Raw genomic sequence first — 55,668 nt, forward strand, 5'->3', positions numbered from 1 at the left:
CTGCTGGCCGCCCGAGAGCTGGTGCGGATATTTATGGGCGTGGTCCAGCATGCCGACCTTGGCCAGCAGGATCAGCGCCTCCAGCCGCAGGTCCTGTTCGTTGCCGCGGCGGTGATAGCGCGGCGCCATCATCACGTTGTTCAGCACGGTCTTGTGCGGAAACAGGTTGAAGCTCTGGAACACCATGCCGATGTCGAGGATGCGCGGCCCCGGCACGGCGTCCCGGCCGCCGCCCGCCTGCAGGAATGGCTTGCCGTGCAGCAGGATCTCGCCGCCATCGAGCGTCTCGAGGCCATTGATGGTGCGGATCAGCGATGTCTTGCCCGAGCCGGACGGCCCGATCAGGCAGATGACCTGGCCTGTCTCGACAGTCAGGTCGATATGCTTGAGCACTTGCAGCGCGCCATATTGCTTCTGTACGTTCTTCAACTGCAGGGCCGGCGCGCAGCCGTCGTGGGGCGTGGCCGGAATGGCGGGCGCGCGGGCGCGGCGCTGGATCGCCTCGACCACGTTGGCCGGCAGCGACAGCGCGGGCGGCGCGCGCCGGAGAATATCCATGCGCGCCTCGAACCACCCGATCAGCTTGTCGAAGACCGTGACGATGAGCACGTAGTAGGCCGCTACCGCCAGCATGGTTTCGAACACCAGGAAGTTCTGCGTGTACAGGCGCTGGCCGACCAGCAGGATTTCCGCCAGCGAGATCACGGACACCAGCGAGGTGAGCTTGGCGATGGTGATGAATTCGTTGCCCAGGGCCGGCAGGGCAATGCGCAACGCCTGTGGAATGACGATGAGCCGCTGGATGCCTGCATAGCGGATGCCGAGCGCCTTGCCGGCTTCCAGCTGGCCCCTTGGCACCGCCAGGATGCCGCCGCGATGGATCTCGGCGATGAAGGCCGTTTCACTGACCACCATGGCCGCCAGGCCGGCATAGAAGGCGTCGGACAGCAGGACGCTGGACGACGGGAATACCTGCGGCAGGTTGTAGACGAATACCAGCAGCACCAGCAAAGGCAGACTGCGGAAGAACCAGATGTACAGCCCGGCCAGGCGATTGACCACGAAATTGTCGGACTGCTTGCCCAGCGCCAGGATGAAGCCGAACGCCACCCCCAGCACCCATGTCAGCACGCTCAGTTTGACGACTACCCAGCAGGCGCGCCAGAAATCCGAATCCCAGAACAGGCTTGCCGTATAGGTCCAGTCGAAATCCATGTGTCGGCTCGGTGAATGCAGAGGCTATGGGGCGGGCGCTAGCGGCCCAGCGCGGCTTGCACATCCGCGGCATCCGGGGCTTGCAGTCCATACTTCTTGAGCAATGCCGGATAGGCGCCGCTGGCGGTCGCCGCCTGCAACGCCGCGTTGAGCGCATCGAGCAGCTCGGTGGCGTCCTTGTTGACTCCCAGCCCGATCACGATGGGGTAGATGAGCTTGCTGGAGGTGATCTTGATCGCGTTGGCCGACTGTTCGACCAGCTCGTGCGAAACCGCCGCGTCTTCCATCATCACGTCGACCGCCTTGGATTTGAGGGCCATCAGGGCCTCGGGCGAAGTGGGGTACTCGCGCACCTGGATGGGGCCGCGCTTGCCCGGCACGCATTGCTCCGCCGAGACCTTGGCCAGCTTGGGCGTCCAGGATGCCCCCTTGATCGTGCCGACCCGTTTGCCGCACAGCGCATCCACGTCGCCAGGGGCGTAGCTGTCCGAAGCAAGCACCAGCAGGGATGATCCGGTGGTCAGGTACGGGACGTAGTTGATCAGTTTGTGGCGCTCCGGCGTGACATACAGCGCCGACGCAACGATGTCGAAGCGGTGCGCGCGCATGCCCAGGATCAGGTCCGGAAAGCGCGTATCCAGGAACACGGGCTCGAGCGCCATCTGCCGGGCCAGCATGCGCGAGAACTCCGCGTCGAACCCGGCGGGCTTGCCGTCCTGCATGTAGGCGTAGGGCGGGTAGGTCAGGTCCGAGCCAATGGTGAGTTTGCCCGGTTGTACGGTGGGCGCCGCGCTGGTCATGGCCGGCGCGGCACCCAGCGCCAGGGTGGCCAGCAGCGTGGCCGCCGCGCGGCGCCAAGAGCGTGGGGGCGTGCGTGGGGAATGGGTCGAAGCGGGCATGTCGGGATTCCGTCCAGTGGTGGAAAACGCTGCCTGTGCACGCGGGATGCGCTGCGCCAGGGGCGGGAGGTGCGGTCCAGGATTGTTCAACAATCTGGATTCTGCGAGCCTTGCCATGGCGAGGCAATCCGGGTTTTTCCCTAAGGCCGGGCATGACGATTGCTGTGCCGATGCAGGGTTCCCGGTCCCGCGCAACGGGGGCTCGCACCGCCTGTCCGCGCGGCGCACTATCTTGGAGGCCTTATGAAATTACGTAATCTGACCCTCGGCATTCTGGCCGCGGGATCGCTGATGGTCGCTGCCGCCGGCCTGGCCCAGACGGCCACTCCCACCCCGGCGCCGGCGCAGGGAACGGCGCAACAACTCGATGGCGATGACGAGGATTTCCTGGAAAATGCCGCCCAGTCCGGCCATGCCGAGATCGAGGGCAGCAAGATGGCGCAAGAAAAGGCCACCAGCCCCGATGTGAAATCGTTCGCCGAAAAGATGATCCAGGACCACACCAAGGTGGGCGAGGAACTGGCGAGCCTGGCAAAGGAAAAGGGCTATACGCCGCCGACCGAACCATCGCTGGTGCAAAAAGCCAAGCTCAAGACGCTGAGCATGACCGATGACGGCTTCGACGAAATGTATGCCGACCAGATCGGCGTCTCCGCCCACGAGGACGCGGTCAAGCTGTTCCAGGATGCCTCGGCCAATGCCAAGGACGCCGATATCAAGGCCTTCGCCGCCAAGCACCTGCCGGCGTTGCAGGAACACCTCGAAATGGCCAAGGCGCTGCAGCAGAAAGTCAGCCAGCGCAAATAGGCCGCGGCAGTGCCGCCGGGCGCGGCCGGCGTGCCGCGCGGGCCGGCCCGCGCGGTGTCCTGCATGGCCGGGACCGTGGCGTAAGCGCAATACCCGATTGCGGGTTGGGCGGGATAGGAGTATCCATTGAGGTAACAACAGTTCGCGAGACAACCCACTGGGGTCGCGGCGGACCGGGCGGCACAGCCCGGCCATGCCGTGGCGCCAGGCCGGAATTCCGCGCCGGGCGAATCCCGCCTTGCCGGAAGATAAGCTAGGAGGGGCTTATGGCAGTGGTATATCTGGAACTCGAACGAGAACGCGTGAAAGCCGCGCGTTCCGCCCGCAAGGCCCGCATCGCGCCGACCGCGCCTGCCGTCCGTGGCAACGACGGCCGGCGCACGTTCATGGCGTGCCTGATGCTGGCGCCGCTGGCCGGCCTGGCCGCGCCGCTGTGGGCCGTGCCCTGGCTGGGCGAGCCCGCCGGCTGGACGCTCGCGGGGGCGGGCCTGCTGGCCTGCGTGCTGCTGCTATTCCGCCTGGCCAGGCAGGAGGCCGACAGCGCCCGGCGCGATCCTTCCTGAATCCTGCCCCCCCGCGGCGCCCGTCCGCTGGCGGGGCGGACGGCCTGTCCTTATTGAGGGTGGTCTTCAGGTATACTTGTATTGTCATCAATACAACATATCAGGAGACACGCCATGAAGAGATTGCCACGCATCGTCGCGGGCGGTGCGCTGCTGGCCGCGCTGGCCACGCCGTTCGGGCCGGCCCAGGCCCAGAATGACACCATCAAGCTGGTGGTCGGGGCGCCGCCAGGCGGCACTACCGACACCGTGGCGCGCAGCATTGCCCAGCACATGGCGCTGGACCTGAAGCGCACGGTGCTGGTCGAGAACAAGCCGGGGGCGGGCGGCAATATTGCCGCCGACTACGTCGCCAAGAGCAACCCCGATGGCAACACGCTGCTGGTCACGTTCACCAGCTTTTCGATCAACGCCAGCCTGTATCGCAACCTGCCGTTCGACCCGGTGCGTGATTTCACGCCCATCAGCATGCTGGCCAACGTGCCCAGCGTGCTGGTCACCCGCAAGGATTTTCCCGCCCAGTCCATGCCGGAGTTCGTCACGCTGGTCAAGGCCAGCCCCGGCAAGTACACCATGGCGCTGGGTGCCATCGGTTCGTCGCTGCACATGGCCGGCGAGCGCATGAAAATGCTGGCGGGGCTGGATATCCTCAACGTGCCGTACAAGGGCACTGCGCCCGCCATCAACGACCTGCTGGGCGGGCAGGTGGACATGATGTTCGCCAGCTCCCTCAACGCCATGCCGCACATCAAGAGCGGGGCGCTCAAGGCGCTGGGCGTCAGCAGCCCGGAAGCCCTGCCGCAATTCCCGGGCGTGCCGCCCATCGGCGATACCATCAAAGGTTTCGAGTCCAACGCCTGGTTCGCCATGTTCGGCCCGGCCAAGCTGCCGCCGCAGACACTCGCGACGCTGAACGCGGCGGCGCGCAAGGCGGTCGACACGCCCGAGTTCCGCCAATTGCTCGAGCGCGAGGCGGCCGTCGCGGTCAGCAGCAGCCCGCAGGAGCTGGACGCTTTCGTACGCAAAGACATCGATCGCTACGCCGAGATCGTCAAGTTCACCGGCGCCACGGTCGATTGAGCTGCCTGACTGGAGAACATTTCGTGCCCGACAGCCCGCTGCCTCTGTATCACAAGGTGTACCTGCTGCTGAAGCAGCGCCTGCAAGCGGGTGGTTTTCCCGCCGACGCGGCCATGCCAGGCGAGAACGCGCTGGCCGCCGAGTATGGCGTGTCGCGGCTGACGATACGTCGCTCGCTGGAGGCCCTGGAGTCCGAAGGGCTGATCGAACGGCGCCAGGGGCGGGGCACGTTCGCGGCGGGCAATCTTCCCCTGTCCGCGCCGCAGCAGAGTTCGGACATCGATGCCCTGATGGCGCACCTGGCGCACATGGGCATGCAGACCCAGGTGCGTCTGCTTGCACTGGAAACGGTTGCCGCGCCGCCGCAGGTGGCGGCCCGGCTGGAGCTCGAACCGGGCACGCCGGTGCAGCGCTCGGTGCGGGTGCGCAGCTACCAGGGCCTGCCGTTTTCATACCTGACGACCTACGTGCCGGGCGACATAGGGCGGGGCATTCGCCGCAAGGATCTCGGCTCCAAGCCGCTGCTGGCCATTTTCCGCGACCTGGGCGTAGGGGTGGCGCGCGCCGAGCAATCGATTTCCGCCGTGCTGGCCGAGCCGGGCGCGGCCGGGCACCTGGACGTCGCCGTCGGTTCCGCGCTGCTCAGCCTGCACCGGCTGGTGCGCGATGAGTCCGACCGCCCGGTCGAGTGGCTGCACGCGCTGTACCGCCCGGACCGCTATGAATACCGCATGGATATGCAAGCCCACGACATGCCGGGCGAGCCTGCCTGGCTGCCTGCCGGCGCGCCGGCGCGGGCGCGCGCCTGAAGGAGGATTTCCGCCATGCCTGCCCAGACACTCGCGCAGAAATTGCTGGCTGCCGCCGCGGGCCGCGCCGCGGTGCGCGTCGGCGACATCGTGACGTGCAAGGTCGACCTGGCCATGTTCCACGATTCGAGCGGTCCGCGCCGCCTCAAGCCCATGCTCGAAGAACTGGGCACAGGTTTGTGGGACCGTTCCAAAGTCGTGCTCGTCATGGACCACTACGTGCCGGAGGCCGATGAGGAATCACGGCGCATCGTGCGCATCGCCCGCGACTGGGCGCGCGAGCAGGCGCTGCCTCATGTGTACGACTCGGTCGGCATCTGCCACGTGGTGGTGCCCGAGCATGGCCACCTGCGGCCCGGCATGTTCTGCGTGGGCGGGGATTCGCATTCGCCCACCGGCGGCGCCTTTGGCGCCTACATGTTCGGCGTGGGCAGCACGGAAATGCTGGGCGTGGTGGCCAGCGGCGAAATCTGGATGCGCGTGCCCGAGACTCTCATGATGCGCTGGAACGGCCGGCTGCCGGACGGCGTGACGGCCAAGGACATGATGCTGCACATGATCGGCCGCTACGGCATGAACGGCGGCCGCTACCAGGCGGTGGAATTCTGCGGCGAAGCGGTGCGCGCCTTGTCCATGCAAGAGCGCATGACGCTGTCGAACATGTCGGCCGAACTGGGCGCGCAGGCGGGCCTGGTGGCGCCCGATGCCACGACGGCGCGCTACCTGCGCGAGGTGGGCGTGGCCGCCGTGGACACCGCCCGCTGGCAGTCCGACCCGGACGCCGCCGCGCAATGGCACGATTTCGATGCCGCGGCGCTGGCGCCCCAGGTGGCGGCGCCGCACAGTCCGGCCAATGCCGCCGACGTCCAGGTCCATGCCGGCACGCCCGTGCAGGTCGCCTATATCGGCGCCTGTACCGGCGCCAAGCTGGATGACCTGCGCGCGGCTGCCCGCGTGCTGCGCGACCGCCGCGTGGCAAGCGGCGTGAGCCTGATGGTGGCGCCCGCCAGCCGGCGCGACCAGGCCGCGGCAGCGGCCGAAGGCGTGCTGTCGGCGCTGCAACAGGCCGGCGCCACGCTGCTGCCGACTTCTTGCGGCGCCTGCTCGGGCTACGGCGGTTCCATACCCGAGGGCGCCAACGTGGTCTCGACCACGGCGCGCAACTTCAAGGGGCGCATGGGCGCGGCCAGCGCCCGGGTGTACCTGGCCTCGCCGTACACGGTGGCTGCCGCGGCGCTGGCCGGCCGCATCGCCGACCCGCGCGAGGTACTGGCATGAGCGCGACCCACAAGGCCTGGCGCGTCGGCGACGATGTCGATACCGATCAGCTCGCCCCGGGCGCCTACATGAAGTTCGGTATCGCGGACATCGCCCGCCACTGCCTGGAAGGCGTGCGCCCGGATTTCGCCGGCGGTGTGCGGCGCGGCGACGTGCTGGTGGCCGGCCGCAATTTCGGCATCGGCTCCTCGCGCGAGCAGGCCGCCGCCGCGCTGGTCGAGCTGGGCGTGCATGCCGTGATCGCGCCCAGCTTCAGCGGCCTGTATTTCCGCAATGCCTTCAATGTCGGCTTGCTGCTGGTGACCTGCGAACGCGCCGGCGAGATCGCCGAGGGCGAGCGCGTCGTCATCGACCTGGCCGGCAACCGCGTACTGCGCGCCGATGGCACGGTTCTGCCGTGCGAGCCCGTTCCTGGCTTCCTGCTGGACATGGTCCAGGCCGGTGGCTTGCTGATGCAGCTCAAGCGCCGGCTGGCCGATGGCTCGCTGCCGCGTCACCCCATGAAAGCCTGATGAATCCTTCCACTCTCAAAGAAAAACTGGATGCCGGCCAGGCGTTGCTGGCGCCCGGTGTCTATGACGCGCTGTCCGCCCTGATCGCCGAGCAGGCCGGTTTCGATGCGCTGTACTTGTCCGGCGCGTCGATCGCCTATGCCCGCCTGGGACGTTCCGATGTGGGCTTGACCACCTATACCGAGGTGGAAGACGTCCTGGCCCGCATCACAGAGCGCGTGCGCTGCCCCGTGATCGTCGATGGCGACACCGGCTTCGGCAACGCGCTGAACGTGCAACGGACGGTGCGCGGTTTCGAACGGGCCGGGGCGGCGATGATCCAGCTGGAAGACCAGGGCTTCCCGAAGCGTTGCGGGCACCTGGCGGGCAAGTCGCTGGTCCCGGTCGCCGAGATGTGCGGCAAGCTGCGCGCCGCGCTCGATGCGCGGGCCTGCAACGGCACGCTGATCCTGGCCCGCACCGACGCCGTGGCGGTCGAGGGCCTGGACGCGGCCTTCGAGCGCGCCGAGCGCTACCTGGCCTGCGGCGTGGACGCGATCTTCATCGAGGCCCTGCGGTCCCCTGCGCAGCTCGACGCGGCCTGTGCGCGCTTCGCCGCGCGCGTGCCACTGCTGGCCAACATGGTGGAGGGCGGGCAGACTCCCGTCGAAAGCGCGCAGGCCCTAGCGGCGCGCGGGTTCCGCATCGTCATCTTCCCGGGCGGCACGGCGCGCGCCGTCGCGCATGCGCTGCAAGCCTACTACGGGAGCTTGCGCGAACACGGCACCACGGCCCCCTGGCGCGACCGCATGCTGGATTTCGACCAGCTCAATGCCTTGATCGGCACCCCCGCCTTGCTCGACGAGGCGGCGCGCTACGGCTAGGACCCGGGCTCCGGCCAGGGTGAACAGGTCGCGGGCTGGCGTGCTTGCCAGGCATCGCGCTCGGGAGCAAACTAGCCGCACCTCGATCCCTGGTCGTCATCGCGCATGAACATGCCCAGCCTGCCGCCGTCCGAGCCCGTCCCGTCCACTTACGACAACGCCACCGTTGCCTTCCATTGGCTGACCGCCTTGCTGGTGGTGGTGTTGTTCGTGATGGCGCAGGTCTGGGAAGCCATGCCCTCCGGCACGCCGATGCGCAAGTCGCTGCAACACTTGCACGTTTCGCTCGGCCTGTTGCTGACCGCCTTGCTGGTGCTGCGGGGCGCCTGGCGCGCGACGCGGGGCCGGCGCCTGCCACCCGCGTCCCGGGGCCCCATGCAGCTTGCCGCCAAAGGGGTCCACTATGCGCTCTATCTGCTGCTGGCGGCCCAGATCGTGCTGGGCTTCCTGTTCCGGTGGGCGCAGGGCGAACCGTTCACGTTCTTCGGGTGGTTCGCCGTTCCGCCGCTGGTGTCGCTGACCCGCGACCAGCGCCATTTTTTCGGCGACATCCACAACCTGCTGGCCTGGGTCATCATCGTGCTGGCGGCCGTGCATGCGCTGGCCGCGCTGTTTCACCATTACGTGCTGCGCGATGGCGTATTGCGCCGCATGCGGGCCCGGGGCGCGAACAGGCCCTAGCGAGGCGGCTTGGCGGCGCCGTCCGCCAGCGCGGGGTTGCCGCGCGGCAGCCAGCGCCAGAACACCGCGGCGGCGGCCAGCCCGAAGCCGCCCATGGCGGCCACCGCGGCCGTCAGCGACACCAGCGCCGTGATGGCCGACAGGACGACCGGCCCCAGGCTGCTGCCCAGGTCGGACACGAGCCGCCAGATGCCCAGGAACTCCGTGCGGGCGGCCGGCGGCGCGGCGTCGGCGCCCAGCGTCATGACAATGCCTGAGCCGATGCCGTTGCCCATGCCCAGCATCATGGAGACAATCAGGAAGCCGACCACGCCGGTGGTCAGCGACGTGCCGATCAGGGCGAGCCCCATGAGCAACGTCGACGGCACCGCCACCCACAGCCGGCCGCGCCGGTCCATGAGCGTGCCCGCCGGATAGAACACCGACATGTCGATGGCCGCCACCAGTCCGTAAATGATGGAAGTGGTGGTGGGGTTGATGCCCAGGTGGTCGGCCCAGAGGGGAATGACCACCTGCCGCGATGCGCGCACCGCGCTCACCAGCAGGATGCCCAGCCCGAGCGTCAGGAACACCCGGCTGTGCTGGCGGGCCACGTCGAGCACGCGTGGCTTGGCCGCCGCCTTATCGCCGCCGCGTCCGGGGGCGCTCATGTCGGGGGCCAGGTAGGCGATCACGCCGGCGCCCGCCATGGCGACGGCGGCCACCCAATAAGCGCCCTGCAGGCCCATGAAGTGGATCAGCCCCGCGCCGGCGAACGGACCCACGAAGACTCCGATGCGCATGGTGCCGGCCAGCGTAGACAAGGCGCGCGCCCGCATGTATGCCGGCACGGCGTCGATCATGTAGGTCTGGCGCGCCAGCATGAAGACCGATGAAGCCATGCCGACCAGGAACACGCCCACTGCCAACATCAGGGCGTGGGTGGCGAAGATGCACAGCAGCAATGCCACCACGCTGAGGGCCGCCGCCCCCATCATCGAGCGCCGCTCGCCATGGCGGGAGGTGATCAGCGCCGCCGGGATATTGCTGACCAGGGAACCGATGCCGATCAGCGCGACGATCAGCCCGGACACGGCTACCGAGGCATCCAGTTCGCGCGCGCTCAGGGCGACGACCGGCAGGATGGCGCCGTTGCTGACACCGTAGAGGATGGTGGGGCCGAACGCCGGAACGGCTATTTTTCTCAGGCTGAAGGAATCGTCGCGGGGCGGCACGGTGGGGCAGGCAAAGGCAAGGCCAAACACGTATTCTGACACCGGCGCGGCCTTTGCCGCAATTTGCCCGGGCAGGCCCGGGCCGGCCTTGCACGCCGGAGCCGCCGCGCGCTATCTTTGCGCCATGCCGTGCGCTCCCCTGACAGGCCAAGAGCCATTCTTCATCGTGCTGAACACGGGCTCCGGCCGTGATGACGCCAGCGAAGTCCAGTCCATCATCCGGCGAGTGCTGGACGAGGCTGGCCGCCGCTATGAACTGATGCCGGTCGACAACGGCGGCCAACTGGCCGCGACGGCACAGGCGGCCGTCGAACGGGCCCGCGGCGAGGGCGGGGTGGTGGTCGCCGCAGGCGGCGACGGCACGCTCAGCGCCGTCGCCCAGGTCGTGCTGGGAACCGGCCTGCCATTCGGCATCCTGCCGCAAGGCACGTTCAACTATTTCGGACGCACTTACGGCATTCCGCAAGACACCGAGATCGCCGCCCGCTGCCTGCTGGCGGCGCAGCCGCAGCCGGTGCAGGTCGGGCTGCTCAACGGCCAGGTGTTCCTCGTCAATGCCAGCCTCGGCCTGTATCCGCAACTGCTGGAAGACCGCGAAGCCTACAAGCAGCGCTACGGGCGCAGCCGCTACGTGGCGCTCTGGTCGGCCCTGGTGACCCTCGCGCGGGCGCACCGGCAACTCAAGGTGCAGCTCGAATATGAAGGCCAGCAGCGCAGCTTGCGCACGCCCACCATCGTGGTCGGCAACAATGCCTTGCAGCTCGAGCAAGTCGGCATCGCCGAGGCCGCCGAACTCGAGCACGGCCGCCTGGTGGCGATGAGCGTCAAGCCGGTCGGCGCGCTGGCCCTGTACGGGCTGGTGCTGCGCGGCTGGCTCAGCCGCCTCGGCGATGCCGACCATGTCATGAGCTTCGGCTTCGACCGCCTCACGGTACGCCTCGGGCGCGGCCGGCGGCGCGTCAAGGTCGCCATGGACGGCGAGATCCACTGGCTGGACTCGCCGCTGGAGTTCGTCGTTTCGCCTCAGCCCTTGCCATTGCTGGTGCCGCCTGAAGCGCAGCGCACGGAACGCGCATGACGCGCATCCTGCATCTGTCCGACACCCATTTCGGCACCGAGCGCGAGCCGGTGGTCCAGGCCTTGCTGGCGCTGGCTGAGGCGTTGCAGCCGCATCTGGTCCTGCTGGGCGGCGACATCACCCAGCGCGCGCGGCACAGCCAGTTCGCGGCCGCGCGCCGCTTCATCCAGGCGCTGCAGCGGCCGGTGCTGGCCGTGCCCGGCAACCACGATATCCCGCTGTTCAACCTGGCGGCGCGCCTGTTCGACCCATATGGCGGCTATCGCCGCGCGCTGGGAGCGATTCTCGAGCCGGTCGTGGAGACCGACGGCCTGCTGGCGATCGGGGTCAACACCACGCGACCCGGGCGCCACAAGAACGGCCAGGTCTCGCCCGCCCAGGTGGCGCGCGTGGCGCAGCGCCTGCGCCAGGCCGGCGACGAGCGCCTGCGCATACTGCTGCTGCACCATCCGGTACGGGCTGCCGTCGAGAGCGATCGCGCCAACCTGCTCATCGGCGCGGACATGGCGGTGCCCGCCTGGGTCGATGCCGGCGCCGACCTCATCCTCGGCGGCCACATTCACCTGCCGTACATTCTGCCGCTCCATGGGCAGGCCGGCACGGCGCCGCGCCAGGCCTGGACCGTCCAGGCCGGGACAGCCGTATCGCGGCGCGTGCGCGATGGCATCTCCAATTCGGTCAACGTCATCGACCATTTGATCGATAATGGGCGGCACCAGTGCGCGGTCCAGCGCTGGGACTACGCCGCCGACGAGGCCCGATTCCGCCGCGTGGCGACCCAGGCGCTGGAACTGCATCGTCCCGGCGCGCGCTAGTTGCCGCCGACGCCAGCCACATTTGCTTTATGGAAGCCTTCTCCGCCTGGGTTGCCGCCCATCCTTTGCTGATCTTCCTCGCCATGCCGGCCGCCGCGGGCGTCTTTGCCGTATGGCTGGACCGCCGCCTCGGGTGGCGTTCGGGCACGCCGCCGGCCTGGGCGTGCTGGGCCGTGGCGGCGGGCGCCGGCCTGGTGTTCGCGGCGCTGGCCACGGCCATGACCCTGCAGTCCGGCCTGGTCGAGCTGGATAGCGCGCTGGCGTCCGAGCTCAGCCTGTCCATGCCGCCGTCGCTGCTCTGGCTGTTGTCCTGGTTCACTTATCTGGGCGACCGCGACCTGCTCACGGTCATTGCCGTGGCCATGACGGTGGCATTGCTGCTGCGGCGCGAATGGGCGCTGGCGGCGCTGTGCGCGCTGGCCACCGCCGGGGCGGGGGCGCTCAACCAGACCTTCAAGCAGTTGTTTCAGCGGGTGCGGCCCGAGCATGTGCATGGCTACGTCGACCCCGACGGCTGGAGTTTCCCCAGCGGACATGCCTCGGCGGCGCTGGCGGTCTACGGGATGGCGTGCTATCTGCTGCTGCGGTTCTCGCCGCCTCGCTGGCATCCGCATTGCCTGGCCGGCGCCGCGGCCCTGGTGACCGCCATCGGCGTCAGCCGCATCCTGCTGCAGGTGCACTATCTCAGCGATGTGGTCGCCGGTTTTGCTCTCAGCCTGGCCTGGCTGGCCCTGTGCCTGGCCGCGGTAGAACGCGCCCGCGTGCTTACACGTCGAGCATAGCGGCGAGCACCGCCCGTGCCCGCACGCCGTCGAAGCGCCGGCGCAACAGGTCTTCCAATAGAGCCGGGCCGGCATGGTCCGGCACATAGTCGGCGCCGGCTGCCTCGATGGCTTCGCGCAGGCCGGCCGGTGTCCGCGGCCGGGATCGCAGGTTCCAGACCAGCTTGCCGCGCACCTCGGCCCCCACCTGCCCGTCGCTGAAGCGCTCCAGCGTGCGGTCGATTTCGCGGGCGGCCGGCAAGGCCAGCAGCACCAGGTCCGATTCCAGCAGGGCTTCCTGGGCCGAGACAGCCAGCGTGGCGCTGCCGCGGAAAGGCTCGCAGCGCGCCGGCACCTTGTCGAATACGGTCAGCGCCAGGTCGGGCAAGCCGGCGGCCAGCAGCCGGTGCGCGGCCGCGCTGCCGGTGGCGCCCAGGCCGATGATGCCGATACGCGCGATGAGGGGCATGTTCACGACGCCGGCACCGACCAGGTGCTGACCACGTGCGCCACGGGGTCGGGCGCATGTTCGCCGCGCAGGATCACTTCGCCGGCCGCCAGGCGGCCGGTCTTGAGCAGGCGGGCCTCGGCGATGACCGCGCCGGGCGGGCTCTTGCGCAGGAAGTTGATGGTCAGGCTGGCGGTTACCGCGCCGGCCTGGCCGGTAGCTCCCACCACCGCGGCATACAGGGCCAGGTCGGCCAGCCCCATCAGCATGGGGCCCGCCACGATGCCGCCCAGGCGCTGGTGCGCCGCCCGCGCCGGCAGGACGGCCCGCGCGGTGCCCGGTCCGATATCGGTGATCTCTACGCCCAGCACTTCGGCAAATGGGTGCTGTTCGGCCAGGAGGCGATGGAATTCCGCCAGGCTGATGCGGGCAGGAGAGGGCGAGTGCGTCATGTCAGCGTTGCTCCAGTGTGGCGCAGTAGCGGTCCAGCAGGCCGGCCGCGTGCTGTTCCAGCGACTTGAGCCGGCGGGTATGGAAAAGCAGCAGCAAACCCATCAAATAAGTGAACACTTGCATCTGCTCGGCGGCGATGGCCTCGGCCGGCCACGGCTTGGCCGCCCTCAGCCCGTCGCCCAGCAGGCCGACACAATCACGCAAGCGGCGGTTCAGCCGTTCGTCCGCCTCCCGGCCCAGGCCGCGCGGACCCAGCCCCTGGAACAGGTACATCCCCAGGGAAAACTCGGTGGAACGCTCGGCGTAGTAATGGAAGAAGGCCTCGATGACCCGGCGCGGCGCCGTATCGGCGGGGCCGGGCAGTGCGGCGTGCAGTTGGGCGTACAACCGCCGCAGCGATTCTTCGAGCAGCTCGCCGTAGATGTCTTCCTTGCCGGCGAACCAGGGATAGATGGCGCCGGTGGTGCAGCCCGCTTCCTTGGCGATGGCGCGCACCGTGGTTTTTTCCAGGCCGTCGCGCTCGAACACCCGCTGCGCAGCCTGCAAGATGAGCTGGCGGCGCGCGGCGGTGAGCCGCTGGGCGTGGGTGAGGGGCGTGGAATCGGGCATGGCAGGCGGGCCGAGCAGGTGGTTCCTCGATATATAGCAGTGCTCCGAAATAATAACAATGTTATTACCAAGCACAAAAGGCTGCATGCCATATCTTTATCGTGCAGCCGATATACATGTATCGAGTCTATGCTGGAATGTATCCAGTATTGTTTCGCGTTACTTAAGCAATGCCCCCGTCCACGGGCAGAAAGCCGTCAAACCAGTTGGGAAACGGCGCGAATATTGGGCTGTATCGACATCAAGGGTAAATACTGATGTGTTTCTGCTCGGATACGTCTGATGTTGCAAGATCCCAACAACGATCCCCCGGAAGGGGCATTTTTCGGGGGTCTACCATAGCCAGTCCCAGGGTTTTTTGATGCAATAGCGTCAACTTCCCTTCGCGGAGTTAGGGGGGCGGCAGGCCGATTCAAGCATTGCTGCTCTTGTCACTCAAATCAACGGAGATTTCTTAAATGAAAAAGACTCTGCTCGCTGCCGCCCTGCTCGCCGGTTTCGCCGGTGTGGCCCAGGCAGAAACCTCGGTGACGCTGTACGGCATCATCGATACCGGTATCGGCTACAACAAGGTCAAGGGCGACGGTTTCGATGGCAGCCGCATCGGCATGATCAACGGCGTGCAGAACGGTTCGCGCTGGGGCCTGCGTGGCACCGAAGATCTGGGTGACGGCCTGCAAGCCGTGTTCCAACTGGAAAGCGGCTTCGACTCCGGCAACGGCAAGTCGGCCCAGGGCGGCCGCCTGTTCGGTCGTCATGCCACCATCGGTCTGCAAAGCGACAGCTGGGGCCGTCTGGACTTCGGCCGTCAGACCAACATCACCTCGAAGTACTTCGGCTCGATCGATCCGTTCGGCGCCGGCTTCGGCCAGGCCAACATCGGCATGGGCATCAGCGCTGCCAACACCGTTCGCTGGGACAACATGGTCATGTACCAGACCCCGTCCTACAGCGGCTTCCAGTTCGGCGTTGGCTACTCGTTCAGCGTGGATGACAACGGCGGCGACGACCGCGTTGGCTTCCGCACCGCCGACAACGTCCGCGGCATCACCACCGGCCTGCGCTACGTGAACGGCCCGCTGAACGTCGCTCTGTCGTACGACCAGCTGAACGCCAGCAACAACCAGCTGCAAGACGAAGTCGACGCGACCCCGCGTTCGTACGGCATCGGCGCTTCGTATGACTTCGAAGTGGTCAAGCTGGCCCTGGCCTACGCCCGCACCACCGACGGCTGGTTCGGCGGCCAAGGCATCAACGGCATCGACGACGACTCGGTCCTGACCTCCAACGTCTTCGCTGACGGCTTCAAGTCGAACTCGTACATGGTCGGCCTGACCGCCCCCATCGGCGGCGCCAGCAAGCTGTTCGGTTCGTGGCAGATGGTTGACCCGAGCAACGACAAGCTGACCGGCGGCGAAGAGAAGATGAACGTCTTCTCGCTGGGCTACACCTACGACCTGTCCAAGCGTACCAACCTGTACGCCTACGGTTCGTACGCCAAGAACTATGCCTTCATCGACGACGTGAAGAGCACGGCTGTCGGCGTCGGTATCCGTCACCGCTTCTAAATCGGCCGCGGGGCGCAAGCCCCGCTTCGATTCCGAGCACGCGCCCGGGCCTCGGTCCGGGCGTGAAAAGCCACCCTGCGGGGTGGCTTTTTTGTTCCTGCCGTACGTCAACAGTTCCTGGTTTTGGAGGGCTTGGGTTCAGCGGACAGTCACTTGGCAAATGCTACAATCTGAAGGTTTGCGCATTTGACGGACGCCAGAATGAACCTGCAACAGTATTTTCCCGTCCTGCTGTTCATCGTAGTGGCAACCCTCATCGGGTTTGCCCTCCTGACAGCAGGTTCGCTCCTGGGGCCGCGGCGTCCCTATGCCGAAAAACTCTCGGCCTACGAATGCGGCTTCGAAGCCTTCGAAGACGCCCGCATGAAGTTCGATGTGCGCTACTACCTGGTCGCCATCCTCTTCATCCTGTTCGACCTCGAAATCGCCTTCCTGTTTCCCTGGGCCATCGCCCAGGGCACCGTCGGCTTGGTCGGCTTCTGGACCGTCATGGTCTTCCTGGCCGTCCTGACGGTGGGCTTCATCTACGAATGGAAAAAGGGCGCGCTGGACTGGGAATGATCCCCAGCCTTCCTGCACGCTATCAGAGACGAAAATGGCTATAGACGGCATCCTCAAGCAAGGTTTCATCACTACCAGTGCCGACAAGTTCCTGAACTGGGCAAAGACCGGCTCGATGTGGCCCATGACCTTTGGCCTGGCCTGTTGCGCGGTCGAAATGATGCACGCCGGCGCGGCGCGCTACGATCTCGACCAGTTCGGCATCATCTTCCGCCCCAGCCCGCGCCAGTCCGACCTGATGATCGTCGCCGGCACGCTGTGCAACAAGATGGCGCCGGCGCTGCGCAAGGTCTACGACCAGATGCCCGAGCCGCGCTGGGTGGTGTCCATGGGCTCGTGCGCCAACGGCGGCGGCTACTACCACTACTCGTATTCGGTCGTGCGCGGCTGCGATCGCATCGTGCCGGTCGACGTCTACGTGCCGGGCTGTCCGCCCACCGCCGAGGCCCTGGTCTATGGGCTGCTGCAAATGCAGAACAAGATCCGCCTGACCAATACCATTGCCCGCTGATCGCGGCGCGCCGGCCAGCCGTGCCGGCGGTACCCGGCAGCATATCGGTTTATCAAAGCGTACATGACGATGACCAGGCTCGAAACCCTGAAACACAATCTGCAGGCCGCGCTCGGCCCGGACCTCGCCCTGACCGAGGCGCTCGGCGAACTGACCCTGGAAGTCTCCGCCGACCAATGGATCCCCATCTGCAACAAGTTGCGCACTGACGCCAGCCTGAGCTTCGAGACCTGCATCGACCTGTGCGGCGTGGACTACCTCACCTGGGGCAACGGCACGCGCCAGGTCGCCGAGGAAAAAACTGGTGGCGTGCAGCGCTCGCGCTTTGCGGTGGTGGTGCACCTGCTGTCCATCGCCCACAACTGGCGCCTGCGCGTGCGCACCTGGGCGCCGGACGACGATTTCCCCATGGTGGCGTCGCTGGTCGACTGCTGGCCCGGCCTGAACTGGTTCGAACGCGAAGCCTTCGACCTGTTCGGCATCGTCTTCGAGGGCCACCCCGACCTGCGCCGCATCCTCACCGACTACGGCTTCATCGGCCATCCCTTCCGCAAGGACTTCCCCCTGTCGGGTACCGTCGAAATGCGCTACGACCCCGAGCAAAAGCGCGTCATCTACCAGCCGGTCACGATCGACCCGCGCGAGATCACGCCGCGCGTCGTGCGTGAAGACTCCTACGGCATGGGGCGTTAAATCATGGCAGAAATCAAGAATTACACCCTGAACTTCGGCCCGCAGCACCCGGCCGCGCACGGCGTGCTGCGCCTGGTGCTCGAGCTCGACGGCGAAGTCATCCAGCGCGCCGATCCGCACATCGGCCTGTTGCACCGCGCCACCGAGAAACTGGCCGAGCACAAGACCTACATCCAGGCGCTGCCCTACATGGACCGCCTCGACTACGTGTCCATGATGTGCAACGAGCACGCCTACGTCATGGCCATCGAGAAGCTGCTGGGCATCGAGCCGCCGCTGCGCGCGCAATACATCCGCGTCATGTTCGACGAGATCACGCGCCTGCTGAACCACCTGATGTCGCTGGGCTCGCACGCCCTCGACGTGGGCGCCATGGCGGTGTTCCTGTACGCCTTCCGCGAACGCGAGGACCTGATGGACTGCTACGAGGCGGTCTCGGGCGCGCGCATGCACGCGGCCTACTACCGGCCGGGCGGCGTCTACCGCGACCTGCCCGACACCATGCCGCAGTACGGCGAAGGCAGCAAGTACCGCGGCGAGAAGGACCTGCGCATCATGAACGACGCGCGTTCCGGCTCGCTGCTCGATTTCATCGAGGACTTCACCAACCGCTTCCCGGCCTGCGTCGACGAATACGAGACGCTGCTCACCGACAACCGCATCTGGAAGCAGCGCCTGGTGGGCATCGGCGTGGTCGACCCCGAGCGCGCCAAGGCGCTGGGCTTCACCGGCCCCATGCTGCGTGGCTCCGGCGTCGCCTGGGACCTGCGCAAGATGCAGCCGTACGAAGTCTACGACCTGGTCGAGTTTGACGTGCCCGTGGGCGTCAACGGCGACTGCTACGACCGCTACCTGGTGCGCATCGCCGAAATGCGCGAAAGCAACCGCATCATCCGCCAGTGCGTGGAATGGCTGCGCAACAACCCGGGCCCGGTCATGATCGAGAACCACAAGGTCGCCCCGCCCAAGCGCACCGACATGAAAACCAACATGGAAGAGCTCATCCATCATTTCAAGCTCTTCACCGAAGGTTTCCACGTGCCCCCCGGCGAGGCCTTCTCGTCGGTCGAGCATCCCAAGGGCGAATTCGGCATCTACCTGGTGTCCGACGGCGCCAACAAGCCCTACCGCCTGAAGATTCGGGCGCCGGGGTTTGCCCATTTGCAATCGCTCGATGAAATGGCGCGCGGCCACATGATCGCCGACGCCGTCACCATCATCGGCACGCAGGACATCGTTTTCGGCGAGATCGACCGCTGATCCACCAGCGCGAACGCCCGCATAATCCGGATTCAAACTATGCTGCTTTCCGAACAGGCCTACCAGAAAATCGATCGGGAACTCGCCAAGTTCCCGGCCGACCAGCGGCAGTCGGCCATCATGGCTTCGCTTGCCATCGCGCAGGAAGAAAAGGGCTGGTTGCCCCCCGAAGTCCTTGAAGACGTGGCCAATTACATCGGCGTGCCGCCCATCGCGGTGCAGGAAGTCGCCACGTTCTACAACATGTTCGATACCAAGCCGGTCGGCAAGCACAAGATCGCGGTCTGCACGAACCTGCCCTGTGCCTTGCGCGACGGCGAAAAGGCCGGCGACTACCTCAAGCGCAAGCTCGGTGTCGACTACCGCGAAACCACGCCCGACGGCCAGTTCACGCTGGTCGAGGGCGAGTGCATGGGCGCCTGCGGCGACGCTCCCGTGCTGATCGTCAACAACAAGCATATGTGCGTGCGCATGACCGAAGAAAAGCTCGATGCGCTGGTGCAGGGCCTGAAGGCGCAAGGCGCCCAAGGAGAATCGGCATGAACGCGCCCGACCTGTACAAGCACCTGGCCCAGGGGCTCGACCCCAATCCCCTGAACGACCTGTCCAATTCCATGTGCCTGCATGGCCGCCACATCGCGCCGCAGATCATGGCCGACGTCGACGGCGACAACTGGCGCCTGCAGGACTACGTCAAGCGCGGCGGCTACGAGGCCCTGCGCAAGATCCTCTCGACCGGCATGAAACCCGAGGACGTCATCGCCGAGGTCAAGGCCTCGGGCCTGCGCGGCCGCGGCGGCGCGGGCTTCCCCACCGGCCTGAAGTGGAGCTTCATGCCGCGCGCCTTCCCCGGCCAGAAATACCTCGTCTGCAATTCCGACGAAGGCGAGCCCGGCACCTTCAAGGACCGCGACATCCTGCGCTTCAACCCGCACATCGTGATCGAAGGCATGGCCATCGCGGCCTACGCCATGGGCATCAGCGTCGGCTACAACTACATCCACGGCGAAATCTTCGAAGTGTACGAACGCTTCGAAGAGGCCCTGGAAGAAGCCCGCGCCGCCGGTTTCCTCGGCGACCGCATCCTCGGCTCCGAGTTCAGCTTCCAGTTGCATGCCTTCCATGGCTACGGCGCGTACATCTGCGGCGAGGAAACCGCGCTGCTCGAATCGCTCGAAGGCAAGAAGGGCCAGCCGCGCTTCAAGCCGCCGTTCCCGGCCAGCTTCGGCCTGTATGGCAAGCCCACCACCATCAACAACACCGAGACGTTCGCGGCCGTGCCCTGGATCATCCGCAATGGCGGCCAGGCCTACCTCGAAGTCGGCAAGCCCAACAACGGCGGCACCAAGCTGTTCTCCGTGTCGGGCGATGTCGAACGGCCCGGCAACTACGAGATCCCCCTCGGCACGCCATTCTCCAAGCTGCTCGAACTGGCCGGCGGCATGCGCGGCGGCAAGAAGCTCAAGGCGGTCATCCCCGGCGGCTCGAGCGCGCCGGTGCTGCCCGCCGACATCATGATGGACACCACCATGGACTACGACGCCATCGCCAAGGCGGGCTCCATGCTGGGGTCGGGCGCCGTCATCGTCATGGACGAGACCCGCTGCATGGTCAAGTCGCTGCTGCGCCTGTCGTACTTCTATTTCGAGGAAAGCTGCGGCCAGTGCACGCCGTGCCGCGAGGGCACGGGCTGGCTGTACCGCATGGTGCATCGCATCGAGCACGGCCAGGGCCGCCAGGAAGACCTCGACCTGCTCGACAGCGTGGCCGGCAACATCATGGGCCGCACCATCTGCGCCCTCGGCGACGCCGCCGCCATGCCGGTGCGCGGCTTCCTCAAGCATTATCGCGACGAATTCGCGCACCACATCGAGCACAAGTCGTGTGTGGTCCCGCAATATCTGTAGGTTCCAGGAACAGCAATGGTTGAATTAACCGTCGACGGCAACAAGGTCGAAGTCCCCGAGGGCAGCATGGTGATGCATGCGGCCCAGAAGCTCGGCCTGTACGTGCCTCATTTCTGCTACCACAAGAAACTGTCCATCGCGGCCAACTGCCGCATGTGCCTGGTTGAAGTGGAAAAGGCGCCCAAGGCGCTGCCGGCCTGCGCCACGCCGGCCACCAACGGCATGGTGGTGCACACCTGCTCCGAGAAGGCCAAGGCGGCGCAGAAGTCGGTCATGGAATTCCTGCTCATCAACCACCCGCTCGACTGCCCCATTTGCGACCAGGGCGGCGAATGCCAGCTGCAGGACCTGGCCGTGGGCTATGGCGGCTCTTCCTCGCGCTATCGCGAGGAAAAGCGCGTGGTGTTCCACAAGGACCTCGGCCCGCTGGTGTCGGCGGAGGAAATGACCCGCTGCATCCACTGCACCCGCTGCGTGCGCTTCGGCCAGGAAATCGCCGGCGTCATGGAACTGGGCATGCTGGGCCGCGGCGAGCACTCCGAGATCACCACCTTCGTGGGCCGCTCGGTCGAGTCCGAGCTCTCGGGCAACATGATCGACCTCTGTCCCGTGGGCGCGCTCACGTCCAAGCCGTTCCGCTACAGCGCCCGCACCTGGGAATTGGCGCGCCGCCGCTCGGTCAGCCCGCACGACAGCCTGGGCGCCAACCTGGTGGTCCAGGTCAAGGGCGACCGTGCCATGCGCGTGGTGCCGTTCGAGGACGAGGCCCTCAACGAATGCTGGATCAGCGACCGCGACCGCTTCTCGTACGAAGGCCTCAACAGCGAAGACCGCCTGGCGGCGCCCATGATCAAGGGCGCCGACGGCAAGTGGCAGGAGGCCTCCTGGGCCGATGCCCTGCAGGCGGTGGCGCAGGGCCTGTCGCGCGTGCGCGACAGCCACGGCGGCGGCCAGATCGGCGCCTTGGCGGCCGAATATTCCACCACTGAAGAATTCGCCCTGCTGGGCCGCCTGGTGCGCGCCCTGGGCTCCGAGAACATCGATTTCCGCCTGCGCCAGACCGACCCGGCCTTCGACGCCGCCCTCACTGGCGCGCCGTGGCTGGGCATGCCGGTGGCCGACCTCGACACGCTCGACCGCGTGCTGGTGGTGGGCTCCTTCCTGCGCAAGGACCACCCCCTGATGGCGCAGCGCCTGCGCCAGGCGGCCAAGCGCGGCACGCAGATCCTGCTGGTCGACAGCGCTGCCGACGATCCGCTCATGCCGGTGGCCGCGCGCGTGACGGTCGCCCCGTCCGGCCTGCCGGCGGCGCTGGCGGGCATCGCCGTGGCGCTGGCCCAGGCCAAGGAACAACCCGTGCCGGCCGAATTCGCCGCCGTCGTGCCCGACGAAAACGCCAAGCTGGTGGCCGCCAGCCTGGCCTCGGGCAGCAATACCGCCGTGCTGCTGGGCAACATGGCGGTGGCCTCGCCGCAGGCCGCGCTGCTGGCCGCCAACGCGCGTTGTGTGGCCGACCTGGCCGGCGGCCGCTTCGGCTTCCTGACCTCCGGCGGCAATACGGTGGGCGGCTACCTGGCCGGCGCCGTGCCGGGGCAGGGCGGCAAGACCGCCGCCGCCATGCTGGCCGAGCCGCTCAAGGCCTACATCGTGCTGCATGCCGAGCCGGCGCTGGACGCCGACAACGGCCCGCAGGCCGTGGCGGCCCTGCGTGGCGCCGAATTCGCCGTGGCGCTCACCCCTTATGCCTCCGCCGCGCAAGACTGGGCCGATGTCATGCTGCCCGTCGCGCCGTTCACCGAAACCTCCGGCACCTTCGTCAATGCGCAAGGCCTGCCGCAGAGCTTCAAGGGCACGGTCGCGCCGCTGGGCCAGAGCCGCCCGGCCTGGAAGGTCCTGCGCGTGCTGGGCAATGTGCTGCAGCTGCAGGGCTTCGACGACGAGACCTCCGAATCGGTGCGCGACACCGCCCTGGCCGGCGGCGTCGAGGGCCGGTTGTCCAACGACATCAAGGCGCCGCGCGGCGTGGGCCAGCCCGCTGCCGGCCTGGAGCGCGTGGCCGACGTCCCCATCTACCGCAGCGACGCCATCGTGCGGCGTTCCGAGCCGCTGCAGGCGGCGCCGGCATCGCGCCCGCCCACCGCGCGCCTGAACGGCCGCACGCTGGCCGAGCTGGGCCTGGCGGCGGGCGTCAAGGTACGGGTCTCCGGGGCCGCCGGTTCGGTCGAGCTCGAAACCGTCCAGGACGACGCCGTGGCCGATCGGGCCGTGCGCATCGCCGCGGCCTTCGAACAAACCGCCGCCCTGGGCGGCGCCTTCGGTGCAATCAGCGTGGAGCGTGCCTGACATGGAATGGCTCAATGTTCTTGAAAGCCACGGTCAGGCCTTGCTGGGGCCGACGGCCTGGCTGGTGCTCTGGACGATCGTGAAGATCGTCGTCATCGCCGTGCCCATCATTCTCTGCGTGGCCTATCTCACCTACTGGGAACGCAAGATGATCGGCTGGATGCACGTGCGCCTCGGGCCGACCCGCGTCGGCTTCCGGGGCCTGCTGCAGCCGTTCGCCGACGTGTTCAAGCTGCTCACCAAGGAAGTGGTGGTTCCCACCCAGGCCAACAAGGTGCTGTTCGTGGTGGCCCCGGTGGTCACCCTGATGCCCGCGCTGGCCGCCTGGGCAGTGGTGCCGTTCGGGCCCGAAGTGGTGCTGGCCAACGTCAATGCCGGGCTGCTGTACGTCATGGCCATCACCTCCATCGGCGTCTATGGCGTCATCGTGGCGGGCTGGGCGTCGAACTCCAAGTACGCGTTCCTGGGCGCGCTGCGCGCCTCGGCCCAGATGGTCTCGTACGAGCTGGCCATCGGCTTCGTGCTGGTCACCGTGCTGCTGGTGTCGGGCAGCCTGAACATGTCCGAGATCGTGCTGGGGCAGACCCGCGGCTGGTTCGCCGAGCGCGGCCTGACCTTCCTGTCCTGGAACTGGCTGCCGCTGCTGCCGCTGTTCGTCATCTACGTGATCTCGGCCGTGGCCGAGACCAACCGCCACCCGTTCGACGTGGTGGAAGGCGAATCCGAGATCGTGGCCGGCCACATGGTCGAGTACTCGGGCATGGCGTTCGCGCTGTTCTTCCTGGGCGAATACGCCAACATGATCCTGCTGTCCTGCATGGCCTCGATCATGTTCCTGGGCGGCTGGACCTCCCCGATCGACATCGCGCCGCTGACCTGGATCCCGGGCTGGCTCTGGCTGGGCATCAAGACATTCTTCGTGGTCTCGCTGTTCGTGTGGTTCCGCGCGTCGTTCCCGCGCTACCGCTACGACCAGATCATGCGTTTGGGCTGGAAGATTTTCATCCCGCTGACCGGCGTATGGCTGGTCGTGGTGGCGATCTGGATGCAGACGCCCTGGAACATTTGGCGCTGATACGCCAAGCTGAGGCAGGATATGGAAGCGATCAAAGATTTCTTCGGCAGCCTGATGCTGGCCGAGCTGCTCAAGGGCATGCGCCTGACGGGCAAGTACTTCTTCAAGCGCAAGGTCACCTTGCGCTACCCGATGGAAAAGACGCCGACCTCGGCGCGCTTCCGCGGGCTGCACGCGCTGCGGCGCTACCCCAACGGGGAAGAGCGCTGCATCGCCTGCAAGCTGTGCGAAGCCGTCTGCCCGGCGCTGGCCATCACCATCGAATCGGACATCCGCGACGACGGCACCCGCCGCACGACGCGCTACGACATCGATCTCACCAAGTGCATTTTCTGCGGTTTCTGTGAGGAAAGCTGCCCCGTGGACTCCATCGTGGAAACCCATATCCACGAATACCACGGCGAAAAACGCGGCGACCTGTACTTCACCAAAGACATGCTGCTCGCCGTGGGCGACCGCTACGAAGCCGAAATCGCCCGCCGCCGGGCCGAAGACGCGCCATACCGTTGACGCCTAAGGTCTGATCCATGACTTTCACCACTGTCCTGTTCTACATATTGGCTGCCGTCCTGGTGATCGCCGCGTTCCGCGTCATCACCGCGCGCAGCCCCGTCACCGCCGTCCTGCACCTGATCCTCGCCTTCGCCAACGCCGCCATGCTGTGGATGCTGCTGGGCGCCGAGTTCCTGGCGCTGCTGCTGGTGCTGGTATACGTGGGTGCCGTAATGGTGCTGTTCCTGTTCGTGGTCATGATGCTCGACATCCGCATCGATGCGCTGCGCCACGGGCTCAAGACCTACCTGCCGCTCGGCCTGGTCATCGGCGCGGTGCTGGTGCTGGAGATGTCGTTCGTGCTGGGCGCCACCTGGTACGGCGCCGGCCCGCAGGCGCCGGTCGCGGGCGACTACAACAACACGCGCGCGCTGGGCGAGGCCATGTACACCCAATACGTGTATGCCGTCGAAGTGGGGGCCGCGCTGCTGCTGGTCGGCATGGTCGCCGCCATCGCGCTGACGCTGCGCCGCCGCCGCGACGCCAAGTACAACGATCCGTCCGCCGCCGTGCGCGTGCGGGCCAAGGACCGCTTCCGCCTGGTGAGCATGCCTGCCCAGAGCGACCGCGCCCAGGGCCGCGTGACCGCGCCCGCCGACGACGCCCAAGGAGAAAAAGAATGACGCTGACGCTGGCCCACTACCTGGTGCTGGGTGCGATCCTGTTCGCCATCGGCATCTTCGGCATCTTCCTGAACCGTCGCAACCTGATCATCCTGCTGATGTCCATCGAGCTCGTGCTGCTGGCCGTCAACATGAATTTCGTGGCGTTTTCCAGCTGGTTCGGCGATACCGCCGGCCAGGTGTTCGTGTTCTTCATCCTGACGGTGGCCGCCGCCGAGGCCGCCATCGGGCTGGCCATCCTGGTGCTGCTGTTCCGCAACCTGAACACGATCAACGTTGACGAACTCGATCGCCTGAAGGGCTGACGGGGTATTGGAAGAAAATGTCTAGCTCACCCAACCTGTACTTGCTGATCGCGCTGGCGCCGCTGGCCGGCGCGATTCTTGCCGGGCTGTTCGGCACCGGGTTCCTGGGCCGCCCCATCGGCCGCCGCGGTTCGCACGTCATCACCATCCTTGGGGTGCTGATCTCCACGGTGGGGTCGCTCGTCGTGCTCGGCGACGTGCTCAACGGCCATACCTACGACGGCACGGTCTACACCTGGAGCCTGATCGGCCAGACCAAACTCGAGATCGGCTTCCTGATCGACCCGCTGTCGGCCATGATGATGGTGGTGGTCACCTCGGTATCGCTGATGGTGCACATCTACACCATCGGCTACATGGCCGACGACCCCGGCTACCAGCGCTTCTTCGCGTACATCTCGCTGTTCACCTTCTCGATGCTGATGCTGGTCATGTCCAACAACATGGTCCAGCTGTTCTTCGGCTGGGAAGCGGTGGGCCTGGTGTCGTACCTGCTGATCGGCTTCTGGTACACCCGTCCCACGGCGATCTTCGCCAACATGAAGGCGTTCCTGATCAACCGGGTCGGCGACTTCGGCTTCGTGCTGGGCATCGGCCTGCTGTTTGCCTACGCCGGCACCATGCACTACGCGGACGTGTTCGCGCAGGCCGACAAGCTGGCCGGCGAGACCCTGCCGGGCACCGACTGGATGCTGCTCACTGTGGCCTGCATCTGCCTGTTCATCGGCGCCATGGGTAAGTCCGCCCAGGTGCCGCTGCACGCCTGGCTGCCCGATTCCATGGAAGGCCCCACGCCGATCTCGGCGCTGATCCACGCCGCCACCATGGTGACGGCGGGCATTTTCATGGTGGCGCGCTTCTCGCCGCTGTTCGAGCTGTCCGATACCGCGCTGTCGTTCGTGATCGTCATCGGCGCCATCGGCGCGCTGTTCCTGGGCATCCTGGGCATCATCCAGAACGACATCAAGCGGGTGGTGGCGTATTCCACGCTGTCGCAGCTCGGCTACATGACGGTGGCGCTGGGCGCCTCGGCCTACTCGGTGGCCATTTTCCACCTGATGACGCACGCCTTCTTCAAGGCGCTGCTGTTCCTGGGCGCGGGTTCGGTGATCATCGGCATGCACCACGACCAGGACATCCGCAACATGGGCGGCCTGCGCAAGTACATGCCCATCACCTGGATCACCTTCCTGCTGGGCACGCTGGCCCTGGTCGGCACCCCGTTCTTCTCGGGCTTCTATTCCAAGGAGCACATCATCGAGGCCGCCGGCGCGGCCGGCGTCTGGGGCGCCAGCTTCGCGTACTACGCCACGCTGATCGGCGTGTTCGTCACCTCGCTGTATTCGTTCCGCGTGTACTTCCTGGTCTTCCATGGCAAGGAGCGCTTCGACACCAGCGGCCATGGCCATGGCAACGACGCCCACGGGCATGACGACCACGGCCATCATGGCGGCACGCCGCACGAATCGCCCTGGGTGGTGACCCTGCCGCTGGTGCTGCTGGCGATCCCCTCGGTGCTGGTGGGCGCCTGGGTGGTCGACCCGATGCTGTTCGGCGGCTTCTTCGACGGCGTGATCAAGGTGCTGCCGCAGCATCCGGCCATGCACGAGCTGGGCGAGGAATGGCACGGCTGGGTCGCCTTCGGCCTGCACGCCTTCCAGACCGTGCCGTTCTGGCTGGTCGTGGCGGGCGCCGTCATCGCCTGGTACTGCTACCTCGTCAATCCCAAGGTGCCGGCCGCCGTCAAGTCGAGCCTGTCGGGCGTCTACAAGCTGCTGGACAACAAGTACTACGTCGACTGGATCAACGAGCAGGTCATCGCGCGCGGCGCGCGCTGCCTGGGCCACGGGCTCTGGCAGACCGGCGACCGCGGCCTGATCGACGGCGTGGTGGTCAACGGCAGCGCCCGCGTGGTGGGCTGGGTGGCCGCGGTCAGCCGCCACCTGCAGTCGGGCTACATCTATCACTACGCGTTCGCGATGATCATCGGCATCATGGCGCTGGTAACTTTCTTTGTGCTGATTCCCCAATGACGGCAAGCGACATGGCATCCAACACTTTTCCCTGGCTTACGCTTGCGATCTTCGTTCCGATCGTATTCGGCCTGCTGGTGCTGGCTCTGGGCCGCGACGACCGTCCCGGGCTGGCGCGCGGCCTCTCGCTCATTGGCGCGCTGGCCGGTTTCGTGGTCACCATCCCGCTCTATACGGGCTTCGACTCCTCCACCGCCGCCATGCAGTTCGTCGAGAAGGCGTCCTGGATCGAGGCGTTCAACGTCAACTACCACCTGGGCGTGGACGGCATTTCGCTGTGGTTCGTGCTGCTGACCGCCTTCATCACCATCATCGTGGTGCTGGCCGGCTGGGAGGTCATCACCAGCCGCGTGGCGCAGTACATGGCCGCCTTCCTGATCCTGTCGGGCCTGATGGTGGGCGTGTTCGCGGCGCTCGACGGCCTGCTGTTCTACGTGTTCTTCGAGGCCACCCTGATCCCGATGTACATCATCATCGGCGTGTGGGGCGGCCCCAACCGGGTCTACGCGGCGTTCAAGTTCTTCCTGTACACGCTGCTGGGCTCGCTGCTCACCCTGGTGGCTTTCATCTACCTGTGGAACGCCTCGGGCGGCTCGTTCGACATCCAGACCTGGCACCAGACCAAGCTGGGCTACACGCCGCAGGTGCTGATCTTCCTGGCGCTGCTGGCCGCGTTCGCGGTCAAGGTGCCGATGTGGCCGGTCCACACCTGGCTGCCAGACGCCCACGTCGAGGCCCCCACGGGCGGCTCGGTGGTGCTGGCGGCCATCATGCTGAAGCTGGGCGCCTACGGTTTCCTGCGCTTCTCGCTGCCGATCGCGCCCGACGCCTCGCACAGCCTGGCCGGCCTGATGATCGCCCTGTCGCTCATCGCCGTCATCTACATCGGCCTGGTCGCCATCGTCCAGGACGACATGAAGAAGCTGGTGGCCTATTCCTCGGTGGCCCACATGGGCTTCGTGACCCTGGGCTTCTTCATCTTCAATACGGCCGGCGTCGAGGGCGCGATCGTGCAGATGATCTCGCACGGCTTCGTGTCGGGCGCGATGTTCTTCTGCATCGGCGTGCTGTACGACCGCCTGCATTCGCGGCGCATCGCCGACTACGGCGGCGTCATCAACGTGATGCCGCGCTTCGTCACGTTCTTCGTGCTGTTCTCCATGGCCAACAGCGGCCTGCCCGCCACCAGCGGCTTCGTGGGCGAGTTCATGGTGATCATGGGCGCGGTCGAGCACAATTTCTGGATCGGCCTGCTGGCCGCGACGGCGCTGATCCTGGGCGCCTCGTACTCGCTGTGGATGGTCAAGCGCGTGGCGTTCGGCGACATCGCCAATGACAACGTGCGCGCCCTGACCGACATCAATGCGCGCGAGTTCCTGATCCTCGGCGTGATGGCCATTGCCGTGTTGTACATGGGCATACATCCCAAGCCCTTTACCGACGTCATGCACGCTTCGGTCGAGGCCCTGCTGCAACACGTTGCCGTCTCGAAACTGTAAGACTGAACCATGATGCAATCCCACATCGATTTCGCCCTGGCCGCACCCGAGATCCTGTTGCTGGTTTTCGCGCTGGCGATCCTGTTGATCGACGCGGTCAGCTCGCATCCCGAGCGCAAGCCCACCTTCGTGCTTTCGCTGCTGGCACTGGGCGTGCTGACGGTCGTGTCGCTGGTGCAATGGAACGACGGCGCCGTCGGCCGCACCTTCAACGGCCTGTACGTGGCGGACAACCTCTCGCACCTGCTCAAGATCGCCTCGTACCTCGCCGTGGCGGCGACGCTGGTCTACGGCCGAGCCTACGCCCAGGCGCGCGACATGCTGCGCGGCGGCGAGCTCTACGTGCTGACGCTGATGGCCCTGCTGGGCCAGATGGTCATGATCTCGGCGGGCAACCTGATCAGCATCTACCTGGGCCTGGAACTGATGTCGCTGGCCTTGTATGCCCTGATCGCGCTGCGCCGCGACGACGTGGTGGCCACCGAGGCGGCCATGAAGTACTTCGTCCTGGGCGCGCTGGCTTCCGGCTTCCTGCTGTACGGCATGTCGATGGTCTACGGCGCCACCGGCCAGCTCGACATCGCGGAGATCGCCAAGGTGGTGTCCGCCGGCCAGCAGCAGAACATGGCGCTGGTGTTCGGGGTGGTGTTCCTGGTCGCGGGCCTGGCGTTCAAGCTGGGCGCGGTGCCGTTCCACATGTGGGTGCCCGACGTATACCAGGGCTCGCCCACCGCGGTCACGCTGATCCTGGGCGCGGCGCCCAAGCTCGCGGCCTTCGCCATCGCGCTGCGCCTGCTGGTGGAAGGCCTGCACGGCCTGGCCGCCGACTGGCAACCCATGCTGATGATCCTGGCCGTGCTGTCGCTGGCCATCGGCAACCTGACCGCCATCGCGCAGACCAATTTCAAGCGCATGCTGGCGTATTCGACCATCTCGCACGTGGGCTTCGTGCTGTTGGGCCTGATGTCCGGCGCCGTGGAGGGCAATCCCGGCGCGTCGGCGCAGGCGTACGGCTCGGCCCTGTTCTACATGCTGGTCTATGTGCTGACCACGCTGGGCACCTTCGGCATGGTGCTGCTGCTGTCGCGCCAGGGCTTCGAGTGCGAGCACATCGACGACCTCAAGGGCCTGAACCGCCGCAGCCCCTGGCACGCCGCCATCCTGTTGCTGCTGATGTTCTCTCTGACCGGCATTCCCCCCATGGTGGGCTTCTACGCCAAGCTCGCCGTGCTGCAGGTGCTGGTCGAGGCGGGCCACGTGGCGCTGGCGGTGGTGGCGGTGCTGTTTTCGCTGATCGGCGCCTTCTACTACCTGCGCGTGGTCAAGGTGGTCTATTTCGACGAGCCGGTGGCGGAAGTCGGGCCGGTGGCGGCCTCGTGCGGCCCGCGCGGCGTCCTGTCGCTCAATGGCGCGCTGATCCTGGTGCTGGGCATCCTGCCGGGCGGGCTGATGGCGCTGTGCGTGCATGCCATCCAGACCTCCCTGGGGCTGTAAGCAGGGCGGGGGATGAACCAGACCGTCGCCGTCTGGCTGTTGATTGCGCTGGCGCTGGTCAGCGCCAACCTGCCGTTCCTGACCGAACGCGTGCTGGCCGTACTGCCCTGGAAGGGCGGGGCGGCCAAGCCGTTCTGGCTGCGCATGCTGGAACTGCTGCTGTACTACGCCCTGGTCATCGCCCTGGGATTCGCCTTCGAGGCCGCCCTGGGCAACTCGTTCTCGCAGGGCTGGGAGTTCTACGCCATTACGCTGAGCCTGTACCTGGTGCTGGGCTACCCGGGCTTCGTCTACCGGTATTTGTTCAAACGCCACCCATCTTTGCGATCTTGATGGCTACCATCCGGAAAAGCGCCTGCTTGCAGGCGCTTTTTTTTCGTCTGGCGAGCGGGAAGTCGTTGTAATTCGCGGATTTGCGGCGATTGTTCAGGCAATTGTCAGTCGTTGCATTCAGAATCTAGCCCGATCAAAAAATAAGAATCGTTGCTATTTCTATTTGGAGAAGCCGCTGTGAAGTCCCTGGAGTCGTATTCAATGAACTCGCTGGCCTCGTCGCTCGCCGCGGCGATGGTCGCCCCTGCCTTCTGCCTGGCCTCGCAGGCCAGCGCCCAGACCTCGGTGCAGCAGCTCGCGCCAGTACAGGTGGAAGGGGAATCGTCGCCGTACGATGCCCAGGTGTCCCAGTCGCCGAAAATGACGGCGCCCTTGCTGGATACGCCCCGCACGGTGCAGGTGGTGCCCCAGCAGGTGATCCAGGACCAGGCCGCGACTTCCCTGCAGGATGTGCTGCGCAATTCGCCGGGCATTACTTTCGGGGCAGGCGAGGGCGGCCGGCCGGGCGGCGATATTCCCATCATCCGCGGGCAGAATTCGGCCGGCAGCATCTTCGTCGACAGCGTACGCGACAGCAGCATCCAGGTGCGCGACACGTTCAACCTGGAACAGGTGGAAATCATCAAGGGGCCGGATTCGGTCTATTCCGGGCGCGGCGGGGCGGGCGGCAGCATCAACCTGGTGACCAAGAAGCCCAAGGCGGTCGACTTCGCCGAAGGCACCTTGCAGGTTGGCACGGACAACAATTATCGCGCCACTGCCGACGGCAATTGGCGCCTGGGCGAACAGGCCGCATTCCGCCTGAACCTGATGGGCACCAAGGGCGATGTGCCGGGCCGCGACAGTGCGGTGGATTTCGAGCGCTGGGGCGTCGCGCCTTCGTTGACGCTGGGCGTGGGCACGCCGACGCGTATCACCCTGGGCTACGAGCATTACCAGGACGACAGCATGCCCGACTACTCGATCCCGTACGATCCCGAGTCGGGGCAGCCCGTGACCGAGACGCGCGGCGTCAGCCGCAAGACCTTTTATGGCCTGAAGGAGCGCGATTTCTTCAAGACGCGCGACGACACCTTCACGCTGACCGTCGAGCACGATTTCGCCAGCAGCCTGCGCCTGCGCAACGTCATGCGCTACAGCCGGGCAACCACGGATTACGCCGCCACCAATCCGGACGACAGCAAGGGCAACGTCGTCTTGGGCAAGGTCGCCCGCGTGCTCAAGAGCGGCTATGACATCAACAAATCGTTCTCGAACACCACCGATTTGCTGGGCCAGTTCAAGACGGGCTCGCTGGAGCACTCGTTCGACCTGGGTTTCGAGTTTTCCACCAGCACGCGCGACAACTACACCTATGCCGAGAGCGGCGTCGACCGCGGCACCAATTGCGCCGTGAATACCGGCCCGCTGTGCACGTCGTTGTGGGATCCCGACCCGGGCGATGCCTATGGCGGCACGCTGACGCGCAGCGATACGCCCAAGGTTTATCGTACCGACACCGTATCGGTCTACGGCTTTGACACGGTGAAGTTCAACGAACAGTGGCAAGCCAGCGCCGGCCTGCGCCTGGACCGCTACAGCACCAGCGGCAAGAATCTCACGAAGGGCCGCAACGACCCGGCAGGCACGCCCGACGTCTACGATACCTCGCGCGACGACACCCTGTTCAACTACCAGCTCGGCGTCGCCTACAAGCCCGTGCCCAATGGCACGGTCTACGCCAGCTTCGGCACGTCATCCACGCCGGCGGCCATCAGCACCGCTATCTCGGACTCGGTCTCGGCCGGGAATGCGGACCTCGAGCCGGAAAAGAGCCGCACCGTCGAGGTGGGCACCAAGTGGCAGGTGCTCGACGATCGCCTGGCCCTGTCGGCCGCGTTGTTCCAGGACATTCGCAAGAACACCAACGTGCAGGTCTCGGCCACCGAGACGGAGCAGGTGGGCAAGGCCAAGGTGCGCGGCCTGGAGCTGGGCTTCTCGGGCAGCATCACGCCGAAGTGGAATGTGTACGGCGGCTATACCTTCATGGACAGCGAACTGGTCAAGGGCGCCGCCAACAGCGGCGCGGAAGGCGAGGACCTGCCCAATACGCCGCGCCACGCATTCAGCCTGTGGAGCACCTACAAGGTGTTGCCGCAGTTGACGGTGGGCGGCGGCGCCTACTACGTGGCCAAGGTGTACGGCAATTCGGATGCCTCGGACAACGCCAACGGCACGCCCAAGGCCCGCTGGGTGCCTTCGTATTGGCGTTTCGACGCGATGGCGGCATACCAATTCAACGAGCACCTGACGGCGCAGCTGAACATCAACAACTTGTTCGACGAGACGTACTACACCAAAGCCTATGCGGCGCACTACGCCGCCCTGGGCGCGGGCCGCTCGGCCGTGCTGTCGCTCAACGTGAAGTACTGAGGCGCGGCAGGCGGGTGTCAGGCACCTGCGGAGCCTGACACCCGGCCATGCCCCGAATGCCCGCGGCTCAGCTTTCGAACCAGTTCAGCACGCCGTCCAGCCCGGCGACGTTCAGCGCGTAGGGTGTCTGCCGGCGCACGATGGGCTTGGCGCGATAAGCCACCGCATAGCGGGCGGCGCCCAGCATTTTCAGGTCGTTGGCGCCATCGCCCAGGGCGATGGTTTGCTCCGGCGTGGCGCCGTGAGCCTGTGCGAAAGCACGCAGGTGGGCCAATTTCGCATCGGCGTCGAGGACATCGCCCAGCACCTTGCCGGTGAGCACGCCATCGCGGATTTCCAGCGTATTGGCGTAGGCGCTGTCGAGCCCGAGGCGCTCGCGCAGGCGTTCGGTGAAGAATGTGAAGCCGCCCGATACCAGCAGCACCTTCAGGCCGGCGGCCTGGGCGGTGGCGACCAGGCGTTCCGCGCCCGGGTTGAGCCGCAGTTTCTCGCTATAGACCTGTTCCAGCGCGCTGGCCGGCGTGCCGGCCAGCAGGGCCACGCGGCGGCGCAGGCTTTCGGCGAAGTCCATGACCTCGCCGCGCATGGCCGCTTCGGTGATCTCGGCCACTTGCGGCTTTACGCCCGCCACGCCGGCAATCTCGTCGATGCACTCGATGTTGATGAGCGTGGAATCCATGTCCATCGCCAGCACCTTGCATTGCGCCAGGCGGGCGCCGGCGGGGACGAAGGCGGTATCCACGCTGTGCTGCTCGCCCCAGGCGGTGACCTGCCGGCGCAGTTCGGCGTCCTGGTCGACATCGAGCAGCCGCGCGGCCGTGGCGCCGAGCTGCACGACGCCCTGGGCGCTGGCCAGGGCGGCGAGCTGCTCGACCTGGGCGGCGTTCAGGGACGGGGACTGGATGACGAGATGATGCGTGGACATGGTCGATTCGGTAGACAGGGACACGGGGGCGGCGGCTGGATATTACTTGAGAGAGCGCAGCACGGCGCGCACGGCATCGGCGCGGGCGGGAATCTGCGGGGCCGTGAACTCGATGCGCAGCCGGTCCTGGCCGGCCAGCTTGATGTGGCGCTGCTTCTGCACCAGCTCGATGATGCGCAGCGGCTCGACGGCCGCCTTGGGACCGAACTGCAGCAGCGCCTGGGTTTCGCTGGCGTCGATCTTGACGATGCCCAGCGGTTGGGCGGCCAGGCGCAGGCGATGGGTGGTCAGCAGCGTCTGGGCGGCCTCGGGCAGCTTGCCGAAGCGGTCGATCAGTTCCTCCTGGATGCGGATCAGGTCGTCCGCGTCGGCGGCGTGCGACAGGCGCTTGTAGATGGCCAGGCGCGCGTGCACGTCGGCGCAGTAGTCGGCCGGCAGCAGGGCGGGGGCGTGCAGGTTGACTTCGCAGGCCAGGTTGAAGGGCGCGTCGAGGTCGGGCTCTTCGCCCGCCTTGAGCGCGCGCACGGCTTCGTTGAGCATCTCGTTGTACATCGAGAAGCCGATTTCCTGGATATTGCCCGACTGCGATTCGCCCAGCACTTCGCCGGTGCCGCGGATTTCCAGGTCGTGCATGGCCAGGTAGAAGCCGGAGCCCAGTTCTTCCATGGCCTGGATGGCCTCCAGCCGCTTCTTGGCGTTGGCGGTGATGGCGTCTTCGCCAGGCGTCAGCAGGTAGGCGTAGGCCTGGTGGTGCGAGCGCCCCACGCGTCCCCGCAACTGGTGCAGCTGCGCCAGCCCGAAGCGGTCGGCGCGATGGATGACGATGGTGTTGGCAGTGGGGACGTCGATGCCGGTTTCGATGATGGTGGTGCACAGCAGCACGTTGTAGCGCTGCTGGTAGAAGCCCTTCATGACCTGTTCCAGCTCGCGTTCGGGCATTTGCCCGTGCGCCACGGCGATGCGCGCCTCGGGCACCAGTTCTTCGAGGCGGGCGCGCCGGTTGTGGATAGTCTCGACTTCATTGTGCAGGAAATAGGCCTGGCCGCCGCGCTTGAGCTCGCGCAGCAGCGCCTCGCGGATGGAGCTGCCGTCTTCGCGGCGCACGAAGGTCTTGATGGCCAGGCGCTTTTGCGGCGCGGTGGCGATGACGGAGAAGTCGCGTATGCCTTCCAGCGACATGCCCAGCGTGCGCGGGATGGGCGTGGCGGTGAGCGTCAGCACGTCGACCTCGGCGCGCAGCGCCTTCAGGGCTTCTTTCTGGCGCACGCCGAAGCGGTGCTCTTCGTCGATGATGACCAGGCCTAGGCGCTTGAAGCGCACATCCTTGGACAGGATCTTGTGGGTGCCGATGACGATGTCGACGCGGCCGTCGTTGATGCCTTGCACCGCCTCGGCCACTTCCTTGGAGGAGCGGAAGCGCGACAGCTCGACCACGCGCACCGGCCAGTCGGCGAAGCGGTCGGCGAACGTCTGCGCATGCTGTTCGGCCAGCAGCGTGGTGGGACACAGCAGCGCCACCTGCTTGCCGTTGGCCACCGCCAGGAAGGCGGCGCGCAGCGCGACTTCGGTCTTGCCGAAGCCGACGTCGCCGCACACCAGGCGGTCCATGGGGCGCCCGGAGGTCATGTCGGCGATGACGGCCTGGATGGCCGCCGCCTGGTCGGCTGTTTCCTCGAAGCCGAAGCCTTCGGCGAAGGCCTCGTAGTCGTTCAGGGGCAGCTTGAAGACATAGCCTTCGCGGGCCGCGCGCTGCGCATACAGCGCCAGCAGTTCGGCGGCAGTGTCGCGCACTTGGCGGGCCGCCTTGCGGCGCGCCTTGTCCCATTGGCCGGAGCCGAGCTGGTGCAGCGGCGCGGCGTCCGGATCGGCGCCGCTATAGCGGGCGATGACGTGCAGTTGCGAAACCGGCACGTACAGCGTGCTGCCGTTGGCGTATTCGAGATGCAGAAATTCCATCTCGCCTTCGCCCATGTCCATGTTGACCAGGCCATGGTAGCGGCCGATGCCGTGCTGCGCATGCACGACCGGATCGCCGGCGCGCAGCTCGGACAGGTCGCGCACCATGGCCTCGACATTGCTGGCGCGCTCCTGGTCGCGGCGGCCGCGGCGGGAGACCCCCGCCAGCCCGGGGTAGAGGTCGTTCTCGGTCAGGAACAGCAGGCGCGCCGAGGGAATGCCGAAACCGGCCGACAGCGGCGCGGTGGCCAGCGCGAAGGGCGCGTCGGACGCCACGAAAGCCTGGATGGACTCGGGTTGGGCCGCCGGGGCGGCGCCGAACTCGGCCAGCATCTGCGCCAGCGTCTCGCGACGTCCGGCCGAGTCGGCGCACAGCAGCACGCGCGACTCGCCGCGCGCCAGCAACGCCCGCAGCCGTGCGATGGGATCCTCGGCGCGCCGCGATACGCTGACATCCGGGGCCCCGGCGAAGTCGGGGTGGGGGGCGCCGTCGGTCAGCGCCAGGCGGGCAAAGGCCTTGAAGCGGGCGTGCAGCGCTTCGCCGTCCAGGAACAGCGCCTCGGGCGGCAGTACCGGACGTTCGCGGTCGCTCTTGAGGAAGGCGTGGCGGCTGGCGGTGTCCTGGGTGAAGCGCAGCACGGCGTCGTCGATATCGCCGAGCGTCACGGTAATGGCGTCGGCCGGCAGGTAGTCGAACAGCGTGGCGGTCTCGTCGAAGAACAGCGGCAGGTAGTATTCGACGCCGGCAAAGGCGATGCCGTTGCCGATGTCCTTGTACGGCAGGGCGCGCGAAGGGTCGCCTTCGAATTCCTCGCGGAAGCGCGCACGGAAGCGGTTGCGCGCGGCTTCGTCCATGGGGAATTCACGCCCCGGCAGCAGTTGCACTTCGCGCACCGGATAGAGGCTGCGCTGCGTGTCGACGTCGAAGCTGCGAATGGACTCGATCTCGTCGTCGAACAGGTCGAGCCGGTAGGGCACGGCCGAGCCCATGGGGAACAGGTCGATCAGGCCGCCGCGCAGGCAGAACTCGCCGGGGGCGGTGACCTGCGTGACGTGGGTGTAGTTGGCCAGCGTCAGTTGCGCGCGCAGCGCCGCTTCGTCGAGCCGGTCCTTCTGCTTGAACGAGAAGGTATAGGCGGCCAGGAACGACGGCGGCGCCAGCCGGTAGAGTGCGGTGGTCACGGGCACCAGCAGCACGTCGACGGCGTGCTGCATCAGCGCGTGCAGGGTCTGCAGGCGTTCCGAGACCAGGTCCTGGTGAGGCGAAAAAGCGTCGTAGGGCAGCGTTTCCCAATCGGGCAACTGGCGCACGCGCAGCTCGGGCGCGAATTGCGGGATCTCGTCGGCCAGGCGCTGCGCCTCGAGCGGCGCGGCGGTCAACACCACCAGGGGGCGGCCGCCCTGGCGGGCCAGGGCGGCCAGCAGCCAGCCGTCGGCCGAGCCGGGCGGGCGCGGCTGTGCGTAGCGGGCGCCGGGTTTCAGGGCGGACAGTGTGGCGGCAGTGGCGGGAACCCGCGAGGCCGCGTCGGAGGGCAAGGGATCGGACATCAGGCGGAAGATTATAAAATCTCCCGGCCATGACTGATTCCCTGATCGCCATCGTGCCCGCCGCCGGCGTCGGCGCGCGCGCCAGCCGCGCCGGCGCGCCGGACCTGCCCAAGCAATATCGCCTGTTGGCGGGCCAGCCCATGCTCCGTCATGCGGTCGCGGCGCTGCTGGCCGATGCCCGCGTCAGCCAGGTGCGCGTGGCGGTGTCCGCGGACGACGGCTGGGCCCCGCAGGCCTTGGCCGGCCTGCCGCGCACCCTCTGCCGGCCGTGCGGCGGCCCGACGCGCGCCGATACGGTGGCCAATGCGCTGGCCGACAGCGGCGCGGGCGACGATGCCTGGATCCTGGTGCATGATGCCGCGCGCCCCGGGCTGCCCGGCGAGGCGCTGGCGCGCTTGATCGACGCCTGCCTGCCGGACGCCGTGGGCGGCCTGCTGGCCCTGCCGGTGGCCGATACGGTCAAGTCGGGCGGGCCGCGCGTGCGCGCCACGCTGGACCGCGATAGCCTGTGGCTGGCGCAGACGCCACAGATGTTCCGGGCCGGGATGCTGCGCGCCGCCCTGGCCGCGGCCAGGGCGGCCGGCGCCGCCATCACCGACGAGGCTTCGGCGATCGAGGCGGCCGGCCACGCGCCGCTGCTGGTGCCGGGCGCGCTGCGCAATTTCAAGGTCACCTGGCCGGACGATTTCGAACTGATGGAAAAATGGCTATGAATTTCCCCTTCCGCGTCGGGCAAGGCTACGACGTGCACGCGCTGGTCACCGGCCGGCCGCTCATCATCGGCGGCGTGACCATCCCGCACACCCACGGGTTGCAGGGCCATTCCGACGCCGACGTGCTGCTGCACGCGATCACCGACGCCCTGCTGGGCGCGGCCGGGCTGGGCGACATCGGCCGCCATTTTCCCGATACCGATCCGGCTTATCGCGGCGCCGACAGCCGCGTGCTGCTGCGCGAGGCCGTCGCCAAGGTGCGCGCGGCCGGCTGGGCGCCGGTCAACATCGACGCCACGGTGCATGCCCAGGCCCCGAAGATCGGGCCGCACGCGGCGGCAATGGTGGCCAATGTGGCCGCCGACGCGGGCATCGATCCGGCCGCGGTCAACATCAAGGCCAAGACCAACGAGGGGCTGGGGTACCTGGGGCGCAACGAAGGGATCGCGGCCACCGTGGTGGCGCTGCTGGCGCGCGCGTCATGATGCGCGCAGCCCGGCGCGGGGGCCGGGCTGCGTGGGAACTGACGTTTCGGTAGGAGAAGCTGTCTGACATCCCGTCAGACACCTGGCGCTGACTTGTTGCGGTCGCTTACTTGCCTTGGGCAGCCAGCGACAGGGCGGCGGCATTGACGACCGCCGCGATGCGGCCGACGTCGCGCAACTGCTCGACGCTCAGGCCGTCCTTCTTCAGGTTCTCGTAGTGCGACTGCACGCAGAAGTGGCACTTGCCGATGATCGAGGCGGCCAGCGCGAACAGCTCGAAACGCTTCTTGTCCACGCCGCCGTGGGTGGCGTAGGCATTCATGCGCAGCTGGGCCGGCAGGCTCTTGAGCTGGGCATCGCCGCTCATCTCGACGTACGGGTACCAGACGTTGTTCATGCCCATCAGGGCCGAAGCGGTCAGGGCGGCGTTGGCGTCGCCTTCGGACAGGCCGCTCTTGAAGGCTTCGATCAGCACGGGGCTGCGCGCGGCGAAGGCGGCCGACAGGGCGGCGCCCAGGGCATCCTCGGCGGGCAGGGTGGAGCGGGCGATCACGGCATCCAGATTCAGGCGGATATCTTTGGCCCAATCCGGCAGTTGATCTTTGATTGCTGAAAGGAATTCCATAGTTTTTACCTATAATCTGGAGCAGGAAAAGCCCGGACAAGCCGGGCCGGAAAAATTACAGCGTCGCGCCGCCCAGGGTGCGGTTGCACGGGCAGAGCTCATCGGTCTGCAGGCCGTCCAGCAGGCGCAGCACTTCTTCGGGGTTGCGGCCGACGTTCAGGTTGTTGACCGACACGTGCTGGATGGTGTTGTCCGGATCGACGATGAAGGTGGCGCGCAGGGCGACGCCTTCGTTCTTGTCACGCACGCCGAGTTGGTCGACCAGCGAACCGGTGGTGTCGCCGAACTGGTAGTGGCCCAGCTTGTTCAGGTCGGGGTGCTCGCGGCGCCAGGCCAGCTTGACGAATTCGTTGTCGACCGAACCGCCCAGCAGGACGGCGTCGCGGTCTTCGAAATCCTTGGCCAGCTTGTTGAAGCCGACGATTTCGGTGGGGCACACGAACGTGAAGTCTTTCGGGTAGAAGTAGATCACCTTCCACTTGCCGGGAAACGAGCTTTCGGTGATGTCTTCGAACGCCGAAACACCGTTTTCTTCGTGCTGGTTGAAGCCGGGCTTGACGCCGGTGACCTTGAAGGGCTCGAGTTTATCGCCAACAGTTTTCATGAGTACTCCCGTAAGTTGTTGGGTGGAATGAAGGCAGGGCCTCAAACCCTAAATTCTACGCTATTGGCTATCGCTGTCTAATTGATAATTTCTAAATCTGGCTTTGGGGATCTCTATGCGCGCGGTGAGTCCGCCGCCCGGGCGCGACAGCATTTTCAGGGAGCCGCCAACGTGCTTGAGAAGGCGCTCGACGATGGCCAGGCCCAGGCCCGCGCCGCTCACTCCGGTGCGGGCGGCTTCGCCGCGCGAGAACGGGCGCAGCAGGCGGTCCACTTCCTCGGGGGCGATGCCGGGACCACGATCCGATACTTCGATGACCAGCGTATTACCTTCCGCGTGCAGGGTCATCGACAGGTGCGCCTGTCCATCGGTGGAGCGGCCGTAGCGCCGGGCATTTTCGATCAGGTTGCTGACCACGCGCTTCAGGTCCAGCGCCGTGATGCGGGCCCGCAGCCCGGGTTCGATGGAGGCGTCGAGCTCGCCGCCCATCGAAACCGTGTGGCTGCGCTCGCGCTCGTAGAGCTCGGCCAGCACGGCCGAGATGTCGGTGGCCATCTGGGGCAGGGTGCCGGCCGGACGCGCGTATTCCATCAACTGGCCGATGCTGTGGTCGATCTGGCCGAGGTCTTCGTCGATGGCCTGGCGCGCGTCTTCGGAGACGCCGCTCATTTCGATTTCCAGGCGCATGCGCGCCAGCGGCGTGCGCAGGTCGTGCGAAATGCCGGCCAGCATCAGTTCGCGGTCCGCCTCGGCCTGGCGCAAGTCCTTGGCCATGCGGTTGAACGAGGCGTTGAGATCGCGGATTTCCAGCGGGCCCTGTTCCGGCAGCGGCGCCGGGGTCTCGCCGCGCGACAGCACCTGCGCGGCCCGCGCCAGGCGCGACAGCGGCCGGTTGACGAAGCCCACGCTGACCGCCGCGCCCACCAGCGACAGCAACAGGGCGGTGGCGCCCCAGCCCAGCCACTCGATGCCGCCGGTCAGGCCGATCTGTTCGCGCTCGAATACCAGCCAGTACAGGTCCTGGTTGATCTGGAAACTCACCCAGAAGCCGGGCACCTGGTTGACTCCCCAGGAAATCTGCGTTTCCGGGCCGAACCGGGTGCGTATGTGCTGGGCCACGCGCTGCCAGTAGTTGTCGTCGGGCAGGGCTTCGGTGAAATCGGTGACCTCGCGCGGGTAGACCTGGATGCCTTCGTTGGTGGCCAGGTCGAGCAGCAGCTTGCTGCGCTCGGCGTCATTGGAATAGATGAGCGCCGTGCGGGTGATGTTGACCGCGGTGATGACCCGTTGCGCCATCTGGTTGGCGCGCGGCCCGAGTTCCATGCTGAAGAACACCTGCAGCCAGGCGCCCAGGCTGACCAGCATGAGGGCCGCCAGCAGCAGGAAGGTGCGGCCGAACAGCCCGAGCCTCAGGCGCGAGGTCAGGTTGCGGGATATCTTGCGCAAGCGGGGCACGAGACGGCGCTCCTGCCCGGGTCGAGCGGAATGATCAGCTGCCGCCATCCGGGACGAACACGTAGCCCAGTCCCCAGACCGTCTGGATGAACACCGGTTTGGACGGGTTCGGCTCGATCAGCTTGCGCAGACGCGAGATTTGCACGTCCAGGCTGCGATCGAAGGCCTCGTATTCGCGGCCGCGGGCCAGTTCCATGAGCTTGTCGCGCGACAGCGGGATCTTGGGATGGCGCGCGAACACCTTGAGGACCGAGAATTCGCCGGTGGTGATGGGCACCTGCTCGCCGTTGCGGGTGAGCGTGCGGGTGGACAGGTTGAGCACATACGGCCCGAAGGCGATGGATTCGTTTTCCTGGCTGGGCGCGCCGGGGTGTTCCTCGGTGCCGCGCCGGCGCAGGATGGCATTGATGCGGGCCAGCAGTTCACGCGGGTTGAACGGCTTGGAGAGGTAGTCGTCCGCGCCCATCTCAAGGCCCACGATGCGGTCGATTTCCTCGGCCTTGGCGGTGAGCATGATGATGGGGGTGTTGTCGTGGCCGCCGCGCAGGCGGCGGCAGATCGACAGGCCGTCTTCGCCGGGCAGCATGAGGTCGAGCACCAGCAGGTCGAAATGCTCGCGCTGCCAGAGCTTGCCCATTTCCTTGGCGTCTTCGGCGACGAAGACGTTGAATCCTTGTTCCGACAAGTAGCGGCGCAGCAGATCGCGCAGGCGCGGGTCGTCGTCGACGACGAGGATCTTGCGGATGGGATTGGTGTTTTGAGTATTCATGGCCGGAAATGTAACAGCGACGAGAACCAGCGGCTAGAGGGTGTTCACAAGATATTACACATTGCGCGGTAAGGTTGAAATCCCTCGCTGTCAACCCCGGGCGGGCAGGCTGATTTCGTACAATCAGCCCCTATGAAATTGAACCTGCTGGCCCTAGAAACCTCTTCCTCGCGCTGCGGGGTGGCCCTGCTGCGCGAAACCCCCCATGGGCCGCAGGTCAGCGTCCTCGAGCACGAGGGCGCCCAGGAGCATGCCGAGCGCCTGCTGCCCATGGCGGGGGAGCTCCTGGCGCGCGCGGGACTGGCCCCGGCCGACCTGGACGCGGTGGCATTCGGCCAGGGGCCGGGAGGCTTTACCGGCCTGCGCGTGGCCTGCGGCGTGGCCCAGGGGATGGGCCTGGCCCTGGATATCCCGGTAGTGCCGGTGGTGTCGCACCTGGCCGTGGCCGAGCAGGCCGCCGCGGCGCCCGGCGAAATCGTGCTGGTGGCGCTGGACGCCCGCATGAGCGAGGTCTACCTGGCGGCCTACGTGCGTCCGGCGGGGGGCGCATGGCGGGCCGTGCAGGCACCGATGCTGATCGCCGCGGAAGAGGTGGTGGCCTGGGCCGGGCACCACCTGCCGGCCTGGTCGGCTGCCGCCGGGGGCGCCGCGGCACCGCTGGCGGCTGGCGATGCCTGGGACATCTACCCGGACGACATGCGCCTGCCGCCCGCCTGGCGCCGGGCGCAGGCCGCGCGCCCGGAGGCCGCGGCGGTGGCCCTGCTGGCGCGGCTGGCCTGGCAGCGTGGCGAGGCCGTGGCGCCGGAACTGGCGGCGCCGCTCTACGTGCGCGACAAGGTGGCGTTCACCACGCAGGAGCGCGAGCTCGGCCAGGGCGGCAATCCCAGGGCGGCGCCGGCCCTGGCCGCGCCCGTGCTGGCGCCCATGACGGCGGCCGACCTGGATGAAGTGGTGGCGCTGGAGGCCGAGGTGCAGGCGTTTCCCTGGACCCGCGGCAATTTCGCCGATGCGCTGGCGTCCGGGTACCAGGCCCGGGTATTGCGCCAGGATGGGCGGCTGGCCGGCTTCTGCGTCCTGATGCTGGCCCCGGACGTGGCGCACCTGCTGGTGATCGCGGTGGCGCGCCCGCACCATCGCCAGGGGCTGGGCAGCAGGCTGATGGAGTGGTGCGAGCAGTGTGCGCGCGAACACGGCCTGCCGGGCATATTGCTGGAGGTCCGGCCGTCCAACCAGACGGCCCTGGCGTTCTACGAGCGCCACGGTTTCCTGCGCATCGGCGTGCGCAAAGGCTATTATCCGGCGGGCAGGGGCCAGCGCGAGGATGCGCTGCTCATGCAGAAGAACCTCGCCCGCGACGGAGCCCGGACGTGACCCTCCCGCCTTCCATGCCTGCCACCCCGCGCGTCAACGCCCTGCAGAAGCTGTGGCTGCGCGAGATCGGCATCGAAAAGACCTGGCTGCCGGCCGGCCCCGTTGCGGCTGCCGCTGCACCGTCGCCGGAGGCCAGGGGCGCCGCCGAGCCCGAATCCGCACCGCGTCCAGCCGCCGCGCCGGCACCGGTCCCGCGTCCGGCCGTCGCGGCCGCGGCAGCGCCTGGGCCCGCTGCCGCGCCGCCCGCTGCGGCGCCGACCCGTCCGGCGGCGCGCCCCGCTGCCGTGGCCAAGCCGCCGGCCCCGGCGCCCGCCGATGCACCGGTCCCGGCCACCGTGCCGGTGCCGGCCCACGACCTGGAGGCGATGCGGGAACAGGTGGTCCAGTGCACGGCGTGCGGGCTGTGCAATGGTCGCCGCCATGCCGTGTTCGGCATGGGCGCCCGGCCGGCGCGCTGGATGGTGGTGGGCGAGGCGCCGGGCGAGCAGGAAGACCGCCAGGGCCTGCCGTTCGTGGGGCGTTCCGGGCAGTTGCTGGACGCCATGCTGGCCTCGGTGGGCATGAGCCGCGAGAAGGACGTGTTCATCGCCAACGTCATCAAGTGCCGGCCGCCCGGCAACCGCAACCCCAAGCCCGAAGAAATCGCGGCCTGCAGTCCTTACCTGATGCGGCAGATCGAACTGCTCAAGCCCGAGCGCATCCTGGTGCTGGGCCGTTTCGCGGCGCAGACGCTGCTGGGCACCGACGCCACCATCGGCAGCCTGCGGGGCCGCCGCCATACGCTGGCCGCGCCCGATGGCCGTGAAATCCCGGTGGTGGTCAGCTATCACCCCGCCTATCTGCTGCGCAGCCCCGGCGAGAAGGCGCGCGCCTGGCAGGACCTGCGCCTGGCGGCGGCGCTGGGCTAGCGCCTGCCTTCAGTGGGGCGCCTTGAGCGCCTGCCCGTGGCCTTCCTGGCCGATCTGCTCGTGCAGCGCCGGGTTGGCCGACAGGTTGCGGCGGCTCCAGCGCATGAACAGGACCATCAGTATCGCCACCAGCAGGCCGAACAGCACGATGATGGTGTTGATGGGCAATTGCAGCCACAGCAGCACCGTATAGACGGCGACCATCAGCAGGATGTTCAGCTGCTCGTTGAAATTCTGCACCGCGATCGAATGGCCCGCCGACAACAGCACGTGCCCGCGATGCTGCAGCAGGGCGTTCATGGGCACCACGAAGAATCCGGCCAGGCCGCCGGTGACCAGCAGCAGCGCGTAGACGCTCCAGGTGGAGTGCACCAGCGGCATCAGCAGCACCACCAGGCCCATCAGCACGCCCACGGGCAATACGCACAGCGCCTTGCGCAGCGGGATGCGGCCGGCCAGGATGGACCCGACCACGGTGCCGAGCGCCGCCACGCCCATCAGCATCGAGGCTTCGTCGAGCCGGTAGCCCAGGTGGCTGCGGCCCCATTCGATGACGATCAGCTGCAGCACCGCGCCCGCGCCCCAGAACAGGGTGGTGACCGCCAGCGAAATCTGGCCCAGCTTGTCCTGCCACAGCACGCGCACGTAGCTGGCGAAGGTCATGGTGAGCTGCACCGGGTTTTTCTGCTGGGGCGGATACCGCACATGGGTATGCGGGATCAGCAGGTTGCATAGGGCCGCCAGCAGGTACACGAAGGCGATGACCAGGATGGCGGCCTCGGCGGGCGTGTGGACCCAGCGGCCGATGTGGGCGTGCTCCAGCAGCAGCGTGGAGGCGGCCGGCGAGATCAGCAGGCCGCCCAGCACCGTGCCCAGGATGATGGACATGACCGTCAGGCCTTCGATCCAGCTATTGCCCTTGACCAGCATCTCCGGCGGCAGCATTTCGGTGACGATGCCGTATTTGGCCGGGGAATAGGCCGCGGCGCCGACGCCGACCAGGCCGTACGCGAGGCAGACCAGGTAGGTCTGGTGCGCCGGGGGAATGCCCAGGTTGGCGTACATGAACATGAGCAGGCAGCCGGCCACTTTCAGCGCATTGGTGGCGAACATCACGCGGCCCTTGGGGAACGAATCGGCCAGGGCGCCCACGAAGGCCGCCAGCACGACATAGGCCAGCGCGAACGACCATTTCATCAGCGGCGCCATCCAGTCGGGGCCTTGCAGTTCCAGTATCAAGGCGATGGCCGCGATGAACAGCGCGTTGTCTGCCAGCGACGAGAAGGCCTGCGCAGCCATGACCAGATAGAACCCGCGTTTCAAAAGAGAATCCCCGATGCCGCCAGGGCGGGCCGGCGGCGGTGAAAAACCTGTTTCGTATGAAAAAAAGTGTCAGCGAGTATAGCGTCCGATGCGCCCGGGGCGGGTTTTTCCGCATCAGGCGGCCCCCGGCACGGGCGGGGCGGGAGGCGTCCCTGGGGTATCATACGATCCGCATGCGACGGCCCCGCGGGGGGCGGTTCGCATCCGTGCGGCAGGTCCGTTAACGCCCTTCGTTCAACCTCACCCGTCCGTCATCGTACTGTGCGCCTGACTCAACTAAAACTCGCCGGCTTCAAATCGTTCGTCGACCCCACCGTGATTCCCGTGCCCAGCCAGTTGGTGGGCGTGGTGGGCCCGAACGGCTGCGGCAAGTCCAATATTATCGACGCGGTGCGCTGGGTGCTGGGCGAGGCGAAGGCTTCCGAGCTGCGTGGCGAGTCCATGCAGGACGTGATCTTCAACGGCTCGGGCAACCGCAAGCCGGCGGCCCGCGCCTCGGTCGAGATGGTCTTCGACAACAGCGAAGGCCGGGCGGCGGGCCAGTGGAGCACCTATTCCGAGATCGCCGTGCGGCGCGTGCTGACGCGCGACGGGACCAGCAGCTACTACGTCAACAACCAGCAGGTGCGGCGCCGCGACATCCATGACATCTTCCTGGGCACCGGCCTGGGCGCGCGCGGCTACGCCATCATCGGGCAGGGCATGATCAACCGCCTGATCGAGGCCCGCCCCGAGGAACTGCGGGTTTTCCTCGAAGAGGCGGCAGGCGTGTCGCGCTACAAGGAGCGGCGCCGCGAAACCGAGAACCGCCTGGCCGACACGCGCGAGAACCTGACCCGGGTCGAGGACATCCTGCGCGAACTTGGCAGCCAGCTCGAAAAACTGGAGGCCCAGGCCGAGGTGGCCCGGCAGTACCGCGAGCTGCAGGCCGATGGCGAAAAGAAACAGCACGCGCTCTGGCTGCTGAAGGAAACAGGGGCGCGCGACGAGCGCGCGCGCAAGAGCCAGGAAATGGCCCAGGCGCAGAACGATCTGGAAGCCGCCATCGCGGGCCTGCGGGCCGGCGAGGCCGAACTGGAATCGCGCCGCCAGGCCCACTACGCAGCCAGCGACGCCGTGCATGCCGCCCAGGGCCAGCTCTACGAGGCCAACGCCCAGGTCAGCCGGCTCGAGGCCGAGATCCGCCACGTGGTCGATTCGCGCAACCGCCTGCAGGCGCGCCGCGACCAATTGCAGCAGCAGATCGCCGAGTGGGATACCCAGCAGACCCACTGCACCGAACAGATCGCCCAGGCCGAGGACGACCTCGCCACGGGCGCCGCCCGCACCGAGGAAGCCCGCGCGCTGGCCGAGGACGCCCAGGCCAGCCTGCCGGCGACCGAGGCCAAGGTGCGCGACGCGGCCGCCGCGCGCGACGAGATGCGCGGCGCGCTGGCGCGCGTCGAGCAGAACCTGGCCCTGGTGGCGCAGACCCAGCGCGACGCCGACCGCCAGCTGCAGAACCTCGAGCAGCGCCGCGAGCGCCTGCAGCAGGAGCTGCGCGAGCTGCAGTCGCCCGATCCCGCCCGGCTGGAACAACTGGCCGGCGACCGCGCCGCCGGCGAGGACCAGCTCGAAGAAGCGCAGGGCGAACTGGCCGCCCTGGAGGCCCGCGTGCCCGAGGCCGACGCCGAGCGCAGCCGCGCGCAGGCAGCCTCCCACCAGGAAGCGCAAAGCCTGGCCCGCCTCGAGGCGCGGCTGGCCGCCCTGGTCAAGCTCCAGGAAGACGTGCAGAAGCAGGGCGCGCTGGAGCCCTGGCTGGCCAAGCACGAACTGGCCGGCCTGGGCCGCCTGTGGCAGAAGCTGCACATCGAACCCGGCTGGGAAAATGCCCTCGAATCAGTGCTGCGCGAGCGCATGGCCGCCATGGAGGTGCGCAACCTGGACTGGTCGCGCGCGTTCGCCGAAGACGCTCCCCCGGCGCGCCTGGCGTTCTACCAGGTGCCGGCGGCGGCGCCCGCCCCGGCTGCGCCGCAAGGCCTGACGCCGCTGGCCAGCCTGCTGCGCATCACCGATCCCGATCTGCGCACGCTGCTCAATGATTGGCTGCGCAATGTCTACACCGCGGCCGACCTGGGCCAGGCCCTGGCCCTGCGCGCCACCCTGCCGCCTGGCGCGGCCTGCGTGGTCAAGGCCGGGCACGTGGTCGACGCCCATAGCGTGCGCTTCTACGCGCCCGATTCCGAACAGGCCGGCCTGCTGGCGCGCCAGCAGGAAATCGAAAACCTGCAGCGCGAGATCAAGGCGCAGTTGCTCATCGCCGACCAGGCCCGCGCCGCCGTGGCGCGCGCCGAGGCGGCCTGGCAGCAGGTTTCGCAAGCGGTGGCGCCGGCGCGCCAGCGCGTGGCCGAGGTCACGCGCCGCGTGCACGACATCCAGCTCGAACATTCGCGCCTGCAGCAGCAGGCCGAGCAGTCCGGCGAGCGCGCCGCGCGCCTGCGCCAGGACCTCGAAGAGATCGCGGCGCACGAAGAAGATCTGCGCGCCACGCGCGAAGAGGCCGAGGCCCGCTTCGAGGCGCTCGACGCCGAACTGGCGGAACATCAGTCCCGCTTCGCCGACGCCGAGATCGCCGGCGAAGACCTGGCGGCCCAGGCCGAGGCGGCGCGCGCGCGCCTGCGCGAACTGGAGCGGGCCGCCCAGGAAGCCGAATTCGCCGAGCGCGGCATCCAGTCGCGCATCGCCGACCTGCAGCGCAACCGCCAGCTGGCCGCCGAACAAAGCCAGCGCGCCGCGGCCGAGCTCGAGCAATTGCAGCTTGACCTGGCCGAGCTCGACGCCTCGGCCTCGCAGGCGGGCCTGCAGGACGCCCTGGAAGTGCGCGCCGAGCGCGAGGAGGCCCTGTCGCGTGCGCGCCAGGAACTGGACAATCTGTCGGCCCTGCTGCGCGGTGCCGACGAAGACCGCATGCAACAGGAGCGCGCGCTGGAGCCGTTGCGCGCGCGCATTACCGAACTGCAGCTGCAGGAGCAGGCCGCCCGCCTGGCCGAGCAGCAGTTCACCGAGCAGCTCGAGGCGCGCGAAGTCGATCGCGAGGCGCTGGCGCGCGAGCTGGCCGACATGCCGGACGAATGGCGCCGCGCCAACTGGCTGCAATCCGAGGTCGGCCGCATTTCGCGCCAGATCGACGGGCTGGGGTCGGTCAACTTGGCGGCTCTCGATGAACTGAATACCTCGCGCGAGCGCAAGGAGTTCCTCGATTCGCAGCAACAGGACCTGCTGACCGCCATCGAGACGCTGGAAGACGCGATCCGCAAGATCGACCGCGAGACGCGCGAATTGCTGCAAGCCACCTTCGACACGGTCAACGGCCATTTCGGCGAGCTGTTCCCCAAGCTGTTCGGCGGCGGCGAGGCCAAGCTGACCATGACCGGCGACGAGATCCTGGACGCCGGCGTGCAGGTCATGGCGCAGCCGCCGGGCAAGCGCAACAGCACCATCCACCTGTTGTCCGGCGGCGAAAAGGCGCTGACTGCCACGGCGCTGGTGTTCGCCCTGTTCAAGCTGAATCCCGCGCCGTTCTGCCTGCTCGACGAGGTCGATGCGCCGCTGGACGACGCCAATACCGAACGCTATGCCAACCTGGTCAGCAGCATGAGCGAGCAGACCCAGTTCCTGTTCATCTCGCACAACAAGATCGCCATGCAGATGGCCAAGCAGCTGGTCGGCGTTACCATGCAAGAGCAGGGGGTTTCGCGTATCGTTGCCGTAGACATTGATTCGGCCGTGCAAATGGCCGCCGAAGCCGCATAAACCAATTACCGAATGGCGCCATTCCGCCGGCGCAGGATTGACACATGAGCGACTTGCAGATCGGGCTGATTGCCCTGGGTGTGCTGCTGATACTGCTGGTACTGGGTTTCAACTGGTGGCAGGATCGCCGCGCGCGAAACCGCATGCAGGCGCACTTTCCCGCCTCCGAGCAGGATCCCTTGCTGGGCGCCAGCGAGGCGCGCCCGGGCGGCGAATCGCCGCGGCGCGAGCCCGGCATCGGCTCGGCGGGCGCCGCCCAGGCGGCCGAGCCCGGCCCGGACGGCGATGACGCCGAAGAGCCTGATCCCGCTTGCGAGATCGTCATCGAGGTCAATTTCGGCGAGCCGGCCCGCGGCGCCGACCTGCTGCCCTACATGCAAAGCCTGCGCCACACCGGGCGCAAGCCGATCCGCGTGTTCGCCGAGACCGACGGCGGCCGCCACCGCGCGCGCATCCACGCCGGCGAATCGTACGCTTCGCTGCAGCTGGCCGTGCTGCTGGCCAACCGCAGCGGCCCGCTCACCGCCATCGAGTGGTCGCAAGCCTGGGCGCGCGCCCAGGACCTGGCCGAACGCTTCGAAGGCGCCATCGAGGGGCCCGACCAGCAGGCCGTGCTGGAGCGCGCGGCCAAGCTGGACGACGTCTGCGCCGCGCTCGACACCCAGGTGGGGTTGACGCTGTTGCTGGGCGCGCCGCGCGGCGCCACCGAGGTGGTCGGCCTGGCGCGCGAGCTCGGCTTCGCCCCTGACGGGCCGCGCCTGGCCTGGCTGGCCGATAACGGCGTGGCGCGCTTCACCCTGGCGCGCGGCGACGGGGCCGCGTTCGACGCCGGCATGTCCAGCATCGATCGCCTGTTGCTGCTGCTGGACGTGCCGTGCAGCCCGGCCGATCCGCGCGCCTTCGGCCGCATGGTCGACGTGGGGCGCGAATTGGCCGCGCGCCTGCACGCCGAATTGGTCGACGACCAGGGCAAGCCCCTGGTCGACGGCGCGGAAACCGTCATCGACGAGCGGCTGCAGGTGCTGTTCGGCCAGCTCAACCAGGCTGGCCTGCCGGCCGGCAGCCCGCGCGCGCAGCGGGTGTTCGCATAATGGCGAAACCGGCTGGCGCCCGCGAAGCGGCGCAGCGGGCCGCGCAATTGCGCGCCGAGATCGAACAGCACAATGTGCGCTATTACGTCCAGGATGCGCCGACCGTCTCCGACGCCGAGTACGACGCGCTCATGCGCGAGCTGGTCCAGCTCGAGGCCGACCATCCCGAACTGGTCACGCCCGAGTCGCCCACCCAGCGGGTCGGCGCCGCGCCGCTGGCGGCGTTCGGCAGCGTGCGCCACGCGGTGCCCATGCTGTCGCTGGGCAACGCCTTCGATCCGGAAGACGTGCAGGCCTTCGATCGCCGGGTTGCCGATACCTTGCGCGGGGCCGGGCTGCTGGGCCTGGACCAGCAGCCGGAGTATTTCTGCGAATTGAAGCTCGACGGCCTGGCCATCAGCCTGCGCTATGAAGACGGCAACCTGGTGCAGGCGGCCACGCGCGGCGACGGCCAGACCGGCGAGGACGTGACCGCCAACGTGCGCACCATCCGCGTCGTGCCGCTGCGGCTGAAAGGGGCGGCGCCGCGCGTGCTGGAGGTCCGCGGCGAAGTGCTGATGAACCGGGCCGACTTCGAGCGCCTGAATCGCACCCAGGCCGCGCGCGACGAAAAGGTCTTCGTCAACCCGCGCAATGCGGCCGCCGGCAGCCTGCGCCAGCTGGATCCGCGCATCACCGCCCAGCGCCCGCTGCGTTTTTTCGCCTATAGCTGGGGCGAGGTGCATGGTTTGCCGGGCAAGCAGGCAGGCTTGTTCGAAGAGCCGGCGCCCGGCGTGCGCAACGAGTCCACGCTGCCGCACGATAGCCACGGCGCCATGCTGGAGTGGCTGGCCGGGCTGGGCCTGCCGGTCAATGCCAGGTACAACCGCCGGGTGGTCGGCGCCGAGGGGCTGCTGGCTTTCTATGAGCAGGTCGGGCGCGAGCGTGCCGGCCTGCCCTACGACATCGACGGCGTCGTCTACAAGGTGAATTCGCTGCCGGCCCAGAAAGTGCTGGGTTTCGTGGCACGCGCCCCGCGTTTCGCGCTGGCGCACAAGTTCCCGGCCGAGGAGGCCACCACCCGGCTGCTCGACATCGAGGTGCAGGTCGGGCGCACCGGCGCCATCACGCCGGTGGCGCGGCTGCAGCCGGTATTCGTGGGCGGGGTGACGGTGACCAATGCCACCCTGCACAACGAGGACGAGATCCGCCGCAAGGACGTGCGCATCGGCGACACGGTGGTGGTGCGACGCGCCGGCGACGTGATCCCGGAAGTGGTCGCCCCGGTGCCCGAGCAGCGCCCGGCGGATGCCCGCGAGTTCGTCATGCCCACCGCCTGTCCGGTGTGCGGCTCGGCCATCGAGCGCCCCGAGGACGAGGCCATCGCGCGCTGCACCGGCGGATTGTTCTGCGCCGCGCAGCGCAAGCAGACCCTGCTGCACGCGGCGGGCCGCAAGGCGCTCGACATCGACGGCCTGGGCGAGAAACTGATCGATCAGCTGGTGGAAAGCGGCCGGGTCAAGTCGCTGGCCGACCTGTACAGCCTGACCGCCTTCGAACTGGCGGCGCTCGAACGCATGGGCAAGAAATCGGCCGAGAACCTGGTGGCCGCGATCGACAAGGCGCGCACGCCGACGCTGGGACGGCTGCTGTTCGCGCTGGGCATACGCCACGTGGGCGAGACCACCGCGCGCGACGTGGCCCGTCATTTCGGCACCATCGAAAGCATCATGGACGCCGACGAAGAAGCGCTGGCCGGCGCCCCCGACGTCGGGCCGGTGGTGGCCGGCTCGATCCGCCGTTTCTTCGCCGAGCCGCACAACCGCGAGATCATCCACTTGCTGGCGGAGCAGGGCGTGCACCCCGTGGCGGAAGCCGGCCCGCAGGGCAATACGCTGGCGGGCAAGACCTTCGTGCTGACCGGCACCATGCCCAACTGGACCCGCGACGAAGCCACCCGCCACATCCTGGCCGCTGGCGGCAAGGTCAGCGGCTCCGTCTCCAAGAAGACCGCCTACGTCGTGGCGGGCGAGGATGCCGGCAGCAAGCTGGCCAAGGCGCAGGAGCTGGGAGTCACCGTGCTGGACGAGGACGGGCTGAAAGCGCTGCTGGGCGTGTAGCTTTGAAGGGGTGTCAGGCATCTGCGGAGCCTGACACCGACGTGTGCGGCGGCTGTCTCGACGATGCGACGCCAAAAACAAGAATGCCCGCGCAATGCGGGCATTCTTTTGTGGGCACGGCGCCGCGAATTACTTGATCGTGGCTTTTTCGCGCAGTTCTTTCTGGTAGTCCGACAGCGTCTGCTGGCGCAGCATTTCTTCCAGTTGCGGGCGCACCTGGTCGAGTGGCGGGAATTCCACGGGGCGGGTGTCCTCTACCTGGATGACGTGCCAGCCGAACTGCGTCTGCACCGGCTTGTCGGCCAGCTGGCCCTTCTTCAGGCTGCTGACGGTGTCGGCGAACGGCTTGACGTAGTTGGTGGGCGCGGCCCAGCCCAGGTCGCCGCCATTGGCGGCGCTGCCCGGGTCCTTGGAGTTCTTCTTGGCCAGGTCGGCGAACTTGCCCTTGTTGCTCTTGACCTGGGCCAGCAGGTCGTTGGCGGTTTTCTCGTCTTCGACCAGGATGTGGCGGACCTTGTATTCCATCTTGCCGGCCTGCTGCTGCTTGACCTTGTCGTACTCGGCCTGCACCTGCTTGTCGGAGACCGGGTGCTTCTGCAGGTAGTCGGCCATCAGGGCGCGCACCAGGATGCCCTGGCGGGCCAGTTCGATCTCGGTCTGCACGTCGGGCTGCTTGGCGATGCCGTCTTTCTCGGCCGCCTGCACGAACACCTGGCGGTTGATCATTTCCTGCTTGACCTGCTCGCGCAGTTGCGGGGAGTCGGTGGCGCCCTGGCTGACCAGCAGCTTGACGAACTGATCCAGTTCCTGCTGCGAGATGGCCTTGCCGTTGACGGTGGCGACGTTCTGCGCGAAGGCGGGCAGCGCGACCGCGCAAGCCGCGGCCAGCATCACGATGCGTTTCATGGGAATCCTTTAATGCCGTTACTGGGGAGCTTGGGCGTCTAGCGCAAGCGCATGGATGGGATGAGGGATCAAATCGTGCAAAAGATCATACACCAGGCGATGGCGGGCCACCGGCGACAGGCCGGCAAAGCGCGCGGCCACGATATGCACGTGGTAGTGGCCGGCGCCGCCTTGCGCGCCGGCATGGCCGGCGTGCAGGTGCGAATCGTCGCGGATGTCCAGGGCGATGGGCTCGAGCGCCGCCAGGCGCGCGCGGATCAGCTCGATGCGATCGGTGTGGTCAGGCATGGGAAGGGAATGGCGATGAAGCGGCGGGTCAGTCTTTGCCGGTGTCGTTGCCGGCCTCGGATTGGCGTGGCTGCTGGATGTGGCGGCCCAGCCACACCGACTGGCCGATCACGAAGGCCACCAGCAGGCCCATCAGGCCGAACACCTTGAAGTTGACCCACTGCGATTCGGTGAAATGCCCGGAGAAAGCGACATACAGGTTGATGGCGCCGGCCGCCAGGAAAAACAGCGCCCAGCTCAGGTTGAGCTTGTCCCAGGCATGGTCGGGCAATTCGACCTGCGTGCCCAGCAGGCGCCGCATGAGGTTGCGGCCGAACAGCACGCGCGCGCCCAGCAGCGCCCCGCCGAACAGCCAGTACAGGACGGTGGGCTTCCATTTGATGAAGACGTCGCTGTGCAGCCACAACGTGGCGCCGCCGAAAATGACGATGACCGACAGGTTGATCCAGTGGGTGGCCTCGATGTGCTTGCCGGTGACGCGCAGCCATATGAACTGGGCGCCCGAGGCGGCGATGGCCACCGCCGTGGCGGTATAGATGTCGGCGAACCGGTACGCGACGAAGAACAGGATCAGCGGGAAGAGGTCGAACAGGAATTTCTTCATTCAGTCTTCGAGCGGTTCGAATTTGAGCGACAGCGAATTGATGCAGTAGCGCAGCCCGGTGGGCTCGGGGCCGTCGGGGAAGACATGGCCGAGGTGGGCGTCGCAGATATTGCACAGCACTTCGGTGCGGACCATGCCGTGCGAGGTGTCGCGTTCTTCGCGCACCCGGGCCGGATCGATGGGCTCGAAATAGCTGGGCCAGCCACAGCCGGCGTCGAACTTGGTGTCGGAGGCGAACAGGGGGGTGCCGCAGCCCACGCAGCGGTATATGCCGTGGGTGGTGGTGTCCCAGTAACGGCCGGTGAAGGCGCGTTCGGTGCCTTTCTGGCGCACCACGGCGTATTCTTCGGGCGTGAGCTGGGCGCGCCATTCGGCGTCGGTCTTGCGTACTTTTTCCATATGCACTCTTGGAGTCCCGTTCCGCGGAATGGTTCGGGCATAATCCGACCCCATGTTAATCGAGTTTGACCAGGCGGTTGTTTCCACGCCCCATTCCCAGGCGCTGCGCGGGGTCAGCCTGACCCTGGCGCAGCGGCGCATCGGCGTGGTCGGCCCGAACGGGGCCGGCAAGAGCACCCTGGCCAAGCTGCTCAATGGCCTGGTGCTGCCGACCGCCGGGCGGGTCACGGTGGATGGCCTGGACACCCGGCGCGAATTGAAGGCCGTGCGCCGCCGGGTGGGGTTCGTATTCCAGAACCCGGAAAACCAGATTGTCTATCCCATCGTACGCGAAGACATGGCGTTCGGCCTGAAAAACCGCGGCCTGGATGGGGCCGAATGCGCCCGACGCATCCAGGCCAGCCTGGCGCGGCTGGGGGTGGACCACCTGGCCGACCGGGCCAGCCACACCTTGTCCGGGGGCGAATGCCAGCTGGTGGCGCTGGCCGCGGTGCTGGTCATGGAGCCGGCCCTGGTGGTGTTCGACGAGCCGACCACCCAGCTGGACCTGCGC

The 55,668-nt window shown here is 67.3% G+C and carries 53 protein-coding genes (2 of these 53 running past the window's edge); 36 read left to right on the plus strand and 17 right to left on the minus strand.

The genetic code is table 11. The annotated features are described in order from the left end of the window. Both ACKTT0_RS14670 and ACKTT0_RS14675 read right to left on the minus strand, forming a co-directional pair. Positions 1-1,215 carry the 5' portion of an amino acid ABC transporter permease/ATP-binding protein gene (locus ACKTT0_RS14670; RefSeq protein WP_407850588.1) on the minus strand. It extends 318 nt beyond the left edge of the window, so 1,215 of the gene's 1,533 nt are visible here — the first part of the coding sequence; it begins with the start codon at positions 1,213-1,215; the stop codon falls past the left edge of the window. 38 nt (positions 1,216-1,253) lie between these two features. Then, positions 1,254-2,114 (minus strand): ABC transporter substrate-binding protein, encoded by an 861-nt coding sequence (locus tag ACKTT0_RS14675; protein WP_407850589.1) that lies wholly within the window; start codon positions 2,112-2,114, stop codon positions 1,254-1,256. A 243-nt stretch (positions 2,115-2,357) separates the two neighbouring features. Here ACKTT0_RS14675 and ACKTT0_RS14680 point away from each other — a divergent pair, with 243 nt between their 5' ends. The 8 genes from ACKTT0_RS14680 to ACKTT0_RS14715 all read left to right on the plus strand — a co-directional run bounded on the left by ACKTT0_RS14680 (position 2,358) and on the right by ACKTT0_RS14715 (position 8,707). Beyond that, a complete protein-coding gene (locus ACKTT0_RS14680; RefSeq protein ID WP_407850590.1) occupies positions 2,358-2,921 on the plus strand; it encodes a DUF4142 domain-containing protein in 564 nt (187 codons plus the stop codon). A 266-nt stretch (positions 2,922-3,187) separates the two neighbouring features. After that, positions 3,188-3,484 carry a hypothetical protein gene (locus tag ACKTT0_RS14685; RefSeq protein ID WP_407850591.1) on the plus strand — a complete coding sequence of 99 codons (297 nt, stop codon included), beginning with the start codon at positions 3,188-3,190 and terminating at the stop codon, positions 3,482-3,484. A gap of 114 nt (positions 3,485-3,598) precedes the next feature. Beyond that, the gene (locus ACKTT0_RS14690; protein WP_407850592.1) at positions 3,599-4,564 is read left to right on the plus strand and encodes a tripartite tricarboxylate transporter substrate binding protein; all 966 of its coding nucleotides are present in this window, start codon (positions 3,599-3,601) and stop codon (positions 4,562-4,564) included. Between the two features lie 23 nt (positions 4,565-4,587). Next, positions 4,588-5,373: a GntR family transcriptional regulator gene (locus ACKTT0_RS14695; RefSeq protein ID WP_407850593.1), complete on the plus strand. Its 786-nt coding sequence runs from the start codon at positions 4,588-4,590 to the stop codon at positions 5,371-5,373. Positions 5,374-5,388: 15 nt separating this feature from the next. Then, positions 5,389-6,651, plus strand: a complete 1,263-nt coding sequence (locus ACKTT0_RS14700) for a 3-isopropylmalate dehydratase large subunit (RefSeq protein WP_407850594.1) — start codon at positions 5,389-5,391, stop codon at positions 6,649-6,651. After that, a complete protein-coding gene (locus ACKTT0_RS14705; protein WP_407850595.1) occupies positions 6,648-7,163 on the plus strand; it encodes a LeuD/DmdB family oxidoreductase small subunit in 516 nt (171 codons plus the stop codon). Before ACKTT0_RS14700 ends, ACKTT0_RS14705 begins: the two co-directional genes overlap by 4 nt. Continuing rightward, the gene (locus tag ACKTT0_RS14710) at positions 7,163-8,026 is read left to right on the plus strand and encodes an isocitrate lyase/PEP mutase family protein (RefSeq protein ID WP_407850596.1); all 864 of its coding nucleotides are present in this window, start codon (positions 7,163-7,165) and stop codon (positions 8,024-8,026) included. Before ACKTT0_RS14705 ends, ACKTT0_RS14710 begins: the two co-directional genes overlap by 1 nt. A 105-nt stretch (positions 8,027-8,131) precedes the next feature. Further along, positions 8,132-8,707 (plus strand): cytochrome b, encoded by a 576-nt coding sequence (locus ACKTT0_RS14715; RefSeq protein ID WP_407850597.1) that lies wholly within the window; start codon positions 8,132-8,134, stop codon positions 8,705-8,707. Here ACKTT0_RS14715 and ACKTT0_RS14720 read toward each other — a convergent pair. Then, positions 8,704-9,951, minus strand: a complete 1,248-nt coding sequence (locus ACKTT0_RS14720) for an MFS transporter (RefSeq protein WP_407850598.1) — start codon at positions 9,949-9,951, stop codon at positions 8,704-8,706. The two genes, ACKTT0_RS14715 and ACKTT0_RS14720, sit on opposite strands and share 4 nt — an antisense overlap. 94 nt (positions 9,952-10,045) lie before the next feature. On the opposite strand from ACKTT0_RS14720, the gene ACKTT0_RS14725 reads away from it, so the two are divergent. From ACKTT0_RS14725 to ACKTT0_RS14735, 3 genes are read left to right on the plus strand one after another with little or no spacing between them, the layout of a single operon-like run. Next, positions 10,046-10,999 carry a diacylglycerol/lipid kinase family protein gene (locus ACKTT0_RS14725; protein ID WP_407850599.1) on the plus strand — a complete coding sequence of 318 codons (954 nt, stop codon included), beginning with the start codon at positions 10,046-10,048 and terminating at the stop codon, positions 10,997-10,999. Further along, positions 10,996-11,814, plus strand: coding sequence for a metallophosphoesterase family protein (locus ACKTT0_RS14730; protein WP_407850600.1), 819 nt, complete (start codon positions 10,996-10,998; stop codon positions 11,812-11,814). Before ACKTT0_RS14725 ends, ACKTT0_RS14730 begins: the two co-directional genes overlap by 4 nt. 29 nt (positions 11,815-11,843) lie before the next feature. Beyond that, positions 11,844-12,596: a phosphatase PAP2 family protein gene (locus ACKTT0_RS14735; RefSeq protein WP_407850601.1), complete on the plus strand. Its 753-nt coding sequence runs from the start codon at positions 11,844-11,846 to the stop codon at positions 12,594-12,596. Here the strand turns inward: ACKTT0_RS14735 and ACKTT0_RS14740 are convergent. From ACKTT0_RS14740 to ACKTT0_RS14750, 3 genes are read right to left on the minus strand one after another with little or no spacing between them, the layout of a single operon-like run. After that, positions 12,580-13,044: an NAD(P)-binding domain-containing protein gene (locus tag ACKTT0_RS14740; protein WP_407850602.1), complete on the minus strand. Its 465-nt coding sequence runs from the start codon at positions 13,042-13,044 to the stop codon at positions 12,580-12,582. The genes ACKTT0_RS14735 and ACKTT0_RS14740 overlap by 17 nt on opposite strands. 2 nt (positions 13,045-13,046) lie before the next feature. Continuing rightward, a complete protein-coding gene (locus tag ACKTT0_RS14745; protein WP_407850603.1) occupies positions 13,047-13,475 on the minus strand; it encodes a PaaI family thioesterase in 429 nt (142 codons plus the stop codon). A gap of 1 nt (position 13,476) precedes the next feature. Then, positions 13,477-14,085, minus strand: coding sequence for a TetR/AcrR family transcriptional regulator (locus ACKTT0_RS14750; RefSeq protein WP_407850604.1), 609 nt, complete (start codon positions 14,083-14,085; stop codon positions 13,477-13,479). A gap of 458 nt (positions 14,086-14,543) precedes the next feature. Here ACKTT0_RS14750 and ACKTT0_RS14755 point away from each other — a divergent pair, with 458 nt between their 5' ends. The 17 genes from ACKTT0_RS14755 (at position 14,544) to ACKTT0_RS14835 (ending at position 33,254) form a co-directional block, all read left to right on the plus strand. Next, complete coding sequence (locus tag ACKTT0_RS14755) at positions 14,544-15,653, plus strand: porin (RefSeq protein ID WP_407850605.1); 1,110 nt, start codon at positions 14,544-14,546, stop codon at positions 15,651-15,653. Between the two features lie 201 nt (positions 15,654-15,854). Continuing rightward, positions 15,855-16,214: an NADH-quinone oxidoreductase subunit A gene (locus ACKTT0_RS14760; protein WP_028356453.1), complete on the plus strand. Its 360-nt coding sequence runs from the start codon at positions 15,855-15,857 to the stop codon at positions 16,212-16,214. Between the two features lie 34 nt (positions 16,215-16,248). Further along, entirely contained in the window at positions 16,249-16,725 is a 477-nt protein-coding gene (locus ACKTT0_RS14765; protein WP_006217960.1) for a NuoB/complex I 20 kDa subunit family protein, read from the plus strand. Positions 16,726-16,788: 63 nt separating this feature from the next. Beyond that, a complete protein-coding gene (locus ACKTT0_RS14770; protein WP_407850606.1) occupies positions 16,789-17,418 on the plus strand; it encodes an NADH-quinone oxidoreductase subunit C in 630 nt (209 codons plus the stop codon). 3 nt (positions 17,419-17,421) lie between these two features. After that, positions 17,422-18,678: an NADH-quinone oxidoreductase subunit D gene (locus tag ACKTT0_RS14775; protein WP_028356451.1), complete on the plus strand. Its 1,257-nt coding sequence runs from the start codon at positions 17,422-17,424 to the stop codon at positions 18,676-18,678. Between the two features lie 39 nt (positions 18,679-18,717). Beyond that, on the plus strand, positions 18,718-19,221 hold the full coding sequence (nuoE, locus tag ACKTT0_RS14780; protein WP_028356450.1) for an NADH-quinone oxidoreductase subunit NuoE: 504 nt from the start codon (positions 18,718-18,720) through the stop codon (positions 19,219-19,221). Next, complete coding sequence (gene nuoF, locus ACKTT0_RS14785) at positions 19,218-20,585, plus strand: NADH-quinone oxidoreductase subunit NuoF (protein WP_407850607.1); 1,368 nt, start codon at positions 19,218-19,220, stop codon at positions 20,583-20,585. Before nuoE ends, nuoF begins: the two co-directional genes overlap by 4 nt. Before the next feature lie 15 nt (positions 20,586-20,600). Continuing rightward, positions 20,601-22,928, plus strand: a complete 2,328-nt coding sequence (gene nuoG, locus ACKTT0_RS14790; protein WP_407850608.1) for an NADH-quinone oxidoreductase subunit NuoG — start codon at positions 20,601-20,603, stop codon at positions 22,926-22,928. Between the two features lies 1 nt (position 22,929). Continuing rightward, positions 22,930-24,003, plus strand: coding sequence for an NADH-quinone oxidoreductase subunit NuoH (nuoH, locus tag ACKTT0_RS14795; protein WP_407850609.1), 1,074 nt, complete (start codon positions 22,930-22,932; stop codon positions 24,001-24,003). Positions 24,004-24,024: 21 nt separating this feature from the next. Beyond that, positions 24,025-24,513 (plus strand): NADH-quinone oxidoreductase subunit NuoI, encoded by a 489-nt coding sequence (nuoI, locus tag ACKTT0_RS14800; RefSeq protein WP_028356446.1) that lies wholly within the window; start codon positions 24,025-24,027, stop codon positions 24,511-24,513. Between the two features lie 17 nt (positions 24,514-24,530). Further along, positions 24,531-25,178 (plus strand): NADH-quinone oxidoreductase subunit J, encoded by a 648-nt coding sequence (locus ACKTT0_RS14805; RefSeq protein WP_407850610.1) that lies wholly within the window; start codon positions 24,531-24,533, stop codon positions 25,176-25,178. Beyond that, positions 25,175-25,483 (plus strand): NADH-quinone oxidoreductase subunit NuoK, encoded by a 309-nt coding sequence (nuoK, locus tag ACKTT0_RS14810; protein ID WP_012248610.1) that lies wholly within the window; start codon positions 25,175-25,177, stop codon positions 25,481-25,483. Before ACKTT0_RS14805 ends, nuoK begins: the two co-directional genes overlap by 4 nt. A gap of 17 nt (positions 25,484-25,500) precedes the next feature. Beyond that, entirely contained in the window at positions 25,501-27,516 is a 2,016-nt protein-coding gene (gene nuoL, locus ACKTT0_RS14815) for an NADH-quinone oxidoreductase subunit L (RefSeq protein ID WP_407850611.1), read from the plus strand. Next, positions 27,513-29,015, plus strand: coding sequence for an NADH-quinone oxidoreductase subunit M (locus ACKTT0_RS14820; RefSeq protein ID WP_407850612.1), 1,503 nt, complete (start codon positions 27,513-27,515; stop codon positions 29,013-29,015). The genes nuoL and ACKTT0_RS14820 overlap by 4 nt, the downstream gene beginning before the upstream one ends. A gap of 9 nt (positions 29,016-29,024) precedes the next feature. Next, positions 29,025-30,509: an NADH-quinone oxidoreductase subunit NuoN gene (gene nuoN / locus ACKTT0_RS14825; RefSeq protein ID WP_407850613.1), complete on the plus strand. Its 1,485-nt coding sequence runs from the start codon at positions 29,025-29,027 to the stop codon at positions 30,507-30,509. A 12-nt stretch (positions 30,510-30,521) separates the two neighbouring features. Then, the gene (locus ACKTT0_RS14830) at positions 30,522-30,842 is read left to right on the plus strand and encodes a DUF2818 family protein (RefSeq protein ID WP_407850614.1); all 321 of its coding nucleotides are present in this window, start codon (positions 30,522-30,524) and stop codon (positions 30,840-30,842) included. Positions 30,843-31,043: 201 nt separating this feature from the next. Next, positions 31,044-33,254, plus strand: coding sequence for a TonB-dependent receptor (locus ACKTT0_RS14835; RefSeq protein WP_407852433.1), 2,211 nt, complete (start codon positions 31,044-31,046; stop codon positions 33,252-33,254). Positions 33,255-33,321: 67 nt separating this feature from the next. Here the strand turns inward: ACKTT0_RS14835 and serB are convergent, their stop codons facing one another. Continuing rightward, the gene (gene serB / locus ACKTT0_RS14840) at positions 33,322-34,179 is read right to left on the minus strand and encodes a phosphoserine phosphatase SerB (RefSeq protein ID WP_407850615.1); all 858 of its coding nucleotides are present in this window, start codon (positions 34,177-34,179) and stop codon (positions 33,322-33,324) included. 42 nt (positions 34,180-34,221) lie between these two features. Then, complete coding sequence (mfd, locus tag ACKTT0_RS14845; protein ID WP_407850616.1) at positions 34,222-37,683, minus strand: transcription-repair coupling factor; 3,462 nt, start codon at positions 37,681-37,683, stop codon at positions 34,222-34,224. A 29-nt stretch (positions 37,684-37,712) separates the two neighbouring features. Here mfd and ispD point away from each other — a divergent pair, with 29 nt between their 5' ends. Both ispD and ispF read left to right on the plus strand, forming a co-directional pair. After that, positions 37,713-38,396, plus strand: coding sequence for a 2-C-methyl-D-erythritol 4-phosphate cytidylyltransferase (ispD, locus tag ACKTT0_RS14850; protein ID WP_407850617.1), 684 nt, complete (start codon positions 37,713-37,715; stop codon positions 38,394-38,396). Beyond that, positions 38,393-38,881 (plus strand): 2-C-methyl-D-erythritol 2,4-cyclodiphosphate synthase, encoded by a 489-nt coding sequence (gene ispF, locus ACKTT0_RS14855; RefSeq protein ID WP_407850618.1) that lies wholly within the window; start codon positions 38,393-38,395, stop codon positions 38,879-38,881. Before ispD ends, ispF begins: the two co-directional genes overlap by 4 nt. Before the next feature lie 106 nt (positions 38,882-38,987). Here ispF and ACKTT0_RS14860 read toward each other — a convergent pair whose 3' ends face one another. From ACKTT0_RS14860 to risA, 4 genes are read right to left on the minus strand one after another with little or no spacing between them, the layout of a single operon-like run. Further along, positions 38,988-39,506 carry a carboxymuconolactone decarboxylase family protein gene (locus tag ACKTT0_RS14860; protein ID WP_028356435.1) on the minus strand — a complete coding sequence of 173 codons (519 nt, stop codon included), beginning with the start codon at positions 39,504-39,506 and terminating at the stop codon, positions 38,988-38,990. 55 nt (positions 39,507-39,561) lie between these two features. Beyond that, complete coding sequence (locus ACKTT0_RS14865; RefSeq protein ID WP_028356434.1) at positions 39,562-40,110, minus strand: peroxiredoxin; 549 nt, start codon at positions 40,108-40,110, stop codon at positions 39,562-39,564. Positions 40,111-40,170: 60 nt separating this feature from the next. Further along, positions 40,171-41,565, minus strand: coding sequence for a sensor histidine kinase RisS (risS, locus tag ACKTT0_RS14870; RefSeq protein WP_472977668.1), 1,395 nt, complete (start codon positions 41,563-41,565; stop codon positions 40,171-40,173). A gap of 34 nt (positions 41,566-41,599) precedes the next feature. Further along, positions 41,600-42,334, minus strand: a complete 735-nt coding sequence (gene risA / locus ACKTT0_RS14875) for a response regulator transcription factor RisA (RefSeq protein WP_012248623.1) — start codon at positions 42,332-42,334, stop codon at positions 41,600-41,602. Positions 42,335-42,466: 132 nt separating this feature from the next. Between risA and tsaB the strand changes: the two genes are divergently transcribed. Beyond that, the gene (gene tsaB, locus ACKTT0_RS14880; RefSeq protein WP_407850620.1) at positions 42,467-43,705 is read left to right on the plus strand and encodes a tRNA (adenosine(37)-N6)-threonylcarbamoyltransferase complex dimerization subunit type 1 TsaB; all 1,239 of its coding nucleotides are present in this window, start codon (positions 42,467-42,469) and stop codon (positions 43,703-43,705) included. 14 nt (positions 43,706-43,719) lie between these two features. Next, complete coding sequence (locus tag ACKTT0_RS14885; protein ID WP_407852434.1) at positions 43,720-44,613, plus strand: uracil-DNA glycosylase; 894 nt, start codon at positions 43,720-43,722, stop codon at positions 44,611-44,613. A gap of 9 nt (positions 44,614-44,622) precedes the next feature. Here ACKTT0_RS14885 and lplT read toward each other — a convergent pair whose 3' ends face one another. Beyond that, on the minus strand, positions 44,623-45,936 hold the full coding sequence (gene lplT, locus ACKTT0_RS14890) for a lysophospholipid transporter LplT (RefSeq protein ID WP_407850621.1): 1,314 nt from the start codon (positions 45,934-45,936) through the stop codon (positions 44,623-44,625). 261 nt (positions 45,937-46,197) lie between these two features. Here lplT and smc point away from each other — a divergent pair, with 261 nt between their 5' ends. The 3 genes from smc to ligA are packed head-to-tail and all read left to right on the plus strand — an operon-like array spanning position 46,198 to position 52,918. Next, a complete protein-coding gene (gene smc / locus ACKTT0_RS14895) occupies positions 46,198-49,728 on the plus strand; it encodes a chromosome segregation protein SMC (RefSeq protein ID WP_407850622.1) in 3,531 nt (1,176 codons plus the stop codon). A 44-nt stretch (positions 49,729-49,772) separates the two neighbouring features. Continuing rightward, positions 49,773-50,819 (plus strand): cell division protein ZipA C-terminal FtsZ-binding domain-containing protein, encoded by a 1,047-nt coding sequence (locus ACKTT0_RS14900; RefSeq protein WP_407850623.1) that lies wholly within the window; start codon positions 49,773-49,775, stop codon positions 50,817-50,819. Continuing rightward, the gene (ligA, locus tag ACKTT0_RS14905) at positions 50,819-52,918 is read left to right on the plus strand and encodes an NAD-dependent DNA ligase LigA (RefSeq protein WP_407850624.1); all 2,100 of its coding nucleotides are present in this window, start codon (positions 50,819-50,821) and stop codon (positions 52,916-52,918) included. The genes ACKTT0_RS14900 and ligA overlap by 1 nt, the downstream gene beginning before the upstream one ends. A gap of 129 nt (positions 52,919-53,047) precedes the next feature. On the opposite strand, the gene ACKTT0_RS14910 is transcribed toward ligA, so the two are convergent. Genes ACKTT0_RS14910 through msrB form a run of 4 tightly spaced genes read right to left on the minus strand, consistent with a single transcriptional unit; the run spans position 53,048 to position 55,115 of the window. Beyond that, positions 53,048-53,824 carry a peptidylprolyl isomerase gene (locus tag ACKTT0_RS14910; protein WP_028356426.1) on the minus strand — a complete coding sequence of 259 codons (777 nt, stop codon included), beginning with the start codon at positions 53,822-53,824 and terminating at the stop codon, positions 53,048-53,050. Positions 53,825-53,842: 18 nt separating this feature from the next. Further along, positions 53,843-54,112 (minus strand): BolA family protein, encoded by a 270-nt coding sequence (locus tag ACKTT0_RS14915; RefSeq protein WP_407850625.1) that lies wholly within the window; start codon positions 54,110-54,112, stop codon positions 53,843-53,845. A gap of 28 nt (positions 54,113-54,140) precedes the next feature. Further along, positions 54,141-54,716 (minus strand): septation protein A, encoded by a 576-nt coding sequence (locus ACKTT0_RS14920; protein WP_407850626.1) that lies wholly within the window; start codon positions 54,714-54,716, stop codon positions 54,141-54,143. Then, positions 54,717-55,115 (minus strand): peptide-methionine (R)-S-oxide reductase MsrB, encoded by a 399-nt coding sequence (gene msrB / locus ACKTT0_RS14925; protein ID WP_407850627.1) that lies wholly within the window; start codon positions 55,113-55,115, stop codon positions 54,717-54,719. It lies immediately after the preceding gene. Positions 55,116-55,167: 52 nt separating this feature from the next. Here msrB and ACKTT0_RS14930 point away from each other — a divergent pair, with 52 nt between their 5' ends. Next, positions 55,168-55,668, plus strand: partial view of an energy-coupling factor ABC transporter ATP-binding protein gene (locus tag ACKTT0_RS14930; RefSeq protein WP_407850628.1) — the 5' portion only. 177 nt of this gene lie beyond the right edge of the window; only the first 501 of its 678 coding nucleotides appear in the window; it begins with the start codon at positions 55,168-55,170; its stop codon lies off the right edge, out of view.

Source organism: Bordetella saccharivorans, from assembly GCF_045862855.1.
Taxonomy (GTDB): Bacteria; Pseudomonadota; Gammaproteobacteria; order Burkholderiales; family Burkholderiaceae_B; genus Bordetella_A; species Bordetella_A petrii_F.

Excerpts from the sequence above, each read along its gene's own strand:
- nuoH (WP_407850609.1), top strand. The coding sequence starts at position 22,930 with ATGGAATGGCTCAATGTTCTTGAAAGCCACGGTCAGGCCTTGCTGGGG.
- nuoG (WP_407850608.1), top strand. The coding sequence starts at position 20,601 with ATGGTTGAATTAACCGTCGACGGCAACAAGGTCGAAGTCCCCGAGGGC.
- ACKTT0_RS14835 (WP_407852433.1), top strand. The coding sequence starts at position 31,044 with ATGAACTCGCTGGCCTCGTCGCTCGCCGCGGCGATGGTCGCCCCTGCC.
- ACKTT0_RS14675 (WP_407850589.1), bottom strand. The coding sequence starts at position 2,114 with ATGCCCGCTTCGACCCATTCCCCACGCACGCCCCCACGCTCTTGGCGC.
- ACKTT0_RS14715 (WP_407850597.1), top strand. The coding sequence starts at position 8,132 with ATGAACATGCCCAGCCTGCCGCCGTCCGAGCCCGTCCCGTCCACTTAC.
- ACKTT0_RS14700 (WP_407850594.1), top strand. The coding sequence starts at position 5,389 with ATGCCTGCCCAGACACTCGCGCAGAAATTGCTGGCTGCCGCCGCGGGC.
- ACKTT0_RS14740 (WP_407850602.1), bottom strand. The coding sequence starts at position 13,044 with ATGCCCCTCATCGCGCGTATCGGCATCATCGGCCTGGGCGCCACCGGC.
- ACKTT0_RS14725 (WP_407850599.1), top strand. The coding sequence starts at position 10,046 with ATGCCGTGCGCTCCCCTGACAGGCCAAGAGCCATTCTTCATCGTGCTG.
- ACKTT0_RS14805 (WP_407850610.1), top strand. The coding sequence starts at position 24,531 with ATGACTTTCACCACTGTCCTGTTCTACATATTGGCTGCCGTCCTGGTG.
- ACKTT0_RS14865 (WP_028356434.1), bottom strand. The coding sequence starts at position 40,110 with ATGAAAACTGTTGGCGATAAACTCGAGCCCTTCAAGGTCACCGGCGTC.
- ispD (WP_407850617.1), top strand. The coding sequence starts at position 37,713 with ATGACTGATTCCCTGATCGCCATCGTGCCCGCCGCCGGCGTCGGCGCG.
- ACKTT0_RS14830 (WP_407850614.1), top strand. The coding sequence starts at position 30,522 with ATGAACCAGACCGTCGCCGTCTGGCTGTTGATTGCGCTGGCGCTGGTC.
- ACKTT0_RS14730 (WP_407850600.1), top strand. The coding sequence starts at position 10,996 with ATGACGCGCATCCTGCATCTGTCCGACACCCATTTCGGCACCGAGCGC.
- ACKTT0_RS14735 (WP_407850601.1), top strand. The coding sequence starts at position 11,844 with ATGGAAGCCTTCTCCGCCTGGGTTGCCGCCCATCCTTTGCTGATCTTC.
- ACKTT0_RS14920 (WP_407850626.1), bottom strand. The coding sequence starts at position 54,716 with ATGAAGAAATTCCTGTTCGACCTCTTCCCGCTGATCCTGTTCTTCGTC.
- ACKTT0_RS14770 (WP_407850606.1), top strand. The coding sequence starts at position 16,789 with ATGACGATGACCAGGCTCGAAACCCTGAAACACAATCTGCAGGCCGCG.
- ACKTT0_RS14755 (WP_407850605.1), top strand. The coding sequence starts at position 14,544 with ATGAAAAAGACTCTGCTCGCTGCCGCCCTGCTCGCCGGTTTCGCCGGT.
- ACKTT0_RS14860 (WP_028356435.1), bottom strand. The coding sequence starts at position 39,506 with ATGGAATTCCTTTCAGCAATCAAAGATCAACTGCCGGATTGGGCCAAA.
- msrB (WP_407850627.1), bottom strand. The coding sequence starts at position 55,115 with ATGGAAAAAGTACGCAAGACCGACGCCGAATGGCGCGCCCAGCTCACG.
- ACKTT0_RS14710 (WP_407850596.1), top strand. The coding sequence starts at position 7,163 with ATGAATCCTTCCACTCTCAAAGAAAAACTGGATGCCGGCCAGGCGTTG.
- ACKTT0_RS14750 (WP_407850604.1), bottom strand. The coding sequence starts at position 14,085 with ATGCCCGATTCCACGCCCCTCACCCACGCCCAGCGGCTCACCGCCGCG.
- ispF (WP_407850618.1), top strand. The coding sequence starts at position 38,393 with ATGAATTTCCCCTTCCGCGTCGGGCAAGGCTACGACGTGCACGCGCTG.
- ACKTT0_RS14885 (WP_407852434.1), top strand. The coding sequence starts at position 43,720 with ATGCCTGCCACCCCGCGCGTCAACGCCCTGCAGAAGCTGTGGCTGCGC.
- ACKTT0_RS14910 (WP_028356426.1), bottom strand. The coding sequence starts at position 53,824 with ATGAAACGCATCGTGATGCTGGCCGCGGCTTGCGCGGTCGCGCTGCCC.
- ligA (WP_407850624.1), top strand. The coding sequence starts at position 50,819 with ATGGCGAAACCGGCTGGCGCCCGCGAAGCGGCGCAGCGGGCCGCGCAA.
- ACKTT0_RS14690 (WP_407850592.1), top strand. The coding sequence starts at position 3,599 with ATGAAGAGATTGCCACGCATCGTCGCGGGCGGTGCGCTGCTGGCCGCG.
- nuoK (WP_012248610.1), top strand. The coding sequence starts at position 25,175 with ATGACGCTGACGCTGGCCCACTACCTGGTGCTGGGTGCGATCCTGTTC.
- risA (WP_012248623.1), bottom strand. The coding sequence starts at position 42,334 with ATGAATACTCAAAACACCAATCCCATCCGCAAGATCCTCGTCGTCGAC.
- nuoN (WP_407850613.1), top strand. The coding sequence starts at position 29,025 with ATGATGCAATCCCACATCGATTTCGCCCTGGCCGCACCCGAGATCCTG.
- ACKTT0_RS14765 (WP_006217960.1), top strand. The coding sequence starts at position 16,249 with ATGGCTATAGACGGCATCCTCAAGCAAGGTTTCATCACTACCAGTGCC.
- nuoE (WP_028356450.1), top strand. The coding sequence starts at position 18,718 with ATGCTGCTTTCCGAACAGGCCTACCAGAAAATCGATCGGGAACTCGCC.
- ACKTT0_RS14760 (WP_028356453.1), top strand. The coding sequence starts at position 15,855 with ATGAACCTGCAACAGTATTTTCCCGTCCTGCTGTTCATCGTAGTGGCA.
- mfd (WP_407850616.1), bottom strand. The coding sequence starts at position 37,683 with ATGTCCGATCCCTTGCCCTCCGACGCGGCCTCGCGGGTTCCCGCCACT.
- nuoL (WP_407850611.1), top strand. The coding sequence starts at position 25,501 with ATGTCTAGCTCACCCAACCTGTACTTGCTGATCGCGCTGGCGCCGCTG.
- serB (WP_407850615.1), bottom strand. The coding sequence starts at position 34,179 with ATGTCCACGCATCATCTCGTCATCCAGTCCCCGTCCCTGAACGCCGCC.
- tsaB (WP_407850620.1), top strand. The coding sequence starts at position 42,467 with ATGAAATTGAACCTGCTGGCCCTAGAAACCTCTTCCTCGCGCTGCGGG.
- ACKTT0_RS14680 (WP_407850590.1), top strand. The coding sequence starts at position 2,358 with ATGAAATTACGTAATCTGACCCTCGGCATTCTGGCCGCGGGATCGCTG.
- ACKTT0_RS14915 (WP_407850625.1), bottom strand. The coding sequence starts at position 54,112 with ATGCCTGACCACACCGATCGCATCGAGCTGATCCGCGCGCGCCTGGCG.
- ACKTT0_RS14705 (WP_407850595.1), top strand. The coding sequence starts at position 6,648 with ATGAGCGCGACCCACAAGGCCTGGCGCGTCGGCGACGATGTCGATACC.
- nuoF (WP_407850607.1), top strand. The coding sequence starts at position 19,218 with ATGAACGCGCCCGACCTGTACAAGCACCTGGCCCAGGGGCTCGACCCC.
- ACKTT0_RS14775 (WP_028356451.1), top strand. The coding sequence starts at position 17,422 with ATGGCAGAAATCAAGAATTACACCCTGAACTTCGGCCCGCAGCACCCG.
- ACKTT0_RS14900 (WP_407850623.1), top strand. The coding sequence starts at position 49,773 with ATGAGCGACTTGCAGATCGGGCTGATTGCCCTGGGTGTGCTGCTGATA.
- ACKTT0_RS14820 (WP_407850612.1), top strand. The coding sequence starts at position 27,513 with ATGACGGCAAGCGACATGGCATCCAACACTTTTCCCTGGCTTACGCTT.
- nuoI (WP_028356446.1), top strand. The coding sequence starts at position 24,025 with ATGGAAGCGATCAAAGATTTCTTCGGCAGCCTGATGCTGGCCGAGCTG.
- ACKTT0_RS14685 (WP_407850591.1), top strand. The coding sequence starts at position 3,188 with ATGGCAGTGGTATATCTGGAACTCGAACGAGAACGCGTGAAAGCCGCG.
- ACKTT0_RS14745 (WP_407850603.1), bottom strand. The coding sequence starts at position 13,475 with ATGACGCACTCGCCCTCTCCTGCCCGCATCAGCCTGGCGGAATTCCAT.